The sequence below is a fragment of the Synechococcus sp. HK05 genome (genome assembly GCF_019104765.1).
GTDB lineage: Bacteria > Cyanobacteriota > Cyanobacteriia > PCC-6307 > Cyanobiaceae > Vulcanococcus.
Genome location: NZ_JAHRXJ010000004.1, coordinates 270,980 through 326,207, shown reverse-complemented (window position 1 = coordinate 326,207; position 55,228 = coordinate 270,980). Strand labels below are relative to the sequence as shown.

57 protein-coding genes and 2 pseudogenes (1 of these 59 only partly in view) are annotated in these 55,228 nt (G+C 67.3%); 12 read left to right on the top strand and 47 right to left on the bottom strand.

Features of this window, described 5'->3' with window-relative positions; all coding sequences use genetic code 11:
- Both KUL97_RS05055 and KUL97_RS05050 read left to right on the top strand, forming a co-directional pair.
- Positions 1–563: the end of a DEAD/DEAH box helicase gene (locus KUL97_RS05055; RefSeq protein ID WP_217795865.1), read on the top strand. 742 nt of this gene lie to the left of the window's left edge; only the last 563 of its 1,305 coding nucleotides appear in the window; its start codon lies beyond the left edge, outside the window; the stop codon is at positions 561–563.
- An 18-nt stretch (positions 564–581) separates the two neighbouring features.
- Positions 582–1,364, top strand: coding sequence for a J domain-containing protein (locus KUL97_RS05050; RefSeq protein WP_217795864.1), 783 nt, complete (start codon positions 582–584; stop codon positions 1,362–1,364).
- Between the two features lie 6 nt (positions 1,365–1,370).
- Here KUL97_RS05050 and fmt read toward each other — a convergent pair whose 3' ends face one another.
- The 11 genes from fmt to KUL97_RS04995 form a co-directional block, all read right to left on the bottom strand.
- Positions 1,371–2,420 carry a methionyl-tRNA formyltransferase gene (gene fmt, locus KUL97_RS05045; protein ID WP_217795863.1) on the bottom strand — a complete coding sequence of 350 codons (1,050 nt, stop codon included), beginning with the start codon at positions 2,418–2,420 and terminating at the stop codon, positions 1,371–1,373.
- A 7-nt stretch (positions 2,421–2,427) separates the two neighbouring features.
- Positions 2,428–3,816 (bottom strand): TldD/PmbA family protein, encoded by a 1,389-nt coding sequence (locus KUL97_RS05040; protein ID WP_217795862.1) that lies wholly within the window; start codon positions 3,814–3,816, stop codon positions 2,428–2,430.
- 2 nt (positions 3,817–3,818) lie between these two features.
- The gene (locus KUL97_RS05035; protein WP_217795861.1) at positions 3,819–5,246 is read right to left on the bottom strand and encodes a TldD/PmbA family protein; all 1,428 of its coding nucleotides are present in this window, start codon (positions 5,244–5,246) and stop codon (positions 3,819–3,821) included.
- 116 nt (positions 5,247–5,362) lie between these two features.
- Complete coding sequence (gene acsF / locus KUL97_RS05030) at positions 5,363–6,457, bottom strand: magnesium-protoporphyrin IX monomethyl ester (oxidative) cyclase (RefSeq protein WP_217795860.1); 1,095 nt, start codon at positions 6,455–6,457, stop codon at positions 5,363–5,365.
- 97 nt (positions 6,458–6,554) lie between these two features.
- Positions 6,555–6,962, bottom strand: coding sequence for a DUF2996 domain-containing protein (locus tag KUL97_RS05025; RefSeq protein WP_217795859.1), 408 nt, complete (start codon positions 6,960–6,962; stop codon positions 6,555–6,557).
- A gap of 40 nt (positions 6,963–7,002) precedes the next feature.
- On the bottom strand, positions 7,003–7,533 hold the full coding sequence (locus tag KUL97_RS05020) for a hypothetical protein (protein ID WP_217795858.1): 531 nt from the start codon (positions 7,531–7,533) through the stop codon (positions 7,003–7,005).
- A gap of 12 nt (positions 7,534–7,545) precedes the next feature.
- Positions 7,546–8,175: a flavin prenyltransferase UbiX gene (locus KUL97_RS05015; RefSeq protein ID WP_217795857.1), complete on the bottom strand. Its 630-nt coding sequence runs from the start codon at positions 8,173–8,175 to the stop codon at positions 7,546–7,548.
- A 4-nt stretch (positions 8,176–8,179) separates the two neighbouring features.
- Positions 8,180–10,474 (bottom strand): RNB domain-containing ribonuclease, encoded by a 2,295-nt coding sequence (locus KUL97_RS05010; RefSeq protein WP_217795856.1) that lies wholly within the window; start codon positions 10,472–10,474, stop codon positions 8,180–8,182.
- Between the two features lie 109 nt (positions 10,475–10,583).
- Positions 10,584–10,877: a TMEM165/GDT1 family protein gene (locus KUL97_RS05005; protein ID WP_217795855.1), complete on the bottom strand. Its 294-nt coding sequence runs from the start codon at positions 10,875–10,877 to the stop codon at positions 10,584–10,586.
- 34 nt (positions 10,878–10,911) lie between these two features.
- Complete coding sequence (locus KUL97_RS05000) at positions 10,912–11,283, bottom strand: TMEM165/GDT1 family protein (RefSeq protein ID WP_254896190.1); 372 nt, start codon at positions 11,281–11,283, stop codon at positions 10,912–10,914.
- Positions 11,284–11,309: 26 nt separating this feature from the next.
- Positions 11,310–11,672: a YkgJ family cysteine cluster protein gene (locus KUL97_RS04995; RefSeq protein ID WP_217795854.1), complete on the bottom strand. Its 363-nt coding sequence runs from the start codon at positions 11,670–11,672 to the stop codon at positions 11,310–11,312.
- Positions 11,673–11,759: 87 nt separating this feature from the next.
- Here KUL97_RS04995 and KUL97_RS04990 point away from each other — a divergent pair, with 87 nt between their 5' ends.
- Positions 11,760–11,888, top strand: a complete 129-nt coding sequence (locus KUL97_RS04990) for a photosystem II reaction center protein Ycf12/Psb30 (RefSeq protein WP_246833802.1) — start codon at positions 11,760–11,762, stop codon at positions 11,886–11,888.
- Positions 11,889–11,984: 96 nt separating this feature from the next.
- Here KUL97_RS04990 and recJ read toward each other — a convergent pair whose 3' ends face one another.
- Positions 11,985–13,892: a single-stranded-DNA-specific exonuclease RecJ gene (recJ, locus tag KUL97_RS04985; protein WP_217796045.1), complete on the bottom strand. Its 1,908-nt coding sequence runs from the start codon at positions 13,890–13,892 to the stop codon at positions 11,985–11,987.
- Positions 13,893–14,003: 111 nt separating this feature from the next.
- Between recJ and KUL97_RS04980 the strand changes: the two genes are divergently transcribed.
- Genes KUL97_RS04980 through KUL97_RS04970 form a run of 3 tightly spaced genes read left to right on the top strand, consistent with a single transcriptional unit; the run spans position 14,004 to position 15,948 of the window.
- Positions 14,004–14,762, top strand: coding sequence for an HAD-IA family hydrolase (locus KUL97_RS04980; protein WP_254896189.1), 759 nt, complete (start codon positions 14,004–14,006; stop codon positions 14,760–14,762).
- Entirely contained in the window at positions 14,762–15,103 is a 342-nt protein-coding gene (locus KUL97_RS04975; protein ID WP_217795852.1) for a DUF565 domain-containing protein, read from the top strand. Before KUL97_RS04980 ends, KUL97_RS04975 begins: the two co-directional genes overlap by 1 nt.
- A complete protein-coding gene (locus tag KUL97_RS04970) occupies positions 15,100–15,948 on the top strand; it encodes a hypothetical protein (protein WP_217795851.1) in 849 nt (282 codons plus the stop codon). Before KUL97_RS04975 ends, KUL97_RS04970 begins: the two co-directional genes overlap by 4 nt.
- Here the strand turns inward: KUL97_RS04970 and rpmF are convergent.
- Entirely contained in the window at positions 15,912–16,088 is a 177-nt protein-coding gene (rpmF, locus tag KUL97_RS04965; RefSeq protein ID WP_010309295.1) for a 50S ribosomal protein L32, read from the bottom strand. The two genes, KUL97_RS04970 and rpmF, sit on opposite strands and share 37 nt — an antisense overlap.
- A gap of 88 nt (positions 16,089–16,176) precedes the next feature.
- Between rpmF and ftsH the strand changes: the two genes are divergently transcribed.
- A complete protein-coding gene (ftsH, locus tag KUL97_RS04960) occupies positions 16,177–17,988 on the top strand; it encodes an ATP-dependent zinc metalloprotease FtsH (RefSeq protein WP_217795850.1) in 1,812 nt (603 codons plus the stop codon).
- Positions 17,989–17,990: 2 nt separating this feature from the next.
- On the opposite strand, the gene KUL97_RS04955 is transcribed toward ftsH, so the two are convergent.
- From KUL97_RS04955 to thrC, 3 genes are all read right to left on the bottom strand, one after another.
- Positions 17,991–19,001, bottom strand: coding sequence for a cupin domain-containing protein (locus KUL97_RS04955; RefSeq protein WP_217795849.1), 1,011 nt, complete (start codon positions 18,999–19,001; stop codon positions 17,991–17,993).
- Between the two features lie 90 nt (positions 19,002–19,091).
- Positions 19,092–19,367 (bottom strand): MoaD/ThiS family protein, encoded by a 276-nt coding sequence (locus tag KUL97_RS04950; protein ID WP_217795848.1) that lies wholly within the window; start codon positions 19,365–19,367, stop codon positions 19,092–19,094.
- Between the two features lie 43 nt (positions 19,368–19,410).
- Positions 19,411–20,712 (bottom strand): threonine synthase, encoded by a 1,302-nt coding sequence (thrC, locus tag KUL97_RS04945; RefSeq protein WP_217795847.1) that lies wholly within the window; start codon positions 20,710–20,712, stop codon positions 19,411–19,413.
- Positions 20,713–20,852: 140 nt separating this feature from the next.
- On the opposite strand from thrC, the gene KUL97_RS04940 reads away from it, so the two are divergent.
- Positions 20,853–23,705 carry a UPF0182 family protein gene (locus KUL97_RS04940; protein WP_368656091.1) on the top strand — a complete coding sequence of 951 codons (2,853 nt, stop codon included), beginning with the start codon at positions 20,853–20,855 and terminating at the stop codon, positions 23,703–23,705.
- A gap of 54 nt (positions 23,706–23,759) precedes the next feature.
- On the opposite strand, the gene fba is transcribed toward KUL97_RS04940, so the two are convergent.
- The 15 genes from fba to KUL97_RS04865 form a co-directional block, all read right to left on the bottom strand.
- Positions 23,760–24,833, bottom strand: a complete 1,074-nt coding sequence (gene fba, locus KUL97_RS04935) for a class II fructose-bisphosphate aldolase (protein ID WP_217795846.1) — start codon at positions 24,831–24,833, stop codon at positions 23,760–23,762.
- A gap of 51 nt (positions 24,834–24,884) precedes the next feature.
- Complete coding sequence (locus KUL97_RS04930; protein WP_217795845.1) at positions 24,885–25,994, bottom strand: Gfo/Idh/MocA family protein; 1,110 nt, start codon at positions 25,992–25,994, stop codon at positions 24,885–24,887.
- 17 nt (positions 25,995–26,011) lie between these two features.
- Positions 26,012–26,461, bottom strand: a complete 450-nt coding sequence (locus KUL97_RS04925; RefSeq protein WP_217795844.1) for a hypothetical protein — start codon at positions 26,459–26,461, stop codon at positions 26,012–26,014.
- Positions 26,458–27,333: an acetyl-CoA carboxylase, carboxyltransferase subunit beta gene (gene accD, locus KUL97_RS04920; protein WP_217795843.1), complete on the bottom strand. Its 876-nt coding sequence runs from the start codon at positions 27,331–27,333 to the stop codon at positions 26,458–26,460. The genes KUL97_RS04925 and accD overlap by 4 nt, the downstream gene beginning before the upstream one ends.
- A 35-nt stretch (positions 27,334–27,368) precedes the next feature.
- Positions 27,369–28,229, bottom strand: a complete 861-nt coding sequence (locus KUL97_RS04915; RefSeq protein WP_217795842.1) for an A24 family peptidase — start codon at positions 28,227–28,229, stop codon at positions 27,369–27,371.
- On the bottom strand, positions 28,229–28,501 hold the full coding sequence (locus tag KUL97_RS04910) for a hypothetical protein (RefSeq protein ID WP_368656090.1): 273 nt from the start codon (positions 28,499–28,501) through the stop codon (positions 28,229–28,231). Before KUL97_RS04910 ends, KUL97_RS04915 begins: the two co-directional genes overlap by 1 nt.
- Positions 28,502–28,636: 135 nt before the next feature.
- Positions 28,637–29,539: a phosphoribulokinase gene (locus tag KUL97_RS04905; RefSeq protein ID WP_217795841.1), complete on the bottom strand. Its 903-nt coding sequence runs from the start codon at positions 29,537–29,539 to the stop codon at positions 28,637–28,639.
- Positions 29,540–29,619: 80 nt separating this feature from the next.
- Positions 29,620–30,705, bottom strand: a complete 1,086-nt coding sequence (gene leuB / locus KUL97_RS04900) for a 3-isopropylmalate dehydrogenase (protein WP_217795840.1) — start codon at positions 30,703–30,705, stop codon at positions 29,620–29,622.
- Between the two features lie 25 nt (positions 30,706–30,730).
- Positions 30,731–31,798, bottom strand: a complete 1,068-nt coding sequence (gene lpxD / locus KUL97_RS04895; protein ID WP_217795839.1) for a UDP-3-O-(3-hydroxymyristoyl)glucosamine N-acyltransferase — start codon at positions 31,796–31,798, stop codon at positions 30,731–30,733.
- Positions 31,799–31,870: 72 nt separating this feature from the next.
- On the bottom strand, positions 31,871–32,947 hold the full coding sequence (proB, locus tag KUL97_RS04890; protein ID WP_217795838.1) for a glutamate 5-kinase: 1,077 nt from the start codon (positions 32,945–32,947) through the stop codon (positions 31,871–31,873).
- Between the two features lie 36 nt (positions 32,948–32,983).
- The gene (locus KUL97_RS04885; protein WP_217795837.1) at positions 32,984–33,505 is read right to left on the bottom strand and encodes a YqeG family HAD IIIA-type phosphatase; all 522 of its coding nucleotides are present in this window, start codon (positions 33,503–33,505) and stop codon (positions 32,984–32,986) included.
- 17 nt (positions 33,506–33,522) lie between these two features.
- On the bottom strand, positions 33,523–34,092 hold the full coding sequence (locus KUL97_RS04880; protein ID WP_217795836.1) for a DUF3727 domain-containing protein: 570 nt from the start codon (positions 34,090–34,092) through the stop codon (positions 33,523–33,525).
- A 24-nt stretch (positions 34,093–34,116) separates the two neighbouring features.
- Positions 34,117–34,596, bottom strand: a complete 480-nt coding sequence (gene ruvX, locus KUL97_RS04875; protein WP_217795835.1) for a Holliday junction resolvase RuvX — start codon at positions 34,594–34,596, stop codon at positions 34,117–34,119.
- A complete protein-coding gene (locus KUL97_RS04870; protein WP_217795834.1) occupies positions 34,593–35,597 on the bottom strand; it encodes a hypothetical protein in 1,005 nt (334 codons plus the stop codon). The genes ruvX and KUL97_RS04870 overlap by 4 nt, the downstream gene beginning before the upstream one ends.
- Positions 35,598–35,678: 81 nt before the next feature.
- Complete coding sequence (locus KUL97_RS04865; RefSeq protein ID WP_254896188.1) at positions 35,679–36,857, bottom strand: F420-0:Gamma-glutamyl ligase; 1,179 nt, start codon at positions 36,855–36,857, stop codon at positions 35,679–35,681.
- A gap of 86 nt (positions 36,858–36,943) precedes the next feature.
- Here KUL97_RS04865 and KUL97_RS04860 point away from each other — a divergent pair, with 86 nt between their 5' ends.
- A complete protein-coding gene (locus KUL97_RS04860; RefSeq protein ID WP_217795833.1) occupies positions 36,944–38,350 on the top strand; it encodes a PhoH family protein in 1,407 nt (468 codons plus the stop codon).
- A 13-nt stretch (positions 38,351–38,363) separates the two neighbouring features.
- Here the strand turns inward: KUL97_RS04860 and glnT are convergent, their stop codons facing one another.
- The 10 genes and pseudogenes from glnT to KUL97_RS04815 all read right to left on the bottom strand — a co-directional run bounded on the left by glnT (position 38,364) and on the right by KUL97_RS04815 (position 47,514).
- Positions 38,364–39,659, bottom strand: a complete 1,296-nt coding sequence (glnT, locus tag KUL97_RS04855) for a type III glutamate--ammonia ligase (protein WP_217796041.1) — start codon at positions 39,657–39,659, stop codon at positions 38,364–38,366.
- A gap of 53 nt (positions 39,660–39,712) precedes the next feature.
- On the bottom strand, positions 39,713–40,702 hold the full coding sequence (locus KUL97_RS04850) for an alpha/beta fold hydrolase (RefSeq protein WP_217795832.1): 990 nt from the start codon (positions 40,700–40,702) through the stop codon (positions 39,713–39,715).
- Entirely contained in the window at positions 40,699–41,616 is a 918-nt protein-coding gene (locus KUL97_RS04845) for a fatty acid desaturase (protein ID WP_217795831.1), read from the bottom strand. Before KUL97_RS04845 ends, KUL97_RS04850 begins: the two co-directional genes overlap by 4 nt.
- A gap of 80 nt (positions 41,617–41,696) precedes the next feature.
- On the bottom strand, positions 41,697–43,073 hold the full coding sequence (gene fumC, locus KUL97_RS04840) for a class II fumarate hydratase (protein WP_217795830.1): 1,377 nt from the start codon (positions 43,071–43,073) through the stop codon (positions 41,697–41,699).
- An 18-nt stretch (positions 43,074–43,091) separates the two neighbouring features.
- Positions 43,092–43,661 carry a thylakoid membrane photosystem I accumulation factor gene (locus tag KUL97_RS04835; protein WP_217795829.1) on the bottom strand — a complete coding sequence of 190 codons (570 nt, stop codon included), beginning with the start codon at positions 43,659–43,661 and terminating at the stop codon, positions 43,092–43,094.
- A gap of 41 nt (positions 43,662–43,702) precedes the next feature.
- The gene (locus tag KUL97_RS04830; protein ID WP_368656089.1) at positions 43,703–45,310 is read right to left on the bottom strand and encodes a DUF3685 domain-containing protein; all 1,608 of its coding nucleotides are present in this window, start codon (positions 45,308–45,310) and stop codon (positions 43,703–43,705) included.
- Between the two features lie 59 nt (positions 45,311–45,369).
- Positions 45,370–45,729, bottom strand: coding sequence for a Fur family transcriptional regulator (locus tag KUL97_RS04825; RefSeq protein ID WP_217796040.1), 360 nt, complete (start codon positions 45,727–45,729; stop codon positions 45,370–45,372).
- A 103-nt stretch (positions 45,730–45,832) separates the two neighbouring features.
- Positions 45,833–46,606 carry a 1-(5-phosphoribosyl)-5-[(5-phosphoribosylamino)methylideneamino]imidazole-4-carboxamide isomerase gene (gene hisA / locus KUL97_RS04820; RefSeq protein ID WP_254896239.1) on the bottom strand — a complete coding sequence of 258 codons (774 nt, stop codon included), beginning with the start codon at positions 46,604–46,606 and terminating at the stop codon, positions 45,833–45,835.
- Between the two features lie 33 nt (positions 46,607–46,639).
- Positions 46,640–46,828 (bottom strand): annotated as a pseudogene (locus KUL97_RS13720) (TIGR02450 family Trp-rich protein); the annotation flags it as partial.
- Positions 46,825–47,514: a Coq4 family protein gene (locus tag KUL97_RS04815; RefSeq protein ID WP_217795826.1), complete on the bottom strand. Its 690-nt coding sequence runs from the start codon at positions 47,512–47,514 to the stop codon at positions 46,825–46,827. The pseudogene KUL97_RS13720 and the gene KUL97_RS04815, both read right to left, overlap by 4 nt.
- Before the next feature lie 73 nt (positions 47,515–47,587).
- Here KUL97_RS04815 and KUL97_RS04810 point away from each other — a divergent pair, with 73 nt between their 5' ends.
- Positions 47,588–48,505, top strand: coding sequence for an NAD-dependent epimerase/dehydratase family protein (locus KUL97_RS04810; RefSeq protein WP_217796039.1), 918 nt, complete (start codon positions 47,588–47,590; stop codon positions 48,503–48,505).
- Positions 48,506–48,511: 6 nt separating this feature from the next.
- On the opposite strand, the gene KUL97_RS04805 is transcribed toward KUL97_RS04810, so the two are convergent.
- Positions 48,512–49,042 carry a CDP-alcohol phosphatidyltransferase family protein gene (locus KUL97_RS04805; protein ID WP_217795825.1) on the bottom strand — a complete coding sequence of 177 codons (531 nt, stop codon included), beginning with the start codon at positions 49,040–49,042 and terminating at the stop codon, positions 48,512–48,514.
- Between the two features lie 34 nt (positions 49,043–49,076).
- Between KUL97_RS04805 and KUL97_RS04800 the strand changes: the two genes are divergently transcribed.
- Positions 49,077–49,541, top strand: coding sequence for a CBS domain-containing protein (locus KUL97_RS04800; RefSeq protein WP_217795824.1), 465 nt, complete (start codon positions 49,077–49,079; stop codon positions 49,539–49,541).
- Here KUL97_RS04800 and KUL97_RS04795 read toward each other — a convergent pair.
- From KUL97_RS04795 to KUL97_RS04785, 3 genes are all read right to left on the bottom strand, one after another.
- Positions 49,538–50,893 (bottom strand): hypothetical protein, encoded by a 1,356-nt coding sequence (locus KUL97_RS04795; protein WP_368656104.1) that lies wholly within the window; start codon positions 50,891–50,893, stop codon positions 49,538–49,540. The two genes, KUL97_RS04800 and KUL97_RS04795, sit on opposite strands and share 4 nt — an antisense overlap.
- Before the next feature lie 130 nt (positions 50,894–51,023).
- A complete protein-coding gene (gene pdeM, locus KUL97_RS04790) occupies positions 51,024–51,683 on the bottom strand; it encodes a ligase-associated DNA damage response endonuclease PdeM (protein ID WP_368656088.1) in 660 nt (219 codons plus the stop codon).
- Complete coding sequence (locus KUL97_RS04785) at positions 51,680–52,258, bottom strand: glutathione S-transferase family protein (protein WP_217795822.1); 579 nt, start codon at positions 52,256–52,258, stop codon at positions 51,680–51,682. Before KUL97_RS04785 ends, pdeM begins: the two co-directional genes overlap by 4 nt.
- Before the next feature lie 106 nt (positions 52,259–52,364).
- On the opposite strand from KUL97_RS04785, the gene KUL97_RS04780 reads away from it, so the two are divergent.
- Positions 52,365–54,446, top strand: coding sequence for a sigma 54-interacting transcriptional regulator (locus tag KUL97_RS04780; protein ID WP_217795821.1), 2,082 nt, complete (start codon positions 52,365–52,367; stop codon positions 54,444–54,446).
- Between the two features lie 28 nt (positions 54,447–54,474).
- On the opposite strand, the pseudogene KUL97_RS13715 reads toward KUL97_RS04780, so the two are convergent.
- Positions 54,475–54,837 (bottom strand): annotated as a pseudogene (locus KUL97_RS13715) (gamma-glutamylcyclotransferase); the annotation flags it as partial.
- Positions 54,806–55,132 carry a DUF3104 domain-containing protein gene (locus tag KUL97_RS13875; protein ID WP_217795820.1) on the bottom strand — a complete coding sequence of 109 codons (327 nt, stop codon included), beginning with the start codon at positions 55,130–55,132 and terminating at the stop codon, positions 54,806–54,808. The pseudogene KUL97_RS13715 and the gene KUL97_RS13875, both read right to left, overlap by 32 nt.
- Positions 55,133–55,228: the final 96 nt, after the last annotated feature.

The following is a 55,228-nucleotide window of genomic DNA, read 5'->3' as shown; positions in this document are numbered from 1 at the left end:
GCAACGACTGGCAGCAGGTGCTGGTGTTCTCCCGCACCAAGCACGGCGCGAACCGCATTGCCGATCGCCTCACCCAGGAAGGTATGGCGGCCGCGGCAATCCATGGCAACAAGAGCCAGGGTGCTCGCACCCGGGCCCTTGCCGGCTTCAAGAGCGGTGAGCTGCGGGTGTTGGTGGCCACCGATATCGCCGCCCGCGGCATCGACATTCACCAGCTTCCCCACGTGGTGAATCTGGATCTGCCCAACCAGGCGGAGGACTATGTGCACCGCATCGGCCGTACCGGCCGCGCTGGCTGCAATGGCCATGCCGTGTCGCTGGTGGCGGCGGAAGAGCATGAGCTGCTGCGCGCCATTGAGCGGCTGATCGGCAACCCTCTTCCGAAGCAGGAGGTGCCGGGGTTTGAACGCACCATCCACTCAGCTCCGCCGCTGGATCTCAGCGGTGGCCGCGGCCGTGGCGGCGGTGGTGGTGGTCGCCGTGGCGGTCCGGGCGGTGGCGGCGGCGGTGGTGGCGCGGCAGGACGCGGCCGTGCTCCAGCGTCCCGCCCCCGGCAGCGTTGAGGCTGACGGCGGGAGTCCATGGGGTTTGATCCACGGGATTGGCCGTCTGGCGGGCGCTCGTCCCGGCCGATCACCGGCAATCTCGATGCCCTGCTTGAGGAGAACGCAGCGCTCAAGCAGGAGGTGCTGCGCCTACGCCGCTTGCTCGATCGCTATGAGCGGCTGGAGCGTGAACCGCGTGCCGCCACCGCCAAACCCCAGTGGCTGAGTCACTCTGAGGCGTTGCACTGGGCCCGCCAGCTCACGCAGCAACCGGGCTGGACGCAGCTGCGGGCCGGGGATGAAGGCCATGGGCTGACGGGCCTGATTGCCCACCTGAATCGCTCCAGCTTTCTGCCGCAGCTGAGCCTCGAGCAGCGGCTCGATCGTTTGGCACCTGGGCTGGGGCGTGATCTGGAACAGGCCCTGCATGGCCTCAACAGCAAGCAGCAGCAGGCGCTGCGGGCGGCCTTTGCCGTGTATGGCGTCAGCGCCCGGGAATGGTTGGCGGATGAGCCACGCCGCGTGGTGGCCGAGCTACGCCAGCAGTGCCAGCGGCTGGAGCAGCGAAGCCGCTCACGCGGTGCCGGCGCTGGTTCTCGCCAGGAACACAGTGCGAACGAGGACACCCCTGGGCCGCCCCCCGGCAGCGATCCGCGCCGGGCAGCGGCGTACCGGCAGCTGGGGCTGGCCTGGGGTGCCTCGCGCGAGGCGATCAAGAAAGCCCATCGCCGTTTGGTGAAGCAGCACCATCCCGACATGGGCGGAGAGGCCGACGCATTCCGCCGCGTCAACGACGCCTATCAACTGCTGATGGCCTGAGCCGGATCAGGCCGCGGCATCCCCAAGCTGATCGCCAGGTCTGGCCTGCAGCTGTTGCAGCAGCTGGGTGCCGCTGGCGGCCGCCTTGCCCTCCAGCTGGGCTTCCCGCAGCAGCAGCGGGCAGCCGCTGCTGGCCACCACCAAGCCCACGCCCGCCACCACGTCCAACACCGTGCCGGGTTCCACGGCACCTGCAGCAGCGTTGCCATCGGGGGGCAGCCCCCAACGTGCCGCGAGCTCGGCAGCTTCCGGGCTCAGCTCAGCCGCCAGGCGCTTCACCAGGGGCTCGGTGGCTAGCACTTTCAGCCGCTTGCCTTGCCAGCTGCTGGTGGCGCCGGGATAGAGCCCCATCACCTTGCGGTGAATCTGCAAGGCCGATTGATGCCAATCGATCTGGGCATCCTCCTTGGTGAGCATGCGCGCGTAGGTCATGCCCTCGTCGCTCTGCAGCCGCACTCCGAGCTTGTGGAGCCGCTCGGGTTCAGGGCCTGGGCCGGCCGCCTCAATCAGCGGCAGCGCTTCCACCAGCAAGGTGCCGGTGAGCGCTGCGAGCCGTTCAGCGAGCTGATGGGCGTTCTCGCGCAGGCCGATCCGGATGGCCCGCTCAAGCAGCACCGGCCCGGTGTCGAGCCCCTCTTCCATGGCCATCACGCCCACGCCGGTGGTGCTGTCGCCTTCGATCAGGCTCCATTGGATTGGGCCGGCGCCACGCCAACGGGGCAACAGGGATCCATGGCCGTTCCAGCAGCCCAGGGGCGGCTGCTGCAGGATCTCCGGGGGCAGGATCTGGCCGAAGGCCACCACCACGTAGATGTCCGCCCCGAGATCGGCGAGTTGCTGTTGGCATTCGGGTTCACGCCGGATCCGCTCGGGTGTGAACACGGGAATTCCCAGCTCAAGCGCCCGAGCCTTCACTGGCGACGGCATCAGTGCTTTGCCGCGGCCGCGGCGCCGGTCGGGTTGGCTCACCACCCCCACCAGCTGATGGCCCGCGGCCACCAGGGCATCCAGGCTGGCCACGGCGTAGGCCGGGGTGCCCCAGAACAGGACCTTCACAGTGGACTCAGGCCTCGCCGGTGATCGACAGGCCCTCCACCCACACCATCGGGCAGAGCCCATCGGGGGTGATCTTGGCCTCGCCCTCAAAGCCCACGATCGCTTTGAGCACCTGGCGGATGTCGCCCGCCACGGTGGCGGCCTCGATCGAGCGGGGTTCACCGCCCTGGATCAACCAACCATCGAAGGGCAATGAGAACGAGCCCTGGCTGGCCTTCACACCGGCATGCAGCGCTGAAAGCGAATCGATCCACACAATCGGCTCGCCGGCCTTGAAACGATCCAGGCCTGATTGGCCACCGCCGCTGCCGGGGGTAGCGCTCACTTCAAACCAGTCCGGACCCACCGACACCTTGGCGCCCATGCCGGCGTGGCCGGTGGGGCTTACGCCAAAGGCGCGAGCTGTGGCTTCGGAGTGGAGGAAGTTGCGGAGCACGCCGCCCTCCAGCAGCGCCAGACGCTTGGTGGGAGTGCCTTCGCCATCGAACGCCGAGGCGCCGATGTTGCCGGGGTGCAGGCCGTTGTCGTGGATGTCGAGGAAGGGAACCGCGAGGGTTTCGCCGATGGAGTCGCGGTTGCTGAGGCTCACCCCATCGAGCACGGCGCGGGCATTGAACAGGCCGCTGAAGGCGCCAATCAGATCGAGGAACGCCTCGGGGCTGAACACGCAGGTGTAGCGGCCGGTTTCGATCGGGGCGTAGTTGAGGTGGCTGATCGTGCGCTCGGCCGCCTCGTTGATGCAACCGGCCACATCGAGGTCGGCGGAGCCGTAGGCCAGGCGCACGGCTCCGGCGCTGCGTGGTTTGCGGCCGGCTTCCTCGGCGCGGGCGTAGAGGTAGAGGCTGGCGGTGCTGAGCTGTTGCTGGCGGCAGGCGCCGTCGCTGTTGAGATAGATCCGCTCGCTGCTGCGCTCAGCCAGGCCGTTGTAGGGAACGGTGGCAATGGCGTCGTGGCGCGCCAGCAGTTCCTGCTCAGCTCCTTTGAGCGTGTCGAGCAGGCTCAGGATGCCCTTTGGGGCATGGATCGGTTGATCGAGGCTTGCGAGCGGCGCGGTGGCCAGGGGCGAGAAGGCGGGGATGTCGTCGGCGTTGCCGAAGGCGCTGGCTTCCTTGGCGCCGGTGAGGGCCCGCTCCAGGCCGGCTTCACTGAGATCGGAGGTGCTGGTCACGCCCACCAGGCCGGCGTCGTTCCACACGCGCACGGTGATGGAGCTGCGCTGGGCGCCCTTCATCTGTTTGGGTTCGCCGCGATCCACCTGTACGGAGATGTCGGTGGAGCAGGCGGCGCCGAGATCCCAGCGGCGGATGCCATTGGCGGCGGCGATGCTGGCCAGGCTGCTGCGCAGTTGTTCGGCGTTGAGGCCAGTGGCGGCGCCAGTGCTGTTGGTGGTGCTCATGCTCAACGGCCTCCCACGGTGATCGAATCCACCTTGATGTGGGGTTGGCCCACGGTGACAAAAATGCTGCCGCTCACTGAGCCGCAGAAGCCAGCGGCCAGCTCGAGGTCGTTGGCGCACATCGAGATGCGCGGCATCACCTCCTTGGCTTCGCCGATGAGGGTGGCGCCCTTCACCGGCTTGGTGAGCTGACCGTTCTCGATCAGGTAGCCCTCCTCCACGGCGAAGTTGAACTGACCGGTGGGGCCGACGCTGCCGCCGCCCATGGATTTGCAGTACAGCCCCTGATCCACTGATGCGATCAGCTGCTCGGGCGTGTGGGGGCCTGCATCGATGTAGGTGTTGCGCATGCGACTGGCGGCCGCAAAGGTGTGGCTCTGGCGGCGGCCGCTTCCTGTGCGGGCATGGCCGGTGCGAAGTTCGCCGGCGCGGTCGCTGATGAAGCGCTGCAGCACGCCGTTTTGAATCAACACGGTGCGCTGGGCTTCCATGCCCTCGTCGTCCATGGACAGGGAGCCAAAGGCCCCGCCGGTGAGGCCTTCATCGATGGCGGTCACGGCCTCGTGGGCAATCACCTCACCCACCCGCTCGGCGAAGGGGGTGGTGCCGCGCTCCACCTGGGTGGTTTCCAGCAGGTGGCCGCAGGCCTCGTGGAAGATCACACCGCCGAAGCGGTTGGCGAGCACCGCCGGCATCTGGCCGGCTTCCACGTAGTCGGCGTAGAGCATCGTGCCGGCGCTGCCGCACACCTCAGCGGCGGAGGCGGTGGCATCCCAGCGGCGCAGATCATCGGGTTGGTCCGAGGTGCCGTAGCGGCGGCCTACGCCCGCACGGTGTTCCCCATCAGCGGCGAGCACATTCAGCCCCACCGATTGGTGCAGGCGGATGTCGCGGCCGAAGGTGCCATCGCTGGCTGCGATCAGCACTTCCTGCCAGTCGCGGGCGTAGCTGCCGCGGCGGGCCTGCAAGTGCTTGCCTTGGCGTTGCAGCTGATCGGTGCCCTCCAGGAGCCGCGCCGTGGCCTCCTGGATCTGGGGGCACCGCTGCAGCCAGTCGCCTTTGCTGGCGCCGAAATCGCGCAGGCCAGGCAGCCCTTCAAAGCCGCTGCGGCCATTGCTGCTCGGGGCCAGGCCGAGCATGCCGAGCGCCTGTTCGAGAGCCCGACGCAAGCCGGCGGGGCTGAGGTCGTTGGTGCTCACGAAGCCGTCGCGATGGCCCAGGAACACCCGGATCCCAGCGCCCATGCCGAAGGCGGGGGTCACGCTGGTGATCGTGTCTTGCTCGGCCAGCACGCCCAGGTGGTCGGTGCGCTCGAGGAACACCTCCACCAGATCGGCACCGGCGGAGCGGCCGCAGGCCAGGAGATCCTCAAGAGCTGGACTCCAGTGGCTGTCGAGGACGCCAGTGGTGGGCGGTGCTGTGGCGATCACGCGGGCGCGGGTGGTGAGGGTGGAGCCCTACCGGGCTTGAAGCTGTTGATTTCCTAGCAAAAAGGCCCCAGCCGCAGGGGCTGAGGCCTCTCGAGGCAGAGGTGCTGCTGAGGCGATCAGCGCACGGCGGGCTGGTACTGCTCGCTGCGGATCGGGCTCATCAGGAAGAGCTTGGCCATCTCAGCGGCGTTCGCCACCCAGTAGGGCAGCTTGCGCAGCAGCTTCAGCGGTGCAATCGCACCGCTCTCGTCGGCGGCGGCCAGCTGAGCGTTGTTGCGCACCAGTTGCTCGAGGCGCTCGTAGAACTTGGGGTGATCCACGTTGAGCACCACCGGGAAGACCCGGGCAGAGGTTTCGTTGGTTTTGGCGATCACGTACTTGTCGTACTCGCGGGCATCGAGGCCAAGGGCTTCATAGAACTCCTTGCGGGCTACGTCGCGCACATACATGGTGGCGAACACCGCCAGCAGGAAGAAGCGGCACCACAGGCGTGCCTTCAGGCCGGTGACGCTCTTGGGCTGGGCCTTCATCAGGGCATCGAAGAAGTCGCCATGGCGGTTCTCGTCCTGGCACCAGTTTTCGAAGAAGTTGAAGATCGGGAAGATCTTGCTGTCAGGGTTCTTCTCGAGGTGGCGGAAGATGGCGATGTAGCGCCAATAGCCGATCTTCTCGCTCAGGTAGGTGGCGTAGAAGATGTATTCAGGCTTGAAGTAGGTGTAGGCCTTGCTGGCGGTGAGGAAGCCGAGATCGAGCTGCAGGCCGAAATCGCTCATCGCCTTGTTGAGGAAGCCAGCGTGGCGGGCCTCATCACGGGCCATGTGCGCAAAGCACTCAGCCAGCAGCGGGTTCTTCTCTTTGATGCGGCGGCTCAGCTCCTTGTAGAGGAGGAAGCCGGAAAACTCGGAGGTGCAGCTCTGCTCGAGAAACTCCACGAACACGCGGCGGGTCTCGGGATCGAGCTTGTCGGCGGCCCCTTCAAATTCTTCGTTGCGAACGAAGTGATGGCGGTTGTAGTCCTTGCGGAACTCTTCGCAGATGGCTTCCAGCTCAGCCTCGTTGGGGCTGAGGTCCATGGCCGCCATGGCCTCGAAATCCGTGGTGTAGAAGCGCGGGGTGAGGATCGTGTCCTTCACCGGGTCTTTGGTGGCCGGCGCGTCGGGTGTGCCGATGGCTGTTGCGGTATCGGGCGTGGCAACGGCTGGAGGCACCATCGGGATGGGTCTACGGACGGAAGCTCCATCGTAGGGGGACCTGTGCTGGTGCCGAGGCTCAGCTTCACCAGCTGGAACCGTGTTTCGACTGTGCTCTTTAGTTGGCTCCCAGCCACTTCTGGCCGTTCAGGCGCTGCACCAGGCGCGACACCAGCAGCGCCAGGGTCATCTTTTTCTCGTCGATCAGGAACGACTCCAGCAGGCTGGGCTCCGCGCCGGCTTCAGCCACGGCAATGGTTTTGGCGGAGCTGATCGCCTCATCGGTGAAGCACAGCCAGAAGCGGCGGCCCTGGGGCAGTTCGCCCACCACCATCCAGCAGGAGCTGCCCACCACCGGCATCGCCCCTTGCTCAAAGCGCAGCTCACAGGCGGGACCGCCGTAGGCCTCGATCTCCTTGGCAATGGCGGGGATCAACAGGTTGGGCACAAAGTCGGCGAAGGGCTTGTCCTCCGGTGCCGGGGGTTTGGCCGGCTTGGCGGGGGCTGGCTTGGCGGAATCAGTCACCGTTGCAGGCCTCGGGGAAGACGCAGGCGAACTTTAGGGATCACCAGTCCTCGCTGACCGCCGTGTTCCAGTCGCTGTAGTCGTCTGTGCTGGCTGAAGCCTGCGGCGGTACTGGGCTGGTGGCGGGCGTTGTGCTGACGGCCGGGGACGATCCCTTGCGGATCACCCGGAATGGAACTGACACCGTTGGAGCCGGCTCGCCGGCGCTGCGGGCCGGGCCTGCCCAGGCGAAGGGTCGCTGCGTGGATTCGGCGGCGGTCCCGTTGGAACGGGATGATTCGCTGCGCGGTTCCTCCCACCCGTCGTCTTGTTCATCGCTGCGGCGGCGCACCTGGCGTCGAGGGGCCACAGCTGCACCCTGACCTTGCAGCGCGAGGGCCGTGCCGCCAGCGCTCATGGCCGCCCCCAGACCGGCAGCGGCGGCTAGCCAGCCGCCAAGGGGCCAGGTGGGCGAGCTCCAGGTGAGGAGCCGCACGCTCACCCCTGGTCTGGGGTTGACGGCCGCCACCAACAGCACCGCCAGCAGGGGCGAGAGCAGTGGAACCAGCAGCAGGCGTTGCAGCACAGGCACGGGGGGCAGGGCTCAGGTCTGGATTGGGCCGCTCCAGCGCTGCAAGTTGCCCAGGTCATAGCCGAGGCAATCGAACACCCGGATCACGAGAAAGTCCACCATCTCCTCGATGCTCGTGGGCTGGTGGTACCAGGCCGGAACAGGGGGCGCGATGCGGGCACCAGCCTCGGCCAAGGCCGTGAGGTTGCGCAGGTGCACCAGGTTCCAGGGGGTTTCCCGCGGGCAGATCACCAGGGGGCGCCCTTCCTTGAGGTGCACATCGGCGCAGCGCTCGAGCAGATCGGTGGCCACACCGGACGCGATGCGGCCCACCGCACCCATCGAACAGGGCAGGATCACCATGCCGCGGGTGCGGTAGCTGCCGCTGGCGATGCCTGTGGCCTGATCGTTCCAGCGGTGGCAGCGCAGGGAACCGCTCTTGCAGCCGGTGCGCTCCCGCCAGAAGCGCTCCTGGGCGTCGGGCTCGCTGGGCACCCGCACGCCCAGCTCCGCTTGCCATACCCCGATGGCGCCGCGACTCACCACCAGCTCCACGCGCTCCTCGGCCTGCAGCAACAACTGCAGGGCGCGCTCGGCCAGGGGCTGGGCGCTCGCACCGGAGACGGCCAGCACAACCGGATCATGCCCCTGAGGCTGGCTCAAGCGTTCACTCCTCGCCGGCGTCGCCGTTGTCAGCGCCGTGATCGCCATCGCCATCGGGCACGTATTCCTCGTAGCCCTCGGGCAACACCACCGCCAGATCGATCTGGTGACGCAACACATCCACCTTCTGGATGGTCACCTCCACGGCGTCGCCGAGCATGTAGGTGCGGCGGTTCTTGCGGCCCACCAGGCGGTTCTGGCGCGAGCGGTATTCGTACCAGTCGTCCTTCAGGGAGCTCACATGCACCAGGCCCTCCACCTGAGAGGGGGGCACTTCCACGAAGAAGCCGTAGCTCTGCACGCCACTGATCACGCCGGTGAGTGTTTGGCCCACCAGCGGTTCGGCCTGGCGTGCCTGGGCCATGGCCAGGGCATCGGCCTGCAGGTCAGCGGCGAAGCGGCAGCGGCCATTCAAGCGATGCAGCAGGGCTGTGCTGCGGCCCTCCTCCAGCGGTTGGATCTGGCTGGGGGGCATCAGCGGCCAGTCGATCAGGCCATGGCTGCTGTCGCCGGCGATGTCGACGCGGGTCTTGTGGCGCACTGAGGGCCGGTCTTTCCCTTCGCTCAGCAGCAGGCTGAGCACGTGCTGGTTCCAGAGGTCGGCGTAGTGCAGGCCAGGGCAGCACCAGGGGGCCAGGGCCACGGCTTCACCCGCCAGGGCATTGGCACCGGCCTCAGTGCTGAAGGTCACCGGCTTGAGCGGTTCGCGCAGCTGTTGCTGCAGCACGCGGCAGCGATCGCTGCCGGCAAAGGCCTGGGCCAGCTCCTGGGCGGTGGCGTTGCCATCGGCCGAGAGCTCCAGGGGGATTTCCAGGGCCAGGGCCGCCTTGGCCACATCGTTGAGGGCCTCGGCGTCGGGAGCGGGATTCACCGCGAAGATGGCCGGCAGCTCGAGAGCGGCCAGGTGGCGTCCAAGGGCCCGATGGGCGGGGAGCACCAGCTCCCGCAGCAGGCCTGAGGGTTCGGTGGCTGGATCCAGCTGCACCAACCAGCCCTGGCGGCTCTCATCCGGTTCGGGAATGGCCAGATCGCCCAGATCGTCGATCGAGGGCATCGCTAAATCGAGATCGATCGAACCGCTGGCCAGGCGCTGCTGACGCAGCTGCTGGGCCAGGGCAATCAGCTCCTCCAGCAGCGGCAGCTGATCCTTAAGGGCTTTCAGGGCTGCCGGGGTTGTGCGGGCCTTGGGTTTGCGTTCGGCCAGGGCTTGCAGCGCCTTGGCATCCACCAGGCCATCCACCTTGATGGTGCTGCGGCAGAAGCGGTAATGCTCCAGCTGGCCTTCCGCGTTGAGCTCGAGCACGACAGACAGTGCGGCTTCGCTGCTGCCGGGTTTGAAGGTGGCTGCCTTGGTGAGTGCAGAGGTAAGCAGCGGCAGCCAGGTGCTGCCGAGGCAGAGGGCTTCCGCCTGCTCGCGCAGGTGCAGGTCGAGGGCGCTGGCGAAGCCCAGGCGTTCTGCCACCGCTGGTGCATGCACCCACAGCCGCTGGCCGCTTTCGGTGCTCTCCAGCGACACCGCCGGCAGGATCGGTGCTTCAGCGCTGCTCCACGGCTGCAGCAGCAGGGTGGGCAGGGCCGTGAGGTCGTCGCGATCCTTGGCCTCGAGGCTCTTGAGCGTGGCTTTCGGTGCGGCCGTTTGCTCGCGCAGCCCGTGTTTGGTGATCAGCAGATCGAGATCGGCTTCCGGCCCGGCATTCACCGGCAGGCTGCGGGCCACGTGACCCTGGGAGGGCAATTGCCCCACCGGGTACCGGTCGACCTTCACCTCCACCACGGCTTCATCGGCCGGGGTGAGGTATTGGCTGTCGCTGGCGGGCAGTTCGATGCTGGCGAGCAGCCGATCGTCGAGGGGCACCGCCAGCAAGCGTTCGTTCTGCTGTTCCACCTGGGCCAGCAGGCTCGTGGTGCTCCGCTCGAGGATGCATTGCACCCCTCCTTCAGGAGAGCGGCGCCGGCCCCCCTCGCGGGTGATGCGCACCAGGACGCGGTCGCCATTCCAGGCGTGGTTGAGCTGGTTGTCGCGGATGTAGATGTCCTCCCCGCCGTCATCCCGCAGGGCGAAACAGAAGCCTTTACTGCTGCAGCGGAGGCGGGCTTCGATCAGGCCTTCATCGTCGATGCGGCTGATGCCCGCGTCGGTTTCCTCGAGCACGCCAACGCGCACCAAGGCGGTGAGGGCAATGCGCAGTTGTGCCTGATCGGCATTGCTGCTGAGCCCCAGGGCCTTTTCCAGGGAGCTGAGGCTGCACTGCTCCTGGGCGGGCAGCTGGTCGATCAGGTCGGCGACCGTGAATTTCATGATCTTCAGGGTGCATCGGTGGCCGTAACGCCCCGACGATCTGGGTGCCTGGTTCTGGAGACGGCCAACGCCCCCGGAACTGCACGAACCTTTTCAATCTAGAGCGCGGTCAACCGTTGGGCTCGGGTTCGCTGCCGGCCTTCAACAGCAGGCGGCTGCCGATCACCAGGAATCCCACTGAGGCGGCGAGTTGGAGGGCATCGGGCGGGATCACTGCCGAGAGGGAGCCCCCTGCCCCGGCGCCAAGCAGGCTGGCCAGCACCAGTGCCGCCGAACTGCCGGCAAACACGGCTCCGCTGCGGCTGGATGTGCCGCTGATGGTCACGATGGCCAGCTGGGTTTTGTCGCCCAGCTCCGCAAGGAACACGGTGGCGAAGGTGGAAGCGAGGAGGGGTAATTGCATGGCTCAGGTGCTTCTGGGGGATTGCAGCAAACGTTCAGGAGAGGGGGAACATGCTCATCGCGGCCTGACGGCCGAGCCACAGCCCCAGGCCGATCATCAGAATTCCGGCCAGGCGCTCCAGCTGCTGCGGCGGCAGCACTCGCGAGAGCCAACGGCCCAGCAGCACCCCCACCAGGCTGGAGCTGATCAGCGCCAGTGAGGCGCCCACAAACACCAGCACGGGCCGCCCGGATTCGGCGGAGAGCAGCAGCGCCGCCAACTGGGTTTTGTCGCCCAGCTCCGCCAGGAACACCGTGGTGAAGGTGGTGAGAAACACGGCCCCGAAACTGCCGGCCTGACTGGCATCAGCGGCCGGGTTCTCGTCGGTTGCAGTTTCGTGACGGGGTGCGTCGCTGGGGTCGGCCATCGGCTGAGCGGAAGGTGGCGCGGATCTCAGGGAGCCGGCTGGCGGATCGCCTGCTCGAAACGCTTCATCACCATGCCACGACCGCCGTGTTCGCAGCGGATCTGCTGCCGGCAGCAGGCGATGGCGAAGTCGTTCGCGTCCTCGACGGCGACCCCGAACAGGGAGGCCAGATTCTCCACCCGGCAGAAGAAGGGCCGATCGTCGTAGATGCGGCAACTGCTCGAGCCGGTGTCGTAGTGGATGCACCAGCCATCCGGGCCCACCATCTCGAGGTACTGCTGCTGCTGTTCGGCGCTCAGGGCCTCCAGCGCTTCATTGCGCTCGCCTGGATCCAATCGGCAGCACGACCCACAGCCGCTGATGCAGCGCCAGTGCAGCGTTTCGCTCATCGCTCAAGCTGTGACAACCCATCACAGCAGCTTGCAGGAGCGCCGCTGCGGCAGACGTAGGGACCGTAGGCTGGTACTTGACCGTTCATGCTGCAGAGCCGCTCTCCCATGGGAATCGATTTCCATCTGATCGCCAACTTTGCGGCCCTGTTCCTGATCACGATCGTCGGCCCCGCCGTGATCTTCATCCTCTTCTACCGCCGCGGCGCTCTCTGATCGCATGCTCCTCAGGCGCACCGCCCCTAACCCCAGGCCCCGGCGGGTCTGGGGTTTTTGCTGCAACAGCGATCAAGCCATCAGGCGATCAGGCGATCAGGAGGCCAATCCCATGGCCATGGCCGCGTCCTGGAGCAGGGCCTGCACATAGGGATGGGTGCCTTGGGGGTGATCGCTGTTGACGGCACAGCTTCCCGTTGGATCGGGCAAGCCGCGCAGCTCGTCGCCCGCTGCATTGCGAATCACCAGCGCGTCGCCATCGCGGCTTACCCAATAGCGGCGGTTGCAGCGCTCCAGCACCAGGCCATCACCTGAGCTGGCCCGAAGTGCCGCGATGTCGAGCTGGAGTTGCTCGGTGCCATTCCAGCGATTCAGGCGCAGCTGGAATGCCACATCCACCTCCTTCGGCAGCTGCTGCTCGTCGCCGCCCCAACGCCAGGCCATGGCGCGCACAGCGGAATCGCCCTGGCGCAGGGTGAGCTGCAGATGGCCGCCTCGCAGCAGGCGTTGCTGGCTGATGCGGCAGCGGCTGCACCAGAACAGCGGTGCCGGATGGCCGCTGCCAAAGGGCTCGAGCCGCTGGAGCTGCTGCCAAAACTGAGGCGTGATGTCCTGCAGTTGCACCAAGGCCTCAGGTTCCACCAGCCGCAGGCCACCCTGTTGCTGGAGCCAGGCCTCGGCCAGGGCGTTGAGGCGCTCATGCAGGGCGGTGATCTCTTCGGCCCGCACCGTGAATCCGCCGGCGGCTGGATGGCCGCCATGGCGCTCCAGCAGATCGCTGCAGGCCTGCAGGGCGGCATCCACCGCAAAGCCACGGGGTGCTCGCACGGAGGCCCGCAGGCGGCCATCCCCCTCGGAGGCCAGCAGGGCCACCGGCAGTCCGAAGGCGTCCACCAGCCGGGCCGCCACGATGCCGATCACGCCGTGGTGCCAGTGGGTTTGTGCCAGCAGCAGGAAGGGGCTGCGTTGATCGCCATCGGCGTCCACCAGGGCTCGCGCCTCCGCTTCGATGGCATCGCAGAGGTCGCGGCGCTGGCGGTTGAGCTGCTCGCATTGGCGCGCCAATTCAAGGGCTTCCTCCTCATCGGCGGTGGTGAGGAGATCCACCACCAGCTGAGGATCACCGAGGCGCCCCACCGCATTGATGCGCGGCGCGATCTGGAAGCCCACGGCACCGGCATCCACGGGCGCATCCTCGAGGCCAGCCACCTGTTGCAGCGCCTGCAGTCCGGCCAAGCCGCTGCGTTTGAGCCCTGGCAGGCCATCGATTAACCAGCGCCGGTTCACGCCCTGCAGGGGCGCCATATCGGCGATCGTGCCGATGCAAAACAGATCGCGGGCCATGGCCAGCCCAGGCTCGGAGCGGCAGTTGCGCGCCAGAGCCATGGCCAGCACGTAGGCCAGCCCCACCCCCGCCAGGCCCCGGTAGGGAGAGTGCTCAGGGGTGCAGGCCGGGTGCAGCAGCGCCAGGAGGGGCGGCAGCTCGTCCGGCAGGGTGTGGTGGTCGGTCACGACCACGTCCATCTCCAGTGCGTCGGCTCGCAGCAGCGCTTCGCGGGCGGCCACACCGTTGTCCACCGTGACCAGCAGGCGAATCCCCTCGCTGGCCAGCCGTTCCACCATCCCGGTGTTGAGGCCGTAGCCATCGTCGAGTCGGCTGGGAATCTCCGCCTGGGGTTGCGCCCCCAGGTGGCGCAGCACGCCCACCAGCAGCGCTGTGCTGGTCATCCCATCGGCGTCGTAGTCGCCGCAGATCGCCAGCCGCTCCCCTTGTTTGCAGGCCAGGCGCAGGCGCTGCACAGCCTTGCCCAGGTCGGGGAAATGGCGGCGGGGATCCGGCGCTGGCGCCGGTTCGAGCAACGCCGCGATCGCCTCAGGATCGCCGTAGCCGCGCCGCTGCAGCACCGCCAGCAATGGATCGCACAGGCCACTGCTGCGCAGCTGGGGATCGATCTGAACCGGTGCCGGCAACTGCCAGCGCTGCTCGGAGGGTTGAGGGAGCAACGCCACGGGGATCAGATCACCACCATTGTGCGGGGCACCTGCTCCTGAAGCACGCTGTCGGCTGGGGGATCGCCACCTCTCCGTAATCTGCAAACCCTTGCGGTGGCGGCCATGGCAGCGGAGCTGACGGCGTTGCTCTGGGATGTGGACGGCACCCTGGCTGAAACCGAGCTGGATGGCCATCGGCGCGCCTTCAACCGTGCCTTTGCCGATGCCGGCCTGCCCTGGCATTGGGATGTGCCGCAGTACCAGCAGTGGGTACGGATCAGTGGCGGCCGTGAACGCATCGCCGCATTTCTCAGTGCGGTGGAGGGGCTGGCCCCGGATCCGCAGCGGGTGGAGCAACTCCAGGCAGCGAAGCAGCGCCACTACAACGCGTTGGTGGAGCAGGGCGCATTGCGGCTGCGCCCCGGGGTGGAGCGGTTGATTCGCAGCGCTGCGCGAGCGGGTGTGGTTCAAGCCATCGTGACCACGAGCTCCCGCCCAGCGGTGCAGGCACTCTTGGATCGGCTGTTGCCGGATCACAGCACCTGCTTTGCGTTGTGGGTGTGCGGCGAGGATGTGCGCCGCAAAAAGCCTGATCCGGCGGCCTATGCCCTGGCCCTCGCCCAGCTCGATCTGCCGGCGGCTGGCGTGATTGCCCTCGAGGATTCCGGCAATGGCGTGGCGGCAGCCAGCGGTGCTGGCCTCACCACCCTGGTCACCCGCAGCGGCTCCAGCGCCACGGAAGCGCCTGAGGCGTTTGCGGCGGCAGCGGCGGTGCTCGATCATCTTGGCGATCCGGAGCAGCCGCTCAGCGTTCTGAGCGGCCCGGCTTGCCCCCAGGGCTGGATCACGCTCTCCTATCTGCAGCAGCTGCTGGCCGCCTGATGACGCTTCCGCTCCAGCGCACCCGCTTGGATGGCGTGCAACGCCGTGCGGGTGAGCTGCTGCTCGGTGGATTTCGGGGCAGTTGGCGGCGCCGCAGCCTGGCGGTGCTGGCTCTGCTGCTCGGCTTCTATGCGGGCGAGAACGTGACGGCGCTGTGGCTGGAGCGGGTGGGTCAGCGACCGGTGGTGGTGTTGACGCTAGTTCTGATGCTCGAGCTGCTGGTGCGCTTGCGCACCCGCCTGGTGGGAGAGCGGCCCGGTCTGGGCTGGATCGTGACCGACAACCTCCGGCTGGGTGTGGTGTACGCCGTGGTGCTGGAAGCGTTCAAGCTCGGGTCATGAGCCTCGAGGAGCAGGTGCTGCGCTGGTGTGCGTTGCAGATCCGCCATGGCCAGCGTCCTGTCATCGGCTTGAACGGACCGGTGGGCGCTGGAAAGAGCACCCTGGCGCGGCGCCTGCAGGAGCTTTTTGCCGCGGCCGGTTTGGAGTTGGCGGTGGCCTCCATCGACGATGCCTATCTGCCCTGGCCGCAGCGGCTGGCCGCCATGGCTGGCAATCCCTATGGCGTGAACCGCGTGCCCCCCGGCAGCCATGAGCCCGAGGCGCTGAGGCAGGGGGTGCGCCGCTGGCGCTCTGCCCCCGATCGGATCCTGGAGTTGCCCCGCTTCGAGAAAACCCTGCGCGGTGGCCAGGGCGACCGTGTGGAGCCCTGGCGCGGGCCGGCCGATGCGCTGCTGCTGGAGGGCTGGATGCTGGCCTGCCGACCCGTCGAGGATCTTGAGATTGCCATCTCGGCGTTGCAGGGCCGTTTCAGTGCTGCCGAGCTGGCGTGGTGGCAGCGCTGCAATCAGGCACTGGAGGGCTACCTGCCGCTCTGGCAGGAGCTCGATCAACTGGTGATGTTGTGGCCGAGCAGTTGGCGTTGGCCGCGCCGCTGGCGGCTTCAGGCCGAAGCGCGGCAACGCCGCCGCGGCGGGGGCTGGATGCCCGCTGCGGAACTCAACCGTCTGGTGACGGCCACGTTGCAGTCGCTACCGCCTGATCTGTATCAGCAACCCGTGCTGGCCCGAGCCAACAGCGTGCGGGTGCTCGATCAACGCAGACGCAGTGTGTGGGAGGGCAGCGGTGAGGCTGCCCTGGCGCGCTGGGCTCAGCCCTGCTCGGTTTCGTCTTCGGCCACGGGGTAGACGAAGCCCTGGGCGCGGCCACTCAGCACGGCCTTACCAATCGACAGAGCCTTTTGGGCGGCAATGGCAGCCTTGCCCTTCCAGGTGGCATGGCGCTGGTTGCGCTTGCCCTTGGACGTTTTCTTCTTGGGAACAGCCATCCCGCTTGATTTCAGCCAAACCAAGAGTTTCCATTGCCGCCTTCCCTTTCGTCAAATCGCTAAGCTCAATTCCAAGATTCAGACCGGCGTGAGCAGCAGCATTTCTTCTGATCTGCCGGTTGATCTGGGCCAGGCGCGAGCTCCGCAGCCCAGTTACACCCAGCTGCTTCAACAGCTCAGGGCTGGATCGGTGAAAGAATTGCTCCTCTCCCCTGGCCAGCGGCAGGTGAAGGTCACCTACACCGATGGCAAGCAGGTCACGGTGCCGGTGTTCAGCAACGATCAGGTGTTGCTGCGCACCGCTCAAGATGCGCGGGTGCCGCTCACGGTGCGCGATGAGCGGCAAGACCAGGCCACGGCCAGCCTGGTTTCGAACGGGTTGCTGTTGCTGTTGTTGTTCGGTGGCCTGGCACTGTTGCTGCGGCGCTCGGCTCAGGTGGCCAATCGGGCCATGGGCTTCGGCCGGAGCAAAGCGCGCATGGTGCAGAGCGAAGCAGCCGTGCCCGTGCGCTTTGAAGATGTGGCGGGCATCCAGGAAGCCAAGGAAGAGCTGCAGGAGGTGGTGGCCTTCCTGAAGGAGCCGGAGCGCTTCACCACCGTGGGGGCGCGGATCCCGAAGGGCGTGCTGCTGGTGGGGCCGCCGGGCACCGGCAAAACTCTCTTGGCCAAGGCGATTGCCGGAGAAGCCGGGGTGCCCTTCTTTTCGATGGCGGCCTCGGAGTTTGTGGAGTTGTTTGTGGGGGTGGGGGCCAGTCGCGTGCGCGATCTGTTCCGCCAGGCCAAGGAGAAGGCCCCCTGCATCGTGTTTATTGATGAAATCGATGCGGTGGGCCGCCAGCGCGGCGCCGGTATCGGTGGCGGCAACGACGAACGCGAGCAGACCCTCAACCAGTTGCTCACCGAGATGGATGGTTTCGCCGAAAACTCCGGCGTGATCCTGCTGGCGGCCACCAACCGCCCCGATGTGCTGGATACAGCCCTGATGCGGCCCGGGCGCTTTGATCGCCGCATCCACGTGGATCTGCCCGATCGCCGCGGCCGCGAGGCGATCCTGGCGGTGCACGCCCGCAGCCGGCCCCTCGATCCCGAGGTGTCGCTGGCGGATTGGGCCAGCCGCACGCCCGGCTTCTCCGGCGCGGATCTGTCCAACCTGCTCAACGAAGCTGCGATCCTCACGGCCCGGCGTGAGCGCAGCTGCATTGACGATGCGGCGATGGGTGACGCCCTGGAGCGCATCACTATGGGCCTCAGCGCGGCACCCCTGCAGGACAGCGCCAAAAAGCGTCTGATCGCTTATCACGAGATCGGTCATGCCCTGATCACCACCCTGCTGCCGGCGGCAGACCGGCTCGACAAGGTGACGTTGCTGCCCCGGGCCGGTGGGGTTGGCGGCTTTGCCCGCACCATGCCCGATGAGGAGGTGCTCGACTCCGGACTGATCTCCAAGGCCTATTTGCACGCCCGCATGGTGGTGGCTATGGGTGGCCGTGCCGCCGAACTGGTGGTGTTCGGCCCCAGCGAGATCACCCAGGGGGCTTCCTCCGATCTCGAGATGGTCAGTCGAATCGGCCGTGAGATGGTCACCCGCTATGGCTTTTCGTCGCTGGGGCCCGTCTCGCTTGAAGGAGCAGGTGAGGAGGTGTTTCTCGGGCGCGATTGGCTGCGCTCTGAGCCCCACTATTCCCAGGAAACGGGCAACCGGATTGATGCCCTGGTGCAGCAATTGGCCCGTGAGTCGCTGGAGCAGGCGGTGGCCCTGCTCCAGCCTCGCCGCGAGCTGATGGATGAGCTGGTGAACCTGCTGATCGAGCGTGAAACGATCGAGGGCGACGCCTTCGCAGCCCTGGTGGAGCGCCACGAGCAGCGCCCCGCAGGTCTAGCGACACCGGCTCAGGCCTGAGCTCAGGCGAAGCGGATATCGAGGCTGCGCAGATAGGTCTGGAGGCCGGCGTCTTGGATCGGCAGCAGATAGGCGGGCTGATCGCTCTCGTTCACGTGGGCGTGCCAGTGGCCTGGCGGGGTGATGAATGCTCCGCCGGCTTCCCAATCGATCCGGCGTGGATTGCGAATGCTGCCATCGCTGTTCAGCTCCGTGCCGACCAGGGTGTAGACCCCTGGCTGGCAATCGACGATCAGATCAAGGGCTACCGACTGGTGACGGTGTGGCGCTTGCCGGGCACCTGCCGGTCCGATGCCGAACATCGCCCAGAGCACGTGGGTGACGGTGCGGGTTTGGGGAAGATCCTTGTTGGCCAGCAGCAGAGCTAGCCGGTTGCTCCGTTCGCTGCCCGGCTGATCGGCCAGCTTGTGCAGCTCCGAGCGGAGCCACTCCCCCCGGTAGTGGGTCGGTGCAAAGCGGGGTGTGGTGGGTGCGACGCCCAGGTAGCGCAGCAAGGGAGCGTCGTGCACCCAGTAGAGAACGCTGTCATGGTCAGCTTCCAGTAGCGGTGTGCCGCCTGCGGGGAGGACGAACAGATCGCCTGTCTCCCAGCGGATGCTCGTGTTGCTGTCCGCATCGCGGTTATCGCAACGGCCCGAGCCGGAGAGCACATAGAAGAGTGAGCTCGTGGCCACGGCGGAGGCACGCACCCCTTCACCCGCCTGGATGCGGATGAAGTGTGCTGCGAGCCCTGGACTGGTGGCGGGACCGGCGACCCCAAGCTCAGCGCTGAGGTCGAGGGGGATGACCCCGCTGGGACCGCTGCTGTGGAGCTCAGGCCCCCAACAGCGGTAAGGAATCGGCTCGGTCAGCCCGGGTCGCACCGGGTTGGCCGCTTGCCGGTAATCAAACAGCAGCGCCTTCTCCGCGTGTGTTTCTGCGGGACCAGAGGGGTCCCATGGAACAACAGTGTCCGAGGGAGCAGCCGTGTCGGAGTACGGGTTGGCCATACGGGTATCTGGAGTCTGAGTCATCGCTTCAGGCCTCTGATTGATGTTGCCCTGGCAAGTGGTCATTCATGCAGACGCCTGCCTCAGGCACTGCATGAATCGATACGACGGGGCTCAGCCGCCGGCGACAGCAGGAACGATGCTCACTTCATCACCGTCCTTGAGGGCGGTGGCTTGGTTGTCGAGGAAGCGAATGTCTTCGCTGTTCACGTACACGTTGAGGAAGCGGCGCAGCTTGCCGCCCTCATCGCAGAGGCGGCCTTTCAGGCCGGGATAGCGACTGTCGAGCGCGTCCACTAGGGCGTCGACGCTGGTGGCCTCCAGCTCAACGCTGGCCTCGTCGTTGGTGAACTTCTGAAGCGGGGTGGGGATCAGAACCTGAACGGCCATCGCGGGTGAATTGTCGGGAACGGGGATTGGGTTGGGTTAAGGATCAGGCCTGGCCGTGATCGGCTTGGGCTTGCTGCCAGGCGGCGTTGAAGCTGTCGAGCTGGGCTTCGATCGTGTAGGGCTGGCCGATGTGGTCGACCACCGCTTCGGTGGTCTTCAGACCATTGCCGGTGATGTAGGCCACCGTGCGCTCTTCTGGGTTGATCTTGCCCTGCTCCACCAGCTTCTTGAGCACCGCGATCGTGGTGCCACCAGCGGTTTCGGTGAACACGCCCTCGGTTTCGGCCAGGAGCTTGATGCCGTCGATGATTTCGGCATCGGTCACATCGGCGATGCTGCCGCCGGTGCGATTGGCAATGTCGATGGCGTAGGGGCCATCGGCCGGGTTGCCGATCGCGATCGACTTGGCGATGGTATTGGGCTTCACCGGGGTGATGAAGTCGCGGCCTTCGCGGAAGGCGGTGGCGATGGGGTTGCAGCCCTCAGCCTGGGCGCCGCTGAAGCGCACGGCCTTCTCCTCCACCAGGCCGCACTTGATGAATTCATCAAAGCCCTTGCGGATCTTGGTGAACAGGGAGCCGGAGGCCAGGGGCGCCACGATGTGGTCGGGCAGTTCCCAGCCCAGCTGTTCGATCACCTCGTAGCCGAGGGTCTTGGAGCCTTCGGAGTAGTAGGGGCGCAGGTTGATGTTCACGAAGCCCCAGCCGTAGGTGTTGGCCACCTCCGAGCACAGGCGGTTCACCTGGTCGTAGTTGCCCTTCACCGCCATCAAGGTGGGGTTGTAGATGAGGGTGCCGAGCACCTTGCCCAGCTCCAGATCGCTGGGGATGAACACGCAGCAATCAAGGCCGGCGTGGGCGGCGATGGCGGCGGTGGAGTTGGCTAGGTTGCCGGTGGAGGCGCAGCTCACCGTTTTGAAGCCAAGCTCGCGGGCACGGGTGAGGGCCACGCTCACCACGCGGTCCTTGAAGGAGAGCGTCGGCATGTTCACGCCGTCGTTCTTGATGTAAAGGCTCTTGAGGCCCAGGCGCTTGGCCAGGTTGTTGGCCTTGAGCAGCGGTGTGAAGCCGGTGCCCACATCGATCGGGTCGCCCTCGATGGGCAGAAACTCGCGGTAGCGCCAGATCGAAGCGGGGCCGGCTTCGATCGTGGCGCGGCTGACGCGGCTCTTGATCGCTTCGTAGTCGTAGACCACTTCCAGCGGCCCGAAGCACACGTCTTCACAGACGTGGCGGGCACCAGCTTCGTAGGGCTGGCCGCATTCCTTGCACTTCAGCCCGGTGAAGGTGGGGCCGAGGGTGGAGAGGGAAAGGGTCGCCGTCACGATCTCACCGTTGAGGTGCATGGAAGCTAGCAGCGCTGTTCGCCGCTCCGAATAAAACCCGATCTGCGTAGTCGGGTATCGCACCGGCTTGTCTGGGCGGCGCCTTGCGCCTTGACCCATCGGTGCGGCTGCCTAGCCTCGGCCTGTGCACGGTTCCCTCCTTGCGGCTTTCCGTTAACGCCCTCAAACGGGGTCTGCGCTGGCTGGGCTGGCTGGCGATTGCGCTGGGGTTGGTGGTGCTGCTGCCGCGGCTGGTGATCGAAGCCCAGTGGTTTGCGCAGTTCCAGAGCCAGTCGGTGGTGATGCGCCGTTGGCTGCTCCAACTGCTCGCCTTCGCGCTGGTGTTCGGGCTTGGCGTGCCGCTGCAGTTGCAGCAGCTGCAGCGCTGCTGGCGGCTGCGCCAGCAGGCCGCCCGCAAACCCCTGCCCGCCGACCCCCTGGTGCCGCTCGGGCCGCCGCTGCTGGTGAGCCTGTTCGCCCTGCTGTTGCTGCTGCTGGCTGGCGGGCTCACCTATCTGATGGTTCAGGCGAGCGATCTGATCGCCGCTCCCTTCAGCGGTGATGTGATCACCTGGATTCCAGTGCTGGCGGATCTGCCCCCCTGGTTGTTCCTGGGGTTGGCGGCGGCCTTGCTGCCGCTGTTGCTGATCTGGCCCTACACAAGCCTGCGGGTGGCGCTGGCGGCCGCCCTGGCGGGTTCGGCCACGGCCGTGGCCCGTGGCTGGAGCCTCTGGCTGCCCGCCCTGTTGGCCGTTCCATTTGGTGAATCGGATCCCCTCACCGGCTTTGATCTGAGCTTCACGGTGCTGCGGCTGCCGGCGCTGCATCTGCTGGTGAGCGTGGTGCTGGTGCAGGGCCTGGTGGGACTGGCCGGCTGCCTCTGGCTCACGTTCAGCGAGGGCAACAGCCTTTCGGAGTTGCGTTTCCCAGGCCTCAGCCGCGAACAGCAGCGGGTGCTGCAACCCCAGTTGGCGGTGCTGGCGCTGATGGCGGCCCTCAGCAATGCCCTGGCTCCCTTTGATCTGATGCTGCACGGCAGCGGTGTGGCCGCCGGTGCCGGCTTCGTGGATCTGCATGTACGGCTGCCGCTGCGCCTGCTCTTGGCATTGCTGTTGCTGCTCACCGGGATCGGTTTGCTGGTGCCGATTCCGCGCCGCTGGCTGCGCCGCGGTGTGCTGCTGCCGCTGCTCTCCACCACCGCTCTGGTGCCGTTTGCGGAGTGGGTTGTGGCGCCGGTGGTGCAGCGCATCTGGGTGCAGCCGCGGGAGCTGGTGCTGGAAACTCCGTATCTCAAGCGCACCATTGCCGCTACCCGCCGTGCCTTTGGCCTGGAGGCCGTGCGTGAGGTGGATCTGGCTCCGCGCCAAGCGCTCACCCAGGCGGATCTGAAGGCGGCGCCCGGCACCCTCGCCAATGTGCGCCTCTGGGACAGCGGACCTCTGCTGGAGGCGAACCGGCAGCTGCAGCAGCTTCGCCTCTACTACCGCTTCCCCTCGGCAGCGGTCGATCGCTACCCGCTCAACGCCGATCCGGAGCGCCAGGGCAAGCAGCAGGTGCTGATCGCCGCCCGCGAGCTCGATAGCTCTGCCCTGGCCAAGAACTCGCGCACCTGGCTGAACCGCCATCTGGTGTTTACCCATGGCTATGGCTTCACCGTGTCCACGGTGAATGCCTCCGCCCCCGATGGGTTGCCGCTCTATTTCGTGAAGGATCTGGGGCGCAGCGGCAAGGTGCAGGGCATACCGCAATTGGGTATCAGTGATGCGCAGGCCCAGCGCGCCCTGCCGGTGGGTCGCCCCAAGCTCTATTTCGCCTCCGATCGCGCCCCCTACGCCATCGCTCCCACCGAGGTGCGCGAGTTTGATTACCCAGAGGGCGATCTCAACGTTTACTCCCATTACGACGGGCTAGCGGGCGTGCCGATCCATGGGCCGCTGGATCGGGTGATGGCGGCGCTCTACCTCTGGGAGCCGCGGCTGCTGTTCACCGGTTCGCTCACACCGGATTCGCGCCTGCTGATGCGCCGCCAGGTGAATGAGCGGCTCACGGCCCTGGCCCCCTTCCTGCGGTTCGAGAGCAAGCCTTACCTGGTGACCGCCCGGGTGAACGGCGTGCCGGGCTTCAAGAACGACCATCACCAGTACTGGCTGCTGGATGGTTTCACCGTGAGCCGCAGCTATCCCTATTCCGATCCCAACCCCAGCGGCATCCGCTATTTCCGCAATCCGGTGAAGGCGGTGGTGGATGCCTACAACGGCCATGTGTGGCTCTATGTGAGCGATCCCACCGACCCGGTGCTGCGCACCTGGAAGCGGGCCTTCCCGGATCTGTTCAAACCGCTCTCGGCGATGCCGCCGGAGTTGCTGGCCCACATTCAGGTGCCCCAGAGCCAGTTCCAGGTGCAGGCCGAGCGGTTACTCCGGTACCACGTCACCGACGTGCGCACCTTCTACAACGGTGACGACGTGTGGGCGATCCCTCAGGAGATCTACGGCGACAGCAACGCGCCTGTGCGGCCGTATCACGTGACGATGCAGCTTCCGGGGGAGGCGCGCCCGGAGTTCGTGCTGTTGTTGCCGTTCACGCCGCTGCGCCGCGCCAACATGGTGGGGTGGCTGGCGGCCCGCAACGACACCCCCAATTACGGCGAGCTGTTGCTCGCCCGCTTCCCGCAGCAGCGGCTACTGCTCGGGCCCCAGCAGGTGTCTGCCCTGATTGAGCAGGACCCGGCGATCAGCTATCAGTTCGGCCTGTGGAACCGTGGTGGGTCCACCCTGATCCGGGGCAATTTGCTGGTGCTGCCGGTGGGCAAAGGGCTGCTCTATGTGGAGCCCATCTACCTGCAGAGCAATAACAACGGTCTGCCCACGCTGGTGCGGGTGGTGGTGACCGATGGCCGGCGCTTCGTGATGGAGCGCAACCTCGATGAGGCACTAGAGCAGCTTGTGGCGGTGCAACCACGGCCTCAGGCCCTCACCTTGCCGGATCCAGCCTCCGCCTTACCGCTGCCTTAAGTGGGCACAAAAAAAGGGGCCGTTAGGCCCCTTGCAATCCGTGCTTGGCGCTGATCAGGCGGCGACAGCGGTCTTGGGGTCGAGTTCGCCCTTGGCGTACAGACCGGCGTAGTAGTTGATGTCGCGCTGCTTGATCTTGCTGGCGTTGCCGGCACACCAGAACTGCTGGTAACGATCGAGGCACACCTGCTTCATGTAGGCCCGGGCGGGCTTGTTGAAGTGGCGGGGATCGAAGTTGGCGGGATCCTTAGCGGCAGCTTCACGCACAGCGGCGGTGAAGGCGAGGCGGTTGTCGGTGTCGATGTTCACCTTGCGCACGCCGTTGCGGATGCCTTCCTGGATTTCTTCCACGGGCACGCCGTAGGTCTCGGGGATGGCACCACCGAACTTGTTGATCATGTCGAGCCACTCCTGGGGCACCGAGGAGGAGCCGTGCATCACCAGGTGGGTGTTGGGGATGGCCTTGTGGATTTCAGCGATGCGGCTGATGGCCAGCACTTCGCCGGTGGGCTTGCGGGTGAACTTGTAAGCGCCGTGGCTGGTGCCGATGGCAATGGCCAGGGCATCCACCTTGGTCTTGGCCACGAAGTCGGCAGCCTCAGCGGGATCGGTGAGCAGCTGGCTGTGGTCGAGCTTGCCTTCGAAACCGTGGCCGTCCTCGGCCTCGCCCATGCCGGTTTCCAGGGAGCCCAGGCAGCCCAGCTCACCTTCCACGCTCACGCCGATGGCGTGGGCCACATCCACCACTTCCTTGGTTACAGCCACGTTGTACTCGTAGCTGGCGGGGGTCTTGGCGTCGGCCATCAGCGAGCCGTCCATCATCACCGAGGTGAAGCCGTTGGCGGCGGCACCGAAGCAGGTGGCGGGGCTATTGCCGTGGTCCTGGTGCATCACAACCGGGATGTCGGGATAGGTTTCCACGGCAGCCAGGATCAGGTGGCGCAGGAAGTTCTCACCGGCGTACTGACGGGCGCCGCGGGAGGCCTGCAGGATCACCGGGGAGTCGGTCTCGTAGGCCGCCTCCATGATCGACTGCACCTGCTCCAGGTTGTTCACGTTGAAAGCAGGGATGCCGTAGCCGTTTTCAGCGGCGTGGTCGAGCAGCAGCCGAAGCGGGACGAGCGCCATGGGGACACCGGGAGAGTGAATGCGGGCGATCCTAACTGGCGCCTTTTTCGGTTAAATCGGCTGGCGGATGCCGCTGTCGGCGGCTTGCAGGGCTCGGTCGCAGATCAGCTGGCTGTGCACCGCCTCGCTCAACCCCGGGCGCATGGGCCGTTGCTCGAGGGCTGCTTCAGCCCACCACTGGATCAGGCGCCGCACCGGGGCCACCCGGCCATCGGGCCAGGTGTGGCTGAAGGCCAGCTGCGGATCGGGGCTGATCTCCTCGCGCGTTCCGTCGGGGCTGGAGCGCCAGAGCTGGAAGCCGTGCACGTAGTCGCTCTGGTTGCCGGAGCCGAGCACCAGGCTGCCTTCGCTGCCGTACACCTCAATCCAGTAGCCCCGCCCGGGTCGGGTCACCGACGCCAGGCTCACCTGGGCCGGCAGGCTCTGGCCTTGGGCGGTTTCGAGCTCCAGCTGCAGCAGGGCGATGTCTTCGGCATCCACCGCCGCCAGTCGGCCGCTGCCATCGGCCAGGGGGCGATGGGGAATGGCCATGCTGCGCAGGCAGCTCACCTGCCGGGCTGGACCGATCAGCCAATGCAGGGTGTCGAAGGCGTGGGTGCCGAGGGAGCCCAGCACCCCGCCGCCGGCCGCGCGCTGCGAGTACCAATTCCAGGGACGGCTGGCGTCGGCGCGGCTGCCCATCAGCCAATCCAGCTTCACCAGCCAGGGGGTGCCGATCACGCCTTGCTGCAGCAGGGCCGCCAGTTGCATGAAGGCCGGCACGGCGCGGTATTCGAAATCCACCCCCACGCTCACCCCAGCGCTGAGGGCCTGGCGTTGCAGCTCTTCAATCTGGGGGGCCTCCAGGGCCACCGGTTTCTCCAGCAGCAGGTGCTTACCGGCGGCGATCGCGGCCTGGGCGAGGGCGAAACGGGGCTCGGGCGGGGTGGCGATCACCAGCGCATCCACGCGGGCATCCGCCAGTAGTGCGTCGAAGCTGGTGAAACCCGCTAACCCCGTGGCGGCACAGGCCTGTTCGAGCCGCTCAGGCCGGTGGTGCCAGAGGGCCACCGGTTCGGTGAGGGGGCAATCCCTCAGGGCTGGCAGGTGCACCTTTTCGCCGAAGCCAAGGCCCACCAGGGCCACGCCGAGGGGACGCTGCGAAGAGGGGGCTGCCGTCACGGGCGGTTGGTCACGCCTCAGAAGCCTGCCAGCAGGCTCTCCCCGGCGGCACAGGCTTCGCTGATGGTGGAGCTGATCAGATCGTCGCCGGTGGCGGCCTGCCAGCTGCTCCCCCACTGGGGAATGCCATTGATGGAGGTGTCGCGGAACAGGGTCTGACCGCAGTCGATTTCCATCACATAGAGGTCGCTGGCGGGAGGGCGCGGCTCACTGCCATCGGCGTTGCGGGCCTGGTCGGCGGGCGGTGCGGGCTGGAAACGGCTCAGCACCGTGAGGTTGCCGCTGCGATTCACCCGCAGGCTGCCGGCATCCCACCACTGGCGCCCGTCATCGCTGGCGGGCACTTCGTGCCAATCCACAGGACCGGCCCAGGCAGGTGCCGTCCAGCCGCCCACCAGCACCAGCACGCCAAGAAGCAGAGCCAGCGCACGGCTGATCAGACCCTGAGTGCCTGTGGTGTGGTTCATGCCGCCATGGCTTTGTTCACGCCATGCATCTTGAGCAGGCTCACCAGGGTGCTGCGCAATTTGGTGCGGGGCACGATGTGATCCACGAAGCCGTGATCGCGCAGGTATTCGGCTGTTTGGAAGTCGTCGGGGAGCTTTTCGCGCAGGGTCTGCTCGATCACCCGGCGGCCGGCAAAGCCGATCAGGGCTTTGGGTTCGGCCAGGATCAGGTCGCCGAGCATGGCGAAGCTGGCCGTCACTCCGCCGGTGGTGGGGTGGGTGAGCAGCGGCATGTACAGCAGCTCAGCCTGGCGGTGCCGCTCCAAGGCGCCGGAGATTTTGGCCATCTGCATCAGCGAGAGCATCCCCTCCTGCATGCGCGCGCCGCCGGACGCACACACGATCAGCACGGGATAACGGCGTGCGGTGGCCTCTTCGATTAAGCGGGCCAACTTTTCGCCCACCACCGATCCCATCGAGCCGCCCATGAAGCGGAAATCCATCACCCCCAGGGCCAGGGGCAGGCCGTCTACCCGGCAGAGCCCGGTGATCACACCGTCTTTAAGGCCGGTGGCGCGCTGGGTGTCGCGGATACGGTCGGCATAACTGCGGCGATCTTTGAAGGCCAGCGGATCAGTGGGGCAGAGGTCGCTGTCGAGGGCTTCGAAGCTGCCTTCATCGGAAATCAGGCTGATGCGCTCGTCGCTGAAGATGCGGTGGTGGTAGCCGCAGCCGGCGCACACGCTGGCATTGGCAGCCAGATCCTTGCGGTACACCACCAGGCCGCACTCGGGGCATTTGCTCCAGAGGCCATCGTCTTCGTTGACCTCCTGGGCGACGCGCACCGCTGGGGCGGTTTTGCGGCGATCGGCGAACCAGTCGAACAGCGACATCGGGCCAGCGGTGTCCGCAACTACAGGTCAGTCCATTAAAGGGCGCCCCAGCCCAGCCATTCGCTGAAGCGTTGCAGCCAGAAGCCATTGCCGGCGCACCACACCGCCAGGCCGGCACCGCCCAGAAACGGGCCAAAGGGGAAGGGCTGCCCGCGCTTGAGCCGGCCGCTGAGCAGGCCAAGCACTCCAAACAGGGCCCCCGCAAACACCGAGAGGATCACGCTGAGCCCCACGCCGGTGAGGCCGAGCCAAGCGCCAAGCAGCGCCGCCAGCTTGGCGTCGCCCAGGCCCAGGGCTGGTTTGCCCAGCAGCTTCTGGGCCAGAGCACTGGTGGCTTCGAAGCCCAGCAGGCCGGCGCTAGCCGCCAGCAGATGCCATAGCAACAGCTGGCGGCCGGTTGCATCGCCTTGGCTGAAGCCCGCCATGGCACTCACCCCCAAACCGAGCACCACGCCCCAGCGGCACAGGGGCTCGGGCAGCCAGAGCTGATCGAGATCGATCAGCAGCATCGGCAGCAACAGGCTGATCAGCAGCCAACCGCCCCCCACCACCAGCCATTGGGGGGCTCCCGGCAGGCTGGAGCCCGCCGCGCTCACGGCCGCGGGCGCGGCTGCGGCCGCCACAAATAAGCCTGCGCAGAGGAGCTCCACAGCGGGGTACCGCACGGCGATGGCTGTGCCGCAATGGCGGCAACGGCCCCGCAGCAGCAGCCAGCTCAGCACGGGGATGTTCTCGAACCAGCGAAGGGTGCTGCCGCAGCGGGGGCAATGGCTGCGGGGCTTCACCACCGATTCCTGGCGGGGTAGGCGCCAGGCCACCACGTTGAGAAAGCTGCCGATGCAGGCCCCCAGCAGGGCCGCGATCAGGGCGAGCTCGGGGGAGAGGGGAGGCTGCATCAGCCGCGCAGAGGGGATCGAGCGGAACGGCTGCGCGGGCTGCGGCCGCGCACCAGCTCCAAGGAGATGAAGTGTTCTTCAGGCAGCAACACCGGCAGCTCGAACACCACGCGGCCCTGCAGCGGGCCAATCACCACACCCAGTGGATCGGGGTGGGTGGGGGAGCTTTCCAGAAAGTGGAAATAAACGCGCCGAGCCTGGGCGATCACCTCGGCACTGTTGATGCGATCCCAGCGGGGTTGTGCTGCGGCCGGCTGCACAGAAGAACCCACCGCCCCCCGAATCACAAAGGATGGGGAGGCCGGTGGGTTGTTGCGCCGGGGAACCCCGGCGCGGTTGGGCTGAGGAGCAACCGAGATGGGTGGACCCTGTCCGCCGATTGAGCCCAGCCTAGGTGCAGTGAAGGCTCAGGCCAGTCGCTTCTTCTCTTCGATCATGCGGTGAATGATCGGAGTGAGGATCAGCTCCATGGCGAAGCCCATCTTGCCGCCGTTCACCACGATCGAGGTGGGGCTGGACATGAACGAATCGTGGATCATGTCGAGCAGGTAGGTGAAATCGATCCCCCACTTCTCACGGGCACCCTTGCGGAAGTGAATGATCACGAACGATTCATCCGGGGTGGGGATGTCGCGGATCATGAAGGGGTTCGAGGTGTCAACGGTGGGGACACGCTGGAAGTTGATGTCGGTCTGGCTGAACTGCGGGCAGATGTGGTTGATGTAATCCGGCATGCGGCGCAGGATCGTGTCCACGGTGGCCTCAGCCGAGTAGCCGCGCTCCTTGTTGTCGCGGGCGATCTTCTGGATCCATTCCAGGTTCACGATCGGCACCACGCCCACCAGCAGGTCGGCCAGGCCAGCCACGTCGTAGCCGTCACCCTTCACACCGCCGTGCAGGCCTTCGTAGAAGAGCAGGTCGGTGCCGGCAGGGATGTTTTCCCAGGGGGTGAACTGGCCGGGCTCGAGGTTGGTGCCGAGGCGGGCGTTGTGCTCGGCGGCCTCCTCCACGGAGTGCAGGTAGTAACGCTTCTGGCCGCTGCCGGTCTCCCCGTAGGTCTTGAACAGCTCGGCCAGCTTGTCGAACAGGTTGGCTTCAGGGCCGAAGTGGCTGAAGTTCTCGCCCTTGGCCAGGGCTGCGGCCATGGCCTCCTTCATGGGGCCACGCTCGTAACGGTGGTAGCTGTCGCCCTCCACCACGGCCGGGGTGATGCCTTCGCGCTTGAAGATGTGCTCGAAGGCGCGCTTCACGGTGCTGGTTCCCGCGCCGGAGGAACCGGTGACCGACACGACCGGGTGACGCTTCGACATGCGCGAGAACAGCAGAACTGGGGGGAGTTTGGCAGGTCGCGGTGCCAGCTCCCCGGAATTCCGGTCAGCGCTGCTTCGGCTCAGCCAGCCAGGGCTGCCAGGAGCTGATCGCCCATCGCCTTGCAGCCCAGTTGGGTGCAGCCCTCAGCCATCAGGTCGCCGGTTCGATAGCCGCCGGCGAGCACCTGATCCACGCAAGCCTCGAGGTCAGAAGCAGCGGCGTCTTCGCCCAGGCCCACCCGCAGCATCATCGCGGCGCTCAGCACCATGGCCATCGGATTGGCCTTGTCCTGGCGGGCGATGTCGGGGGCGGAGCCGTGGATCGGCTCGAACAGACCAGGGCCGCCCTCGCCGAGTGATGCCGAGGGCAGCATGCCGATGGAGCCGCTGAGCATGGCGGCTTCATCGCTGAGGATGTCGCCGAAGAGGTTGCTGGTGAGCAGCACGTCGAACTGGCGCGGGTTGCGCACCAGCTGCATGGCGGCGTTGTCCACATACATGTGGCTGAGCTCCACGCCCGGGTAGCTGGCGGCGTGGAGGGCCTCCACCTGGTCGCGCCAGAGCTGGCTCACGTCGAGCACATTGGCTTTGTCCACACTGCAGAGGCGGCCACTGCGCTGCTGGGCCAGATCGAAGCCCACCTTGGCGATGCGATCGATCTCATCGTCGAAGTAGGCCATGGTGTTGAAGCCGCGCACGCGGCCCTCGCTCTCCACCCGGCCCTTGGGGGTGCCGAAATACACGCCGCCGGTGAGCTCGCGCACCACCATCAGATCCACCCCTTCGATCACCTCACGCTTGAGGGTGGAGGCATCGATCAGGGCGGGGATGATCTTCACCGGCCGCAGGTTGGCGAATAGACCCATGCCGGCGCGCAGGCCCAGCAGGCCGGTTTCCGGGCGCTTCTCGCGGGGAAGGGTGTCGTATTGGGGGGAGCCGATGGCGGCGAGCAGCACGGCATCGGCGGCCTTGCAGGCCTCCAAGGTGCTGGCGGGCAGCGGTTCACCGGTGGCGTCGATGGCGGCGCCGCCCATCGGCTGCTCGTTGTAGTTGAGCGCGAAGCCGTGCTTGCGGCTCACGGCATCCAGCAGCTGGCGGGCCACGGCCGTGATCTCCGGACCGATGCCGTCGCCGGGGAGCAGGGTGATCCGGTAGCTGGAGGTCATGGCCGAGCGGGTGCTGGGCGCGAGGCTACGGCTTGGCTTGTTTCTCCAGGCTGCGGATCGCTTTCGTGAGTTCGGGCAGCTTGTTGAAGGCGGCGGAGCAGCGCAGCCAGAGGCGGTTGGGGATCGCGGGGTAGCCGCTCACCACCTCGCCGGCGGCCACCTCGCCGTGGATGCCGGATTTGGAGGAGGCGATCGAGCGATCCCCCATCACGGCCTTGTTGGCCAGGCCCACCTGGCCCGCCAGGATCACGCCGTTGCCGAGGCGGGCGCCGCCGGCGATGCCCACCTGGGCCGCCAGGGCGCAGCCCTGGCCGGTGGTGACGCCATGGCCGATGTGCACCAGGTTGTCGATCTTGCTGCCGGCACCGATGCGCGTTTCGCCTACCGAAGGGCGATCGATGGTGCTGCCGCAGCCCACCTCCACGCCGTCTTCGAGCACCACCAGGCCGGTCTGGGGCATCTTGCGCCAGCCGCTGGCTGTGGGCACGAAGCCGAAGCCCTCGCTGCCCACCACGGCATTGGAGTGCACCACGCAGGCGCGGCCCAGGCGAGAGCCGGGATGCAGCACCGCACCGGCGTGCAGTTCGCAGCCGTCGCCGATCTGCACATCGTCGTAGATCACCACGTTGGGGTGGATCGTGCAGCTGGCGCCGATCTGCACCTTGGCGCCAATCACCACATGGGCGCCCACATGGCTGCCCATGCCCACCACAGCCTCGGGATCCACCACAGCGCTGGTATGAATGCCGGGAGCCTTCGGCTGGCGCGGGTAGAGGGCATCGAGGGCCTCGGCGAAGGCGAGGCGTGGATCGCGCAGAGCAACCCAGGCCTGACCCCGCTCCGTGGCCTGTTGCTGCAGGGCTTCGGCCTCATCGCCCTTGGCCGGCAACAGCACCGCACTGGCTCCGCTGGCGGCGAGGGCTGCGGCCAGGGCGTTGCCCGGTTCCAGAAAGCTCAGGTCACCCTGGCCAGATTGATCGAGGGCGGCGGCGCCGCGCAGCTCTGGATCCTCCGACAGGTTGTGGCTCAGGCCCTGGGTGCCGCCAGCGGCCTGCACTTCGCTCAGGTGGCTGAGCAATTGGCTGAAGCGCATGGGAGCCGCAGAAACCTGGAGGTCGGCCGGATCGTAGGTGGATCGGCCCTGAAGGACTGCCGCCCGGGCAGATCAGGTGTTGTTCGCTCCGGGGGTGATCACCAATTGATCGCGATGCACCACCAGCCCGCGCTGGCCTTTGCGCTGTTGCAGCTCGTCGCTGTCCATCTCGCTCAGGCCGCGCGCTAGTTCCCGGCCATCCAGGCTCAGCAGCCGCACCGCATCGCGGCGCTGGAAGTCGCCCGCCACTGCGCGCACGCCAACCGCAAGCAGAGAGGCCCCCTGCTCCAGCAAGGCCCTCTCGGCGCCGGCATCCACGGTGACGCTGCCTTTGGGGAGCAGAGCGTGGGCCAGCCAACCCTTGCGGTCGCTCAGGGGGGTGTCGCTGGGGCGGAACAGGGTGCCGCGGGGTTCACCGGCCAGCAGAGCGTTCAGCACGGCTGGATCGCGGCCATCGGCCAGGCGCACCTGGATGCCGCTGGCGGTGGCGATGCGGGCGGCGGCGAGTTTGGTGGTCATGCCGCCGGTGCCCCAGCGCCCGCCTCCCTTGGCCACGCCGCTCAGCGCTTCCAACTCGGCCAGGTTGTTCACCTCTGGAATCGGGCGGGCGTTGGCATCGCTGCGGGGGTCGCCGGAATAGAGGCTGTCGATATCGGTGAGCAGCACCAGCTCATCGGCCTGCACCGCCACCGCCACCAGGGCGGAGAGGGTGTCGTTGTCGCCGAAGCGCAGCTCGTCGGTGGCGAGGGTGTCGTTTTCGTTGATCACCGGCGTCACGCCCCAGGCCAGCAACTGCTCGAGGGTGCGGCAGGCGTTCTGGTAGCGGCGACGGGAGGCCAGATCCCCGCGGGTGAGTAGCACCTGGGCCACGCAGCGGCCGTGGCGGGCGAAGGCTTGGTCATAGAGGGTCATCAAACGGCCCTGGCCCACAGCTGCGGCTGCCTGAAGACCCTCCAGCTCCGTGGGGCGTTCCTCACGGTCGAGGGCGGTGCAGCCCAGGCCCACGGCCCCGCTGGTGACCAGCACCACCGGCTCCTGCCGCTCCCAAAGGCTGCACAGGCTGGCGGCTAGATCGCCGATCACCGCATCGGTGCTGCGGCCGCCGGCACCACGCAGCACGCTGGTGCCCACCTTGATCACGCGGCGCATCGTTATCTCCGTCCCGTCATCAGCAGCGGCCCATCTTCAGCGCAGCGGCGCTCCGGCCAGCCGGGCCAGCTTCACCTCCAGCCGTTGCCAGTGGTCGTGCGGGCAGGGTTCGCCCTGGGGGTTCACCGGCTTCACCAGAACCGTGTAGAGGCCGAGGCGATTGCCGGCCAGAACGTCGGTGAACACCCGATCCCCCACGATTGCCACCTGGGCATGGGGCAGATCCAGCTGCTCCAGCACCCGCCGCAATGGCCCCCGCCGCGGTTTGCCAGCGCTGGTGGTGTAGTCGACGCCCAGCTGAGCGGCCACGGCGCCAATGCGGCTGCGGGAGGGGTTGTTGCTGAACAGGTGCAGGGGCAGCGTCTGCTGCGCGCGGCGCAACCAGGCCTCCACCGCCGGGGGCAGATCGTTGCCCCGGCGCGGCAGCAGGGTGCGATCCACATCCAGCACCAGGGCGCGGATGCCCTGGGCCAGCAGCTGATGCAACGGCAGCTCCGCCAGGGTGCCGGGGGCCACCAGGTTGGGCTGCAGCAGCTCGGGCAGAGACAGGTTGCTCACGGTGGGAGGGGTTGGGATCAGCCTTCGCCGAGCTCGCGCTCGTCGAGTTCGGCCTCGATGCGGGGCTGGATCCGCTCGAACTCTTCGCCTTCCACCAGCCGGCCTTCGCCGTTCTCCATGCGGGCCACCACGAAGAAGGGATCGAGGGGGATGAACAGGCCGTATTCCTCGCCTTCAGCGCGGAACTGAATCAGCATTTCGTAGAGATCGCTCTCCTCGTCGTCGTCGCCCTCTTCGATCTCGTCGTCGAGGTCTTCGGGGTCGGGCTCGTCCAGCTCACCGCTCACGGTGAGGGTCACAGCCGAGCGCACCAGGGTGAGGTCGTGCTCTTGGAGCACCACATCCGCAACAGAGAGGATCGGCTCAGCGCCGCTGAGCTCATCGATCACCTCGTCGTCGCTGTCGTCGTCGTCCGCGATCTTCACCAGGCACACCGGGGTGTCCACCGGGGTGAGCAGGGCGTAGTCGTTGCCATCGAGCGGGATCAGCTGTTCGAGGAAGCAGAGCAGCTGACGCCCGTCGCTGTCGCGCACCAGCACGGTGGGCACATCGCCGGCACCGTTGGTGCTGGGACCGTCTGAGCTCATGGGTGAGGGGAGGCCTTGTTGTCCTCAGGATGCCTGGGCGCCGGCCCCGGAGCCAACGCCAGGGGCCTGCGCGGCCACCGGCGCCGGTTCAGGGCCCTCCTGCAGCCACTGCTCCAGCAGCAGCGCTGCGGCGGCACTGTCGAGGGCGCCGCTGCGATCGCCGTGCAGCCCATGGCGTTCGGCGGCGGCCCAGCTGCTGGCGAATTCATTCACCAGGGCCAGCGGTAGCTCGAGATGGCGGGCCAGCCGCTCGCCGTAACGGCGGCAGTGCTCGGCCTGTTCGGTGGGTTGCTGCTGGGCATCGAGGGGTAAACCCACCACCAGCGCCGTGATGCGCCGCTGGGCTACCAGGCTGCGCAGATGGTCGAGGTCGGCTGGGTAGCGGCCACGCCGCAGGGCGGGCAGGGGCGTCACCGTGAGCCCTAGGGCATCACAGCCGGCCAGCCCGATGCGTTTCCGGCCCACATCGAGGGCCAGCACAGAGCGCGGCGCCGGCCGACTCAAGGCCGACCCAGGGGGGTGGGAATGGGCCGCTGGCCGGGTTGCAGCCGGCCGAGCACCGCTTCCAGCCGCTGGGCCACCTGGGTGCTGGCCTGGGGAGCATGGCGGCGCCAGACGCTGCGAGCCATCACCACCTCCTCACCTTCGGGCGCCATGCCAAGGCTCTGCAGCCAGCTGCTGCGCTCGGAATCGAGCACATCGCTGCGCACCAGCACTTCATCGGCCCCGGCCGCGCCGCGCTCCAGCAGCAGCTGCAGCGGGGCACCAAGCAGGTGTTGCCAGCCGGGGTGCACGCTCAGCTCCAGTTCAGGCAGGCCCCGGTTGCCGGGGCGCAGGCGCCGGGCTCCGGCCACGGCCTGCTGGCGGCTGCAGTCGAACAGCATCAGGCTTGGTTGCTCGCTCTGGTCGAGCAGATCCTCCACGCGGCGATCGAGCAGCTGGCGTAGCTGGGCCGGCAGCGCCGCCTGCTCCAGCTGCCACATGGCAGCAGCGGTGCGGCGATTGAGCGGGCGCAATTGCAGATCGCTGGGCAAGACCCGCTCCTGGGGCGATGCCGAAGGCTCCCAACGCCAAAGGGTTTCGCGGCGCAGGGGCTGGAAGCCCTGCTGCCGCAGCAGGGCCAGCCGATCGCTGTCGGTGGTGGCGGCTGTGGCGATCCAGCTGGCGGCCCCGCGGCTGCGCTGAATGGCTTCACGAATCAGCGCGGCTTCGATCGCCATGCGACCGGCTTCACCGGCCGCGAGGCTGGCTTCGCTGCTGCGCAGCTGGAGCAGTTGCCAGCAGCTGCCGCTGCGGTTGAGGCGCTGGCTGAGCAGCAAACCCAGCGGGTGTTGTGGTTCCCGGTAGGCCAGCAGCACCTCGGGCACTAGCGGTGGCCGGGCGGTGAGGCTGTTGAGCAGGCGATCGGGCCCCTGCAGCAACACCGCGCGCTGCAGCAGGGGCAGGAGGTCGGCGAAGCAGCGATCCTGCAGGAGCGGCAAGTGCCAGCCGCGCAGCGCAACCACGTGCAGGCACGGGGCCTGAGCGGGTCGCTGGGCAGAAGCAGCTGAAGACACGGCTCTGGCCTGATCGGGCCTGAACCCATGTTATGGGCGCACCAGCACCAGGGGTGTGCGCTCATTGGCATTGCCGGCGGGGTTGGGCTTGAGCGCTCGCATCAGCAGTGCTTCATCGCAGCCCGGGCTGGAGGCCAGCACCTTCACCCGCCCGAGGTCGTTCACATCCACCACGGCCACGGCCACGCCCAGTTCAGCCGCCAGTTGGCGGCAGACCGCCGCACTGTCGGCAGGGCCGAGCACGATCGTTTGGTCGTAAGGGGGCGTGGTGCCGGTCACATCGTCGATCAGACGGGCCTGTTCGCCGGCCAGGCGATAGAACCAGCCTTTGGAGCCCACGAGCTTGAGGGCCGTTCCCAGCAGCCAGGCGCAGAGCACGCGAGCGGGGCCCACGTTGTCGATGAGGGTTTGCAGGCCGCAGGCGGTGGCCAGAGAGCTGGTGGGGTGGAACACCCGGCAGAGCAGCCGAGCCAGGCTCGAGGGCTGCAGGTTGGCGGGGTGGTTGTAGCGGCCCTGCATCACCGCGAGCGGGGTTTCGCCGATGGTGAGCACATCGCCGGGTTGGAACACGGCGCCGGCGTAGTGGCGCAGCACCTCAGCGGGATCGTCGAGGGTCCCGAGCAAATGGGTGCGGATCGGCAACACCGAGCAGCGATCTCCCTGGCGCCAGTTGGCAGAGTCCGGCTGAGCGGCTGCCGGGCGACGCAGCGGGATCAGCACGCCATCGCGCTTCTGGAGCCGGCCGAAGGGGCCGTAGTTGGTCCAAAGGATCTCCAGCCAGAGGGTGTCCACCAGCTTGCGCAGATCACAGCCAGCGGGGCCGCTGATGCTGATGCGCACCTCGGCCTGGGTGGTTTTGTGGCCCTTCACGATGTAGGCGAACCAGTAGCCATCCGGCCTGGCTTCCTCATCCGGGTGCTGCGGGTTGAGGCTGGTGCTCACCTTCACGTCGGCCAGATCGGCGCGGCCCAGCAGGGTGGGTTTGAGCTCGATCTCCGGCACAAACACCTCCATGCGCGCATGGGGATTGCGGATCGCGATCGTGCCTTTCACGTCGAGGCGCTCGTCGCCCTTGCGCTTCACGCTCCAATTGGCGCTGCTCAGCTGCAGGGGCGAGGCCGGCCGCAACCGATGGCGAGCTTCAAGCCACAGCAGCGCCAGCCCGAAGACCAGGGCGGCGATCAACAACACAGCCAACAGTGCAGACAACGCCAGTGCTTTGAGTTCTGCGGGAGCGTAGGGCTTGCAGCCGAAAAAGCCGCTTAGCGTGCGGGCATCTCCATGGGAGGGCCGTGATGCGCAAGACCTTCGTTCTCGATACGAATGTGTTGCTCCACGACCCGCAGGCGCTCACCCGCTTCGAAGACAACGCGGTGGTGATCCCGATCGAGGTGGTGGAGGAGATCGATCGCTTCAAGCGTGATCCTTCGGAGAAGGGCCGCAATGCCCGCCAGATCTCTCGGCTGCTGGATGCGTTGCGGGAGAAGGGCAACCTGGCCGATGGCGTGCCAATCGACGATGCCAGCGGCGGCACCCTGCAGGTGGTGTTCTGCCGCAGTGAAACCCTGGCGCAGCTTCCGCCTGAGCTCAAGGGCGGCAACGGCGACAACAACATCCTGGCGGTGGCGCTGGAGCAGCTGCGCTCCGGCCTGATCAGCGATCAGCCGCCGGTGGTGCTGGTGACCAAAGACACCAACCTGCGCATCAAGGCCGATGCGGTGGGCCTCACGGCGCAGGACTACACCACCGACAAGGTCGACATCGCCGACCTCTATCCCGGGGTGTGTGAGCTGATGGCCAGCGCTTCGGCGATGGAGCAGCTCAAGGGTGATGGCGGGTTGGCCCTGGCTGAGTTGCCGTCCGCTGCGGGCGCCAAGCTTCAAGCCAACGAGGGCGTCACCCTCGTGGATCAGGCCCAGCCCAATCACACCCTGCTGGCCCGTTATGAGGCGGGAAGTGGTCGCCTGCTTCCCCTGCAACGGGCCGGCAAGGTGCGGCTCGGCAAGGTGAGCGCCCGCAACCGCGAGCAAACCTTCGCCCTGGATCTGCTTCTCGATCCTTCGGTGCAGCTGCTCACGCTCGTGGGTAAGGCCGGCACTGGCAAAACCCTTCTGGCCCTGGCGGCCGGCCTGCACCAGGTGGCCGATGAGCATCTCTATGAGCGGCTGCTGGTCACGCGCCCGGTGATTTCCCTGGGCAAGGAGATCGGCTTTCTGCCCGGAAGCCTCGAGGAAAAGATGGGCCCCTGGATGCAGCCGATCATCGACAACCTTGATTTCCTGCTGGGCGGCGCCGACGCCGACGACGGCCGCTCACCGCGCCCCAGCGGCGGCAGCAATCGCCCCGGAGCGCAGCGCGGCAACCGCAGCAACTGGACCGACCTCAAGGGCATGGGCCTGCTGGAGGTGGAGGCGATCAGCTACATCCGCGGCCGCTCGATTCCGCGGCAATTCATGGTGGTGGATGAGGCCCAGAACCTCACGCCCCATGAGGTGAAAACGATCGTGACCCGCGTGGGCGAGGGCACCAAGATCGTGTTCACCGGCGACCCGTATCAGATCGATAACCCCTATGTGGATGCCGAGAGCAACGGCCTCACCTGGCTGGTGGAGCGCTTCAAGGGGCAACGCCTCGCCGGCCACGTCACCCTGATCCGCGGCGAGCGCAGCGAACTGGCGGAGCTGGCGGCCAATCTGCTCTGAGGGGCGCCTTGGCTTAGCAGTCGAGGCAGGAGCGGCGTTCGGTGTCGCTGATGTCGCCGCGCTCCCGTTGCCATTGGCGCCGCCGTAGCCGCTCATAGGCCTGGCAAAACTCTTCGCCCAGTGCCGCTCGCAGGTGGCTGTCGGCGCTGAAGGCATCCAGCGCCTCACCCAGATCGGCGGGTAGCCGCTGGCATTGCCCTGGCGTGAGCGGGTTGGCGTAGTTGTCATTCTCGCGCCGCTGCCCCGGGTTGAGCTGCCGCTCCAGCCCATCGAGGCCAGCCGCCAGCACGGCGGCCTGCAGCAAGTAGGGGTGAGTGGAGCCGTCCGGCAGGCGCAACTCGAGGCGTTGCCCATCGGGGATGCGCACCATGTGGGTGCGGTTGTTGCCGGTGTAGCTGATGCCGCCTGGGCTCCAGGTGGCGCCGGAGGTGGTGGGCGGTGCGGCGAGGCGCCGGTAGCTGTTCACCGTGGGGTTGGTGATGGCGCACAGCGCCGGGGCATGCTCGATCAGCCCGCCCAGGAAGTGGTAAGCGATTGAGGAGAGGCCGAGCTCACCCTCGGGGTCGTGGAACAGATTGCGCCCGGCCATCGCTGTGCCGGTGCTGCCCCAGAGGGAGAGATGGGTGTGGCAGCCGTTGCCGGTGAGGGCGGCGAAGGGTTTGGCCATGAAGCTGGCCCTCAGGTCTTGTTGCTCGGCCATGGCCTTCACCATCACCTTGAAGAAGGCGTGGCGATCGGCGGTGGTGAGGGCTTCAGCGAAGGTCCAGTTGATTTCGAACTGGCCGTTGGCATCCTCGTGGTCAGCTTGGTAGGGACCCCAACCCAGCTGTTCCATCGCGGTGAGCAGGGGCCCGATCAACCCGAACTGGCGCATCAGCGCCAGTTGGTCGTAGCAGGGTTTTTCCTGGTGGTCGGCCGTGTCGGCGATGGCGGAGCCATCGGGGCTGAGCAGGAAGAACTCCGCCTCCACGCCGCTGCGCAGTTCGTAGCCAAGTGCCGCTGCCCGTTGCTGTTGCCGGCGCAGCAATCGGCGCGGGCATTGCGCCATCGGTTCGCCATTGAGCGTGAGTTCGGCGGCTACCCAGCCCACGCCCGGTTGCCAGGGCAGTGGGGTGAGGCTGCTGGCATCGGGAATCGCCATTACATCCCCATCGGCGGGCGAGAGGTCGAGCCAGGCGGCAAAGCCGGCAAAGCCAGCTCCATCGCTCGCCATGGTTGCCGCCGCAGCCGCAGGAACCAACTTGGCCCGCTGCATCCCGAAGAGATCGGTGAATGACACCAGCAGGAATTGCAGCTCGAGCTCCTGCATCCGCGTGATCAGGGTTGGGGACGTGGTGCTCATGCCGGTCTGGGGAAGGGGAATCAGAGGGTGATGGGTTGGGCGAGCAGGTCAGCCACGATGCGCTGCAGCTGCTGTTGCTCGGCCGCGCTGCTGTGGGGGTTGCCGGCGCGATGCCCCAGTTCGGACTGGATCAGGTGCCACTTCGCCCCGGGAATCGCTGCGGCGTCGGCCGCCAGATCGTCTGGGGTGAAGTAGAGGTCGTGGCTGCCGGCCACCACCGCCGTGCGGGCGCGGATCGCCGCGAGGGTGGAGTGGAGATCTGCGCCGGCTGCCACGTCGTGGGCGAGCCAGGTGTCGAGCATGGCGATCAGGTCGCGCGGATCATGGCGCTGGTAGTGGGGTAACCACTGCTGTTCCACGTGGTGCTCCACCGGCTCCTGCACGCCGCGGAAGAACGGCTGACTCGCCGCCCAACTGGCATAGATCAGCGCGTAGGTGCGCAGACCCTGCTCCGGAGGGGATGAGAAGCCAGCGCCCGTCCAGTGGGCATCGGCGGTGAGCGCTTGGCGAAGGCTCAGACAGAACAGGCGGTTGTGAGGGGAGGTGCGCGCGGTGCCGCAAACGCAGCAGATGCGCTCCACCCACTCGGGCTGATCCACCGCCCATTGGTAGGCCTGCTGCGCTCCCATCGACCAGCCGTAGATCAGGGCGAGCCGATCCACCCCTAACGCCTCCTCGAGTAGGTGGCGTTGCGCGGCGACGTTGTCGCGATGGGTGACCACCCAGCCCTGCTCCGCCAGGCCCATGGCTCCGTGGCTGGGGCTGCTGGAGGCGCCGTTGCCGAACTGCCCGGCGATCACGATGCAATAGCGATCGGAATCGAGCACGGGGCCAGCCAGCCAGGCGAGATCGCCGGGCCGGGCGCCGTAGGAGCTGGGCACCAGGATCAGGTTGGAGCCATCGGCATTGAGCTCGCCGATCTTCAGGTAGGTGATCTGGGCATCCGGGATGGTGTGGCCGCAGCCCAGCGGCCAATCCCCAAGCGGGTGCTGCCGCAGTTCGCCTCTCATGCGGCCAGGGCCGCCAGGTTGCGTTGCAGGCCGCGATGCACGTTCAGATAGCCCTGATCGAGATGGTGCAAGGCGGGAGCCACGTAGCGGTGGGCTTCGGGCAGGGCGTGGAAGGGAATCGAGGCGTAGAGATGGTGCTCGGCATGGAACGGCATGTTCCACATCAGCCAGCGCAGCGGCTGCAGCGTCAGCGTGGTGCGGGTGTTGCGGGTGCCGTCATCGCTGAAGCTGCAGCCGCCGTGCTCCGCCAGCAGCACGAAGCGCAGCAGGGGCTGTCCCACCGCCAGGGGCAGCAGCCAGGCCCACACCAACAGCCCATTGGCGGCGGGAAACGAGGCCAGCAGCAGCACGGCATACACGCCGAACTGCAGACGCACCGATCGGGTCACCTGGGCGGCGGCTTCCTCCGGGATGTAGGGGCAGCCGCTGAAATCTCCCCGCAACGCCCGGGTATGGCCCCGCAACTTGCCGATCCACCAGGTCACTCCGCTGAGCTCCAGGAGATAGGCGGCAGGGGTGGTGGGCGCCGGATCCTCCAGTTCTGGATCGAGCCCGGGCTGATGGGTGTAGCGGTGGTGCCACTGGTGGTAGCGGCGATAGAAATCGGCGTTGTAGAAGCTCAACACCCCGGCCCACCAAGCCACCGTGTCGTTGAGGCGACGGTTGGCGAAGGCGGTGCGGTGACCGCACTCGTGCATCGCGCAAAAGCAGAAGGCCAGGCCAGCTCCCAGCAACACCAGCGCCACCAGCCGCAGAGGGAGCGGCAGGTCGCTGCGTAGCCAAACCGACGCGGCTACGGCGATGAATGCCGCATGGGCGAGGCTCTGGCGCCAGCCGGGGGCGTCTGATCGTTCGTTGAGGCTGCGCAGAGCGTCGGGTGGAATCAGCGCAGGGCTGAGTGGGTTGGCGGCCATCGCTGGATGGAACGAGCGAGCGCACTGTCTGTCAGCGCCCACACCGCTGGCCGTTCAGCCTGAACAGCCCACCGAACGGTTCACACCATCCGCTCGGGCTTCACCCACTGATCAAACTCCTCGCCGCTGATTTCGCCCAGCACCAGGGCGGCTTCGCGCAGGCTGAGGCCGTGTTTGTGGGCATGTTTGGCGATGCCGCTGGCGCGGTCGTAGCCGATGGCGGGGGTGAGCGCTGTGACCAGCATCAGGCTCTGATTGAGCAGCCGCTCGATTCGCTTCTCATTGGCCCGCAGGCCTTCGATGCAGTGCTCGCGGAAGCTGGTGCAGGCACCGGCCAGCAGGTCGATGCTCTCGAGCACGTTGTGGGCGATCAGGGGCTTGAACACATTCAGCTCGAAGTTGCCCTGGCTGGCCGCCATCTGCACGGCGGTGTTGTTGCCCATCACCTGCACGGCCACCATCGTGAGGCTTTCGCACTGGGTGGGGTTCACCTTGCCCGGCATGATCGAGCTGCCGGGTTCGTTTTCCGGAAGCACCAGCTCCCCGAGGCCGCAGCGGGGGCCGCTGCCGAGCCAGCGGATGTCGTTGGCGATCTTCATCAGCGATCCCGCCAGCACCGTGAGGGCGCCGTGGGCTGAGGCCAGGGCCTCGTGGCCGGCCAGGGCCTGAAATTTGTTGGGAGCGCTGCTGAAGGCCGTGCCCAGCCGTTCGCTCAAGCGCGCCGCCACCGCTTCGCCGAAGCCATTCGGGGCATTGAGCCCGGTGCCCACGGCGGTGCCGCCGATGGCGAGCTCGCGCACCCGGGGCAGGCTGTGGCGAATCGCCTCGAGCGCCAGCTGCAGCTGGGCCACGTAGCCGCCAAACTCCTGGCCCAGGCTCAAGGGCACCGCATCCTGCAGATGGGTGCGGCCGATTTTCACCAGGTTCGCGTAGCTGGTGGCCTTGGCCTGCAGCGCAGCGGCCAGCTGCTCCACCGCCGGTAGCAGTTGCTGCTCGAGATCGAGCACCACCGCCACGTGCATCGCCGCCGGGAAGGTGTCGTTGCTCGATTGGCTGAGGTTTACATGGTCGTTGGGATGCACGGGGCTTTTGCTGCCGAGCACCCCGCCCAGGGCTTCCACCGCCCGATTGGCGATCACCTCGTTGGCGTTCATGTTGCTCTGGGTGCCCGAGCCCGTTTGCCACACCTTCAGCGGGAACTCCGCATCCAGTTCACCGCGGGCCACCTGTTCGGCCGCCGCCACGATCGCGCCGCAGAGACCGGCATCGAGCTTGCCCAGATCGCGATTGGCTTCCGCGCAGGCCGCCTTCAGCTGCCCGAAGGCATGCACGATCGCCAGCGGCATGCGCTGGCCAAAGGGGAAGTTGCTGATCGAGCGCTGGGTCTGGGCGCCCCAGTAGTGCTCGGAGGGCACCGCGATGGCGCCCATGCTGTCGGTTTCCTGGCGGGTGTTCATCGGCTCTGGGCTTGCTGATCAGCTGGAGGGAACGATTTCGCTGTTGAGCTCGTTCACATCGCGGCTCAGGCTCAGCTTCACGTCGCCCTGGGGCTTGAGGCCGGTCACCTCGGTGAGGGCAGCATTGATGGCATCGATGCTCACCGGGCCGGTTTCATCCAGCACCGCCTTGCCATCGGTGTTGAACACCACCACCTGCGGGATCACACCCTTCCAGTAGCTGGCGGGATCGGTGGGACCGTGGGTCTCGCGGTTCTGCAGCGGATCGGTGGAGAGCAGGATCAGCTCGGCGCTGCGGCCCCAAAGGCGCTGCAGCTCGTTGAACACCACGGCGTACTGCTTGCTGGCGGCGCTGTCGTCGAGGAAGAAGCCCAGCACGATCGGCCGGTGCTCAGCCATGGCATCCGCCAGGGTGCTGCGGGGCGGCACCAGGGAGCCGTTGCCGGCATAGAGGGCGTAGATGTTGCCGTCGTAGCTGTTGGTGTCGCGGGCGGCGTGGGCCGCACCAGGAGCCAGTCCGAGCGCGAGCAGAGCGGAGAGGACCAGGGCTGCCAGGGGTTTCAGCAACCGGGCCAGGTGGCCGGGCATCAAGACGACAAGAAGGCTGCGGCCATTGTGGACTCCGGAGCTCAGCTCCGGCCCACGCTGCGGCCCATGCCCTGCAGGATTCCGCGGCCCACCAGGCCGATGGCGCGGCCGATCACTTGGGTGAGCACCACCACCAGAAGATCGCCGACCCGTCTCACAAAGCTCTGGAGCTGGGGTGCGAGCGCGTCGCGGGCCTCCAGGCTGAGGGTGATCAACTGTTGGCTCCAGCTGAGCTGGCGCAGCTCACCGTCGCGGGGTTCGGTGAGCAGCAGCGGGGTGATCGCTCCCTCTTGCATCCCAAACAGCAGGCGGCGGCTTTCGTAGAGCTGCACGGGCCGTTCAAACAGGTTGTCCCAGCGCTGCTGGGAGTTGAGTTGGTTGCGCAGCCGCTCAAGGTTGCGGGTAGCCAGCAGCTCGGGCCGGAGCAGGTAGCGGCGCAGTTCGGGCCAGGTGCTGCAGCAGCTCAGGATTTCGGCACTGATCAATTCCGCAGTCCGGATCAACCAGTTGCTGATCAGCAGTTCCAGATGCAGCAGCGCCTGGGGTTCATCCGGTGCCAACAGCCGGCCGTCCACCAGCAGCGGCTGGGCCTGCACCAGGGCCGCGAGCATCGGCAGCGCCAGAGGCAGATCGGGATCCAGACCGTCCAGCTGGCTGGCGCTGCTCAGGCTTTCGGCCACCGGCAGCAATCCACCCTGTTGGGGGAGCTGCACGTAGTCGCCGGCCATCGCCCGCAGCGATAGGCGGCGCAGCTCCGGCTGCTGTTGAAGCCAGCGCTTCTCGAGCTCTTCGCCCCGCAGCTGTTCATGGCGCAGACGGGTGATCAGCAGATCCAGCTGGCTGATCAGGGCCAGCAGCAGATCGCGGCGGTGCTCCTCGGTGAGGCCGTCGAGGGCCAACAGCTGGCCGCTGCGGTTGCTCAACTCGGCAGAGATAGCCGCGGTGATGCGTTGTTGGATCGCTTGCCACACCCCTTCGGCGGTGCGTTGTCGCACGGTGATCGCCAGGCTCTGGGGCGGCGCGGGGTGGGACGCACGTGGAGCCACCGGTTCCGGGAACGCCATGCTCACCGGCCCCCAGAGCCAGAGCAGGAGCCGGCGTGCCGCCGCAAGCTCCCTCAGCCGGCCTTGCAGCAGCAGCCGGCTCAGGCCCCCACCGCACTGCTCCAGCCAACGCTCGCAGCGGCGCTGTTCCGCCTGAATCTGGAGGAGGCCACTGCGCAGCAGCCACTGGCCGAAGCCAACGGGTTCGGCCTCAGGGGTGCTGGCCGCCAGGGGACGCAGTTCCACAACGCGGCCACCGTTCAACAGGGTGGCCACCGCTGCAGGGATCTCGCTGGGCTCGGCCTGCTGCAGCAATCCCTCCGTGCTGAGGCGCAGCAGCGCTTCGCTGGGATAAGGCGTTTGGCCTGGTAAGAGCAGCAACACAGGTGCCGGTTGCCAGCGCTCCTTCAACTGCTGCAGTTCGTGCTGGAGGCTGGCGAGGGGCAGGTCGCCGCCGCAGCTCCACACCACCAGCTGCACGGCGCCAACGGAGCCGGCGGGCTCGGTGCTGATGCGGTGTTCGCGCTCCAGCAGCCGCACCAAGCCCTCGCGCAGCAGCGGTTCGGCCAGGATCAGCAAGTGAGGTGCGGCCTTGGCCTCAGGCACGTGCGCCAGGTGATGCAATCTGGCGCGCACGTTAACGGCCTCGGCCAGAGATCTCCAGCTCAGCGGGGGCGGCCGCTCAAATGCAGGGTGTAGGTCTCGATGGAGAAGCCGGTGTGCTCCTCGATCTGGCGCAGCAGCTCCGGTGGCAGTTCCACATCGAGATCCTGAATGGCGCCGGTGTTGAGGCAGGTGAGGTGGCTGTGGGGATCGCTGCGGTAGCCATACAGCCGGCCGCTGGCGCGATCCAGGCACTCGATCACACCAGCGCTCTGCAGGGCCTCGAGGTTTTGATACACCGAGGTGTGGCCAATGTTGCGGCCCCGGGCATTGAGCTTCTCGAAGATGTCGCGGGCGCTCAGGTGATCTTTCACATCCCAGAGCAGCTCCAGCACCATGCGGCGCTGCCGCGAGAGCCGCATGCCCAGATCGCGGCAGCGCGCAATCGCCCCCTCAAGACCGCTATGGATCTGCTGCTCAGCGGTGTGAGGAAGGGATGTCGCCCCCAAAACAGGCGTGTGTGGCTTACACCGTTATAGAACCCGTAGGCGAAGTGAGTGCGTCTTGTAAGCGTTCCGGACCAATCGCTTGCAACGCCTCCGCCAGATCCACGGTGCCGTCGTAGAGGGCGCGGCCCACGATCACGCCTTCCACCCCAAGTGGTGCGATCGAGAGCAGCGAGAGGATGTCTTCGAGGGTGCCGATACCGCCCGAGGCGATCACCGGGATGCTGCTGGCCTCGGCCATGGCGCGCAGCGCCTCGAGGTTCGGGCCCGCCAGGGTGCCGTCGGTGGCGATATCGGTGCTGATGATCGCGGCGACGCCGCAGCCTTCGAAGCTCTTGGCCAGATCGGTGGCCTTCACGGTGCTGGTTTCGATCCAGCCGCGGGTGGCCACCAGGCCGTCTTTGGCATCAATGCCCACCACCACCTTGCCGGGATGGCGCGCGGCCAGCTCCTTCACCAGCTCGGGCTTCTCGATCGCCACGGTGCCGAGGATCACGCGATCGAGGCCGCAGGCCAGCAGCTCTTCAGCGCGCTCGGCGCTGCGCACGCCGCCGCCCAGCTGCACGGGGATGGAGAGGGCTGCGGTGATGGCCTTGACGGCCTGATCGTTGATCGGCTGGCCGGTTTTTGCGCCATCGAGGTCCACCAGGTGGAGCCGCTTGGCACCCTGGCGCTGCCAGTCGAGCGCCTGGGCCACCGGGTCGTCGTTGAAGCGGGTCACCTGGTCGTAGTCGCCCTGGTGCAGCCGCACGCAGTGGCCGTCGAGCAGGTCGATGGCGGGGATGATCTGCATGGCGGCCGGCCGGCGCAACGATTGCCAGCCAGGCTGCCAGAGGCCCCGATCCTTCAGCTGGCGCAGGGGCACCAGCAGCCGGCACTGGCGATCGAGCACGGCTTCCAGGCGAGCAGCCCGCTCGGCTCCTTTGCCTTGCTCTCCCAGCAGCTGGAAGTGGCGGTAGCCCTGGCTGAGGCCGAGGCTTGCGGGCTGGGCCGTCCAGCGCTGAGGCAGCTTCATGGCAGCTGGGCGGCCAGGCCGTAACTCTCCGCGTCGGCGGGATCGCTGATGCCCAGCTCCAGGCGCCATTGGCTCACCGGTTGTTCCCAGCCCTCCTCCCAGCGGGCGGCCGCCAGGCAGCTGGCCTGCCGCGCCATCGCATGGCCGTGGCTGATGGCGCGGCTGATCGCTTCAAAGCGCTCGATCTGGAAGCGGAAGCTGGCCAGCTGGCTGGCGCTGGTGAGCAGCACATAGGCCGGGAAGCCGATCTGGGCGGCGGTCACCGCCAGTACACCGCCTTCCCCCTGAGGTTCGGTACCGAAGCCGCACACCACGTGATGGATGTCGTGGGTGGTGGCGATGCGTTGCGTGAGCCACTGGGCCTCGGTGTCGGTGGGCCGCGGGCGGAAGAACTCCGGGTCGTAGCCGAGTTTGGTGATCAGGCGGGCGTAGCGCTCCCCGAGGCTGCCGGCGGGCAGCTGGCGCAGGCGTTCGATGTCGGGCTGCAGCGGGGGATAGCGGCTGTCCATTAGCTCGGCTCCGCCGGGCAGCGCTCGGAAACGGCGGATGCAGTCGGCCATCTGGGGGCTGTCGATGAAGCTGTCCACCAGGTCGGCCACGTTGCTCAGGTCACCGCCGCTGCGCCCGATCGCCGCCAGCAACTTGAGGTTGTTGAGCGAGCGCAGCACCTCTTGGAACCGTCCCATCCGGCCATCTGCCTGTTCCCCCCAGTGTGGGGCGGCAAGGCTTTGAATGGCCGCCTGTTTGATCAGCTCCGGCGTGAAGATCCTCGTGATGGGCGGCACCCGCTTTGTGGGCAAGCCCCTGGTGGCGCAGCTGCTCTCCGAGGGCCACGAACTCACTCTCTTCACCCGCGGTAAGAACCCTGTGCCCGCGGGTGTGGAGCACCTCTGCGGCGACCGCAGCACCGCTGAAGGCCTAGCGGCCCTGCAGGGCCGCAGCTTCGATGTGATCGTCGACAGCTCCGGCCGCACCCTCGACGACAGCCGCGCCGTGATCGAGTGCACCGGTGCTCCCAGCCACCGCTTCCTCTACGTGAGCTCCGCCGGCGTGTACGCCGACAGCGAGCTCTGGCCCCTCACTGAAGACTCCCCCACCGATCCCCAGAGCCGCCACAGCGGCAAGCTCGACACCGAGGCCTGGCTCACGGCCGAGAAGATCCCCTTCACCAGCTTCCGCCCCACCTACATCGTGGGTGCCGGCAACTACAACCCGGTGGAGAGCTGGTTCTTTGATCGGATCGTGCACGGCCGGCCGGTGCCGCTGCCTGGCGACGGCAGCACGATCACGCAGCTGGGCCACGTGAACGATCTGGCTGCGGCGATGGCCCTGAGCCTCGGTGTGGATGCCGCCGCCAACCGCATTTACAACTGCAGCAGCGTGCAGGGCATCACCTTCCGCGGCCTGGTGGCCGCTGCGGCCCGCGCCTGCGGCAAGGATCCGGCGTCGGTGGAGATCCGCAGCTTTGATCCCGCTGGGCTCGACAAAAAAGCGCGCAAAGCCTTCCCGCTGCGGATGGCCCATTTCCTCACCGATGTGACCCGCGTGCAGCGCGAGCTCGCCTGGACCCCGGCCTACAGCGTGGAGGCGGCGATGGCCGACAGCTACACCAACGACTACGCCAAGCGGATGCCCACCAGTCCTGATTTCAGCGGCGATGAGGCCCTGATTGGCTGAGGTTGTTCAGGCCTTGCGCACATAGCCCCAGGCGGAGCTGAGGGCCAGCAGCAGCGAGGGCCAGAACAGCCAGAAGCCAAGGCTGTGGAGCGCTTCGATCGTTGTGGCGGGCCCCCAGCCCTGGGGCCAGAGCAGCAACAACAGAGACGCGAATTGCAGGATCGTTTTGGCCTTGCCGCTCCAGGAGGCGGGGCCGCCGCTGCCCTGGCCGGCACGCCAGCCGGAGATCAGCAGCTCACGGGCCAACAGCAGCCAGATCGCCCACAGGGGCAGGCTGCCGCTAGCGCCCAGCCAGAGCAGCGGCGCCAGGATCAGGATCTTGTCGGTGAGGGGATCCAGGCGGGCCCCCCACACCGAACCGCCGCCGGCTCGCCGGGCCAGCCAGCCGTCGGCGGCATCGCTGAGGCCGCCCAGCAGCAACAGCCACCAGGCCAGGGCTGACTGGCCAATGCTCAGGGCAGCAATCAAGGGTAGGCCGATTGCGGCGCGGCCCACGGTGAGGCCATCCGCCAGGCGGCGGCACTGGACTGCGTTCATGGCGGGTCACAATGGCGCCAGTCCCGAGCCTGCCATGGTCGTTGAACGCCGCGTGTCCGAAGTGATGACCACGCCGGTGCGCAGTGTCTCCACCACCACACCGCTGCAGGAGGCGGTGAAGCTGATGAGCGAGCACCACATCAGTGGCCTGCCCGTGGTGGATGAGAGCGGCGCCCTGGTGGGTGAGCTCACCGAGCAGGACCTGATGGTGCGCGAGAGCGGCTTCGATGCCGGCCCGTACGTGCTGCTGCTCGATTCGGTGATCTATCTGCGCAACCCTCTCAACTGGGATAAGGAGGTGCATCAGGTGCTCGGCAGCACCGTGGGTGAACTGATGAGCAAGCACCCGCATCACTGCAGCCCCGATACCCAACTGCCGGCAGCGGCCCGTCAGCTTCACGACCGCAGCACCCAGCGCCTGTTCGTGCTCGATGCAGCCAACAAGCCCGTCGGTGTGCTCACCCGCGGGGATGTGGTGCGCGCCCTCGCCGGCGCCTAGGGCAGCGGTGGTGGCGCCGCTGGCGGCGGCATCAGCGGTGGAAGCAAGGGTGGGGGCGGCGGAGCCCCCTGCGGCATCGTCCCAGGCGGTTGATTCACCCCAGGGTTGAGCGCATCGGCCTGGGGCTGGGCGGGCACCAGCGCTGGATCAGCTGTGGTGGCGTCGGGATCGGCGGGAAGCTCCTGCCCGTCTTGCAGCAGCAGCGGCGGCGGCAGATCGGGTGCCAGAGGTGCGCCCTCATCGGCGCTAAGAGTTTCGGGATTGTTCTCCTGGAGCCGCAGCGCCATCGGATCGGCGGTGATCGGCGGTTCACGCAGCGGCGATTGCAGGCCGTCGCGCTTGGGTGAGCGCTGGCCTTTGGGCTCCCAGATCAAGCGGGCCAGGGGCTCCACGCCCTGTTCCATCACACGGTTGAATCCGGCCAGGGCGCGATCCAGGATCTGCGTTCCCAGCGATTGGCCGCACTCCAGCGGATTCCCGCAGCTCCGTTTGCGGCTTCGGCTCGCGATTGCCTCCATCAGGTTGCCCTGCAGGGGCGTGGCGCGCTGGCTGATGCGCAGCATGTAGGGCACGTGCACAAAGCTGGTGGCACCGCCGCTGATCCAGTTGGCGTCGTCCTCGGTGAAGCCCTTCACGCCGGGGATAATCAACCGGCTTTTGGAGGCATGGTCGGGCAGGTAAGCGGCCTGCAGGCCGCGCCGACGGGCCAGGGCCTTGGTTTGCTCCAGCGTGAGGCCGTCGCGGCTCATCAACACCTCCAGGCGCCCATCACGCCGCAGCCCCATCACCATGCGGATGCGGGGCAGGTAGTAACGGATCTGTTGGCCCATCGAGATGCTGTAAGCACCGCGATAGCTGGAGGGTGGTGGTTCGAGGTCGTTGTAGATGCTGTGCAGCCCGCCGATGAAGCTGTCGTAAACGGCGGCACGCTCCGGGGTGAGCTCGCCGTAGCCGAAGTCGACCTGGCCATCGCGGCGGATGCCGATGAAGGCGCGCTGGCGGGCAGCGGTGCGGTTGCGGCCCCGCCACACGCGTGCACCGAGCTTGATGTCGCCCAGCGGAACGGTGATCTCCTGGCCGTTGTCGTTGACGTGCCGCTCATACATCGGGCCCGACACGTAGGCCAGAGCAGCGCTGTCTTCAAAGGCGTCCTGCTCGCGGTCCCAGCCCTCGAGCAGGTCGAGTTGCACCTGGCGGGGATCGAAATCGAGGGCGTAAACCTCGTCGTTGGGGAGATAGCGAAACGCCTCGCCGCTGGCGGCGGGCACGCTGATCTCGGAGTTGTCCTGGGGTTCTGGCAGGGGCGGCGCGATCGCCACCAGAAACGCCAGGCCGGCCAGCGGCACGCCGATCGTGAGCCAGCGCTTGCGCTGCCACTGCGGCCGCGGGTCCTTGCGACGGGCGGCGGGAGGTGGCGGGGAAGCAGTGTCCAGGTGCGCAGGCCCGTTGCTGCAAATCTACGGGCCGTTGCCGGATCAGGCCTCAGGGCACCGCTAGCACCTGGGCATCGGCAATCACCCAGCGCTGATACGCCGGCGACACGGCATAGCCACCGGTGAGGGTTCCGAAGGCGGGCAACAGCAGCTGGCGCTGCTGGCGTTCCAGCGCGAAACAGGGCAAGCGCAGGCGATCACCCCCTTGGCCGAGCACGGCCACCGGATGCACGTGGCCGGCCACATTCAGCAGCCCGGGCTCTGGCCCTGTGCAGGGTTCGTGGCTCAACCAGAGTTCACCGCAGCGCCGCGGGGGCCCTGCGCTGAGCCCTTCCAGCCAGCTGCCCTGATCGTGGTTGCCGCCGATCAGCTCGAGCTGGCATCCAAGCAACTCGGGCAGTGCCTTGATCTTCTCGCGTAACTCCGCTGTGAGGCCCAGCCGGCTGTGGATCAGATCCCCCAGCACCACGATCCGCTGAGGCTGCAGCTGCGCGGCCAGATCGAGCAGCTGGTTGAGCGTGCTGAGGTCTCCATCGCTCGGTAGGGGGATGCCGCTGGCCTGAAAGCTCTCGGCTTTGCCCAGATGCAGATCCGCCACCAGCAGCAGACCGGTGGCGGCTTGCCATAACGCCCGCTGCGGCAACAGCTCCAGGCTGGTGCCCTGCCAGGTGAGGGCGGCGTGGCCGCTGGCGGGCGCGGCTTTGATCACCGCTGGCCCATCACCAACTGATACGCGGGCCGCTGCTGGGTGGCCGCGATCGTGGCCTGCACCTGAGGGAAGGGGCTCAGGTCGATCTGGGGGAAGAAGATCGGCAGGTAGGCGAGGTAGGCGTTCACGGCGCAGTCGGCCACGCTCCAGGCGGTGCCCATCAGCGGCCCCTCGCCGAGCTTGCGATCGAGCACCTCCATCAGCCGCGGGAATTCGCGCTCGCGGTTGGAGGGCACAAACAGCGCCGTGGCCAGGGTGGCGTTGGCGAACAGCACCCACTGCTGCGCTAGCCCCCGCTCGGCCGCCGTTTGACATTCGCCGCCGTAGCGCTCTGCCAGATACAGAAGGATGGCGCCGCTTTCAAACAGTTGCAGGCGGCTGCCCGGCAAAGCCGGATCCTCATCCACCAAGGCCGGCACCTTGCCGAAGGGGTTGATCGCCTTGAACGCGTCCTGCCGGTGCTCGCCAGCTTCCATGTCGAGCAGCTGCCAGGTGTAAGGGATGCCCTTCTCCTCCATGTACCAGCGGGGCATGGAGGCCCGGCTGCGGGCGCCGCCGTAGAGGGTGAGGGCCATTGGAGCGAGCGTGGGGAAGCGGGCTGCTCAGTATCGGGCTGCGTGGGGGCGGCTGTGGGCGTGGCTTGCTCATGGCATCACAGTGGTGTTGATGGCTTGATCGCCCGTGCCCTCGCCCAACGCCGAGCTGTTGCGCCTGGCTCCGCTGCTGGTTCCCCAGCCACGCCGCGGTGTGGTGGGCAGTAGCCGTTATGCCCGCAGCCTGCGCGATGCCGTGCGGCTTGCGGCCCAGGATCCGCAGCGCCGGCCGGTGCTGATCAGCGGTGAACCGGGCCTTGAGAAAGACAACCTCGCCGCGCTGATCCACTACGGCTCGGCGCAACGGCAGCAGTTGATGCTGCGGCTCGATGGAGCGCTGTTGAAGGCCGACGGCAGCGAGGTGTTTGGCACGGGATCCGATGGCGCGGAACCGCCCTTGCTCGATCTGGTGGGAGAGGGCTCACTGCTGATCGACAAGATCGATCAAGTGCCTGCTCCGCTGCAGGAACAGCTGTTGGAGCTGGCGCGCAGCGGCCAGTGGTGTGCGGGCGGCCTCACCCACACGTTTGCGGGCCGCCTGTTTTTCACGGCGGAGAGCAGCCTGCCGGCCCTGGATCGCTGTTGCACGTTGATCCGGGTGCCGCCGCTGCGGGTGCGCCGCCAGGACCTCGGCGAATGGCTCCGCTATGGCGTGCGCCAACGCAGCCGCAAGCTCGGTTGGCCGGTGCCACCGGAGGTGCCGGAGGCGGTGGTGAAGCGCCTGCAGAGCTACGACTTCCCCAACAACCTGCGGGAGCTGGAGGTGCTGATCTATCGCGCCCTGCAGCAGGTGCGCCGCCAGGGGCAGGACTGGCCTGCCGTGCTGCCCGACGACGTGTTCTGGACCGCTCCGCGCCAGCAGCGCCTGCGCTTCGACATCTGGCGCTGGAAGCCTCAGCTCAGGGAGTGGATGCGGGCGCCATGGCTCTGGAACGGGTTGCTGTTCGGCCTGGTGAGCTGGCTGTTTGTGCTGGTGAATCTGTGGCTGTGGCTTGGGCCCCAGGACCGCCAGCACAACGGTGCCCTCAATCTGTTCTGGGCCTGGTGGTGGCCGCTGATCCTGCTGGGGTTCCCGCTGGTGGGGCGCCTCTGGTGCTCCTTCTGCCCCTTCATGGTGTGGGGGGAGATCAGCCAGCGGCTGGCTCGGCGCCTGGGCTTTCAGCCGCAGCGCTGGCCGCGGGGCGACAGCGATCGCTGGGCCTCACCGCTGCTGGCGGGCGGCTTTGCGCTGATCCTGCTGTGGGAGGAGCTCTGCAACCTGCAGAACACCGCCTGGTTGAGCAGTTGTCTGTTGCTGCTGATCACCGCCGGCGCCGTGATCGGTTCGCTGCGCTTCGAGAAGCGCTTCTGGTGCCGTTATCTCTGCCCGGTGGGCGGCATGAACGGGCTGTTCGCCAAGCTCGCCATCACCGAACTGCGGGCCCAGGTGGGCACCTGCAGCGGCAGCTGCAGCACCTACGCCTGTTTCAAGGGTGGCCCTGCCGATGGTGAAGGCCTGGCCACCGCAGGTTGCCCTTTGGGCACCCACCCGGCCCACCTGGCCGACAACCGCAACTGCGTGCTCTGCCTCACCTGCGCTCAGGCCTGTCCGCATCGCTCGGTGCAGCTTGCCTTGCGACCTCCTGCGGCCGATATTCAGCGGGAGATGAGCCTGCCGCCCGGCGAGCCGGCTTTGGTGCTGGTGCTGGCCGGCGATGTGTGCCTCCACCACTGGCAGCGCTTCCTGGGCTGGAGTGCGCTAGCGCCGGTCAGCCTGCATGAGGGGCCCTGGCTGCCGCGCTTGGCAGCGGCAACCCTTGCGCTGGCACTGCCTTCGGCGCTGTTTCTTGCGGCCCGGATCTGGTTCTCTCCGGCTCGGCTGATCCGCACCCTCTACGGGCTCTTGCCCTTGATCTGGGCGCTGCTGGTGGCGCGCCATTTGCCGCTCGGGATGGCTGAAGCCGGCACGCTGCTGCCGGTGTCGGGTCTGCTCGCTGGCCCGGCCTGGAGCGCGGATCCCCATGTGATCGCGTTCTGCCAGAGCGCCACCGTGGTGCTGGGGCTCAGCTGGGCGGTGGTGCTGCTGCGCCGTCAGCTGGCCCGCTCGCGTCAGGCCTGGCTGGGGGCTTCAGCTCTGGCGCTGCTGCTGGCCGCGGCGGGCCGTTGGCTGGTGGCGCTTCCCCTCGCCTGAAGCCTGCCGCTGGCCCCTGCCAGCACCCGGAGCTCAGCCGCTGCACGTGGCGCACCTGCCGTGCGCGCCCCACATACACCCAGATCGCCTCACCGCTGCTGAGGTGGTGCAGCTCGCGTTGGTAGAGGCGTGGTGCTCCCTCAAAGCGATCGAGCTGCTCCAGCAGCGCCGCACTCACCCGGTAGAGCTCGCCTTCGATCGCGCTGCCTGGCTCGCTGCAGGCAATCGCCATCGGGAAGGGGCCCAGGTCGTAGAGCGCCAGCCCGTGCAGGCGTGCGTCGCCCAGTCCGGTGGCCCCTTGCAGCTCCTGGTGGTTGGCCATGCCGCGCTTGAGGCTGCCGTACACGAACAGCAAGGGGTCAGAATCGGCGCCGTTGCCGGACCGCTCCATGACGATTGCCCTCCTGATCGCACTGGCCGGTTCGCTTGGCCTGATGGCTGTGATTGTGCGCCGGCTCGAGCGGTCCTGAGCTCTGCTGATCGCGCGGGCAGAGGATGTCGATCACGGCATCGGCATTCACGGTGCGGATTACGCCCGTGTCGATGCAGGCGATCTGAAACAGCGAGTTGGCGTTGCAGCGTGCTCCGCCCTCGGCGTGGATCACCTGCCCCACCCACCAATCCGGGGTGCGGCGCACGGCCACGAGGTCGCCCACGCGCACGGCCAGAAAACGAGGTTCGTCCATCCACCGGTTGCTGTGGTGCAAATGTACTGATGCAACGGTGTTTTGCATGCGGGTTGTCCCGCTGGCTTGGCCTGCCCAGGGTGTGGGGAATGTTCT

Bases quoted from the DNA above. Each gene is read 5' to 3' on its own strand.
- KUL97_RS05050 (WP_217795864.1), top strand. From the start codon at position 582: ATGGGGTTTGATCCACGGGATTGGCCGTCTGGCGGGCGCTCGTCCCGG.
- KUL97_RS05040 (WP_217795862.1), bottom strand. From the start codon at position 3,816: ATGAGCACCACCAACAGCACTGGCGCCGCCACTGGCCTCAACGCCGAA.
- acsF (WP_217795860.1), bottom strand. From the start codon at position 6,457: ATGGTGCCTCCAGCCGTTGCCACGCCCGATACCGCAACAGCCATCGGC.
- KUL97_RS05010 (WP_217795856.1), bottom strand. From the start codon at position 10,474: ATGAAATTCACGGTCGCCGACCTGATCGACCAGCTGCCCGCCCAGGAG.
- KUL97_RS05005 (WP_217795855.1), bottom strand. From the start codon at position 10,877: ATGCAATTACCCCTCCTCGCTTCCACCTTCGCCACCGTGTTCCTTGCG.
- KUL97_RS05000 (WP_254896190.1), bottom strand. From the start codon at position 11,283: ATGGCCGACCCCAGCGACGCACCCCGTCACGAAACTGCAACCGACGAG.
- KUL97_RS04995 (WP_217795854.1), bottom strand. From the start codon at position 11,672: ATGAGCGAAACGCTGCACTGGCGCTGCATCAGCGGCTGTGGGTCGTGC.
- KUL97_RS04990 (WP_246833802.1), top strand. From the start codon at position 11,760: ATGCTGCAGAGCCGCTCTCCCATGGGAATCGATTTCCATCTGATCGCC.
- KUL97_RS04980 (WP_254896189.1), top strand. From the start codon at position 14,004: ATGGCAGCGGAGCTGACGGCGTTGCTCTGGGATGTGGACGGCACCCTG.
- KUL97_RS04975 (WP_217795852.1), top strand. From the start codon at position 14,762: ATGACGCTTCCGCTCCAGCGCACCCGCTTGGATGGCGTGCAACGCCGT.
- KUL97_RS04970 (WP_217795851.1), top strand. From the start codon at position 15,100: ATGAGCCTCGAGGAGCAGGTGCTGCGCTGGTGTGCGTTGCAGATCCGC.
- rpmF (WP_010309295.1), bottom strand. From the start codon at position 16,088: ATGGCTGTTCCCAAGAAGAAAACGTCCAAGGGCAAGCGCAACCAGCGC.
- KUL97_RS04955 (WP_217795849.1), bottom strand. From the start codon at position 19,001: ATGACTCAGACTCCAGATACCCGTATGGCCAACCCGTACTCCGACACG.
- KUL97_RS04950 (WP_217795848.1), bottom strand. From the start codon at position 19,367: ATGGCCGTTCAGGTTCTGATCCCCACCCCGCTTCAGAAGTTCACCAAC.
- thrC (WP_217795847.1), bottom strand. From the start codon at position 20,712: ATGCACCTCAACGGTGAGATCGTGACGGCGACCCTTTCCCTCTCCACC.
- fba (WP_217795846.1), bottom strand. From the start codon at position 24,833: ATGGCGCTCGTCCCGCTTCGGCTGCTGCTCGACCACGCCGCTGAAAAC.
- KUL97_RS04925 (WP_217795844.1), bottom strand. From the start codon at position 26,461: ATGAACCACACCACAGGCACTCAGGGTCTGATCAGCCGTGCGCTGGCT.
- accD (WP_217795843.1), bottom strand. From the start codon at position 27,333: ATGTCGCTGTTCGACTGGTTCGCCGATCGCCGCAAAACCGCCCCAGCG.
- KUL97_RS04915 (WP_217795842.1), bottom strand. From the start codon at position 28,229: ATGCAGCCTCCCCTCTCCCCCGAGCTCGCCCTGATCGCGGCCCTGCTG.
- KUL97_RS04905 (WP_217795841.1), bottom strand. From the start codon at position 29,539: ATGTCGAAGCGTCACCCGGTCGTGTCGGTCACCGGTTCCTCCGGCGCG.
- leuB (WP_217795840.1), bottom strand. From the start codon at position 30,705: ATGACCTCCAGCTACCGGATCACCCTGCTCCCCGGCGACGGCATCGGT.
- lpxD (WP_217795839.1), bottom strand. From the start codon at position 31,798: ATGCGCTTCAGCCAATTGCTCAGCCACCTGAGCGAAGTGCAGGCCGCT.
- proB (WP_217795838.1), bottom strand. From the start codon at position 32,947: ATGCGCCGCGTGATCAAGGTGGGCACCAGCGTGCTGCGTGGTGCCGGC.
- KUL97_RS04880 (WP_217795836.1), bottom strand. From the start codon at position 34,092: ATGAGCTCAGACGGTCCCAGCACCAACGGTGCCGGCGATGTGCCCACC.
- KUL97_RS04860 (WP_217795833.1), top strand. From the start codon at position 36,944: ATGCGCAAGACCTTCGTTCTCGATACGAATGTGTTGCTCCACGACCCG.
- glnT (WP_217796041.1), bottom strand. From the start codon at position 39,659: ATGCAGGAGCTCGAGCTGCAATTCCTGCTGGTGTCATTCACCGATCTC.
- KUL97_RS04850 (WP_217795832.1), bottom strand. From the start codon at position 40,702: ATGAGAGGCGAACTGCGGCAGCACCCGCTTGGGGATTGGCCGCTGGGC.
- KUL97_RS04845 (WP_217795831.1), bottom strand. From the start codon at position 41,616: ATGGCCGCCAACCCACTCAGCCCTGCGCTGATTCCACCCGACGCTCTG.
- fumC (WP_217795830.1), bottom strand. From the start codon at position 43,073: ATGAACACCCGCCAGGAAACCGACAGCATGGGCGCCATCGCGGTGCCC.
- KUL97_RS04835 (WP_217795829.1), bottom strand. From the start codon at position 43,661: ATGCCCGGCCACCTGGCCCGGTTGCTGAAACCCCTGGCAGCCCTGGTC.
- KUL97_RS04825 (WP_217796040.1), bottom strand. From the start codon at position 45,729: ATGCGGCTCTCGCGGCAGCGCCGCATGGTGCTGGAGCTGCTCTGGGAT.
- hisA (WP_254896239.1), bottom strand. From the start codon at position 46,606: ATGCAGATCATCCCCGCCATCGACCTGCTCGACGGCCACTGCGTGCGG.
- KUL97_RS04815 (WP_217795826.1), bottom strand. From the start codon at position 47,514: ATGGGACGGTTCCAAGAGGTGCTGCGCTCGCTCAACAACCTCAAGTTG.
- KUL97_RS04805 (WP_217795825.1), bottom strand. From the start codon at position 49,042: ATGAACGCAGTCCAGTGCCGCCGCCTGGCGGATGGCCTCACCGTGGGC.
- KUL97_RS04800 (WP_217795824.1), top strand. From the start codon at position 49,077: ATGGTCGTTGAACGCCGCGTGTCCGAAGTGATGACCACGCCGGTGCGC.
- KUL97_RS04785 (WP_217795822.1), bottom strand. From the start codon at position 52,258: ATGGCCCTCACCCTCTACGGCGGCGCCCGCAGCCGGGCCTCCATGCCC.
- KUL97_RS13875 (WP_217795820.1), bottom strand. From the start codon at position 55,132: ATGGACGAACCTCGTTTTCTGGCCGTGCGCGTGGGCGACCTCGTGGCC.